49 protein-coding genes and 3 riboswitches (1 of these 52 cut by a window edge) are annotated in these 57,671 nt (G+C 54.8%); of the genes, 37 read left to right on the forward strand and 12 right to left on the reverse strand.

The genetic code is table 11. From position 1 onward, the window contains the following. The first annotated feature begins 130 nt into the window (after window positions 1-130). Both H7U06_RS06395 and H7U06_RS06400 read left to right on the forward strand, forming a co-directional pair. Window positions 131-1,003: a hypothetical protein gene (locus H7U06_RS06395; RefSeq protein WP_175625353.1), complete on the forward strand. Its 873-nt coding sequence runs from the start codon at window positions 131-133 to the stop codon at window positions 1,001-1,003. An 89-nt stretch (window positions 1,004-1,092) separates the two neighbouring features. Beyond that, window positions 1,093-1,695: an N-acetyltransferase gene (locus H7U06_RS06400; protein WP_175626059.1), complete on the forward strand. Its 603-nt coding sequence runs from the start codon at window positions 1,093-1,095 to the stop codon at window positions 1,693-1,695. Between the two features lie 9 nt (window positions 1,696-1,704). On the opposite strand, the gene H7U06_RS06405 is transcribed toward H7U06_RS06400, so the two are convergent. Beyond that, window positions 1,705-2,916: an MFS transporter gene (locus H7U06_RS06405; protein ID WP_175625354.1), complete on the reverse strand. Its 1,212-nt coding sequence runs from the start codon at window positions 2,914-2,916 to the stop codon at window positions 1,705-1,707. A gap of 104 nt (window positions 2,917-3,020) precedes the next feature. On the opposite strand from H7U06_RS06405, the gene H7U06_RS06410 reads away from it, so the two are divergent. The 8 genes from H7U06_RS06410 (at window position 3,021) to H7U06_RS06445 (ending at window position 9,953) form a co-directional block, all read left to right on the forward strand. Continuing rightward, window positions 3,021-3,800 (forward strand): helix-turn-helix domain-containing protein, encoded by a 780-nt coding sequence (locus tag H7U06_RS06410; protein ID WP_175625355.1) that lies wholly within the window; start codon window positions 3,021-3,023, stop codon window positions 3,798-3,800. Window positions 3,801-3,957: 157 nt separating this feature from the next. Next, on the forward strand, window positions 3,958-4,653 hold the full coding sequence (locus H7U06_RS06415) for a hypothetical protein (RefSeq protein ID WP_175625356.1): 696 nt from the start codon (window positions 3,958-3,960) through the stop codon (window positions 4,651-4,653). Window positions 4,654-4,690: 37 nt separating this feature from the next. Next, window positions 4,691-5,530 carry a class I SAM-dependent methyltransferase gene (locus H7U06_RS06420; RefSeq protein WP_175625357.1) on the forward strand — a complete coding sequence of 280 codons (840 nt, stop codon included), beginning with the start codon at window positions 4,691-4,693 and terminating at the stop codon, window positions 5,528-5,530. 129 nt (window positions 5,531-5,659) lie between these two features. Then, complete coding sequence (locus tag H7U06_RS06425; protein ID WP_175625358.1) at window positions 5,660-6,301, forward strand: TetR/AcrR family transcriptional regulator; 642 nt, start codon at window positions 5,660-5,662, stop codon at window positions 6,299-6,301. After that, a complete protein-coding gene (locus tag H7U06_RS06430; RefSeq protein ID WP_175625359.1) occupies window positions 6,298-6,960 on the forward strand; it encodes a paraquat-inducible protein A in 663 nt (220 codons plus the stop codon). Before H7U06_RS06425 ends, H7U06_RS06430 begins: the two co-directional genes overlap by 4 nt. A gap of 89 nt (window positions 6,961-7,049) precedes the next feature. Beyond that, on the forward strand, window positions 7,050-7,703 hold the full coding sequence (locus H7U06_RS06435) for a paraquat-inducible protein A (protein ID WP_254873206.1): 654 nt from the start codon (window positions 7,050-7,052) through the stop codon (window positions 7,701-7,703). Continuing rightward, window positions 7,690-9,321, forward strand: a complete 1,632-nt coding sequence (locus tag H7U06_RS06440) for an intermembrane transport protein PqiB (RefSeq protein ID WP_175625361.1) — start codon at window positions 7,690-7,692, stop codon at window positions 9,319-9,321. Before H7U06_RS06435 ends, H7U06_RS06440 begins: the two co-directional genes overlap by 14 nt. Next, window positions 9,318-9,953 carry a membrane integrity-associated transporter subunit PqiC gene (locus H7U06_RS06445; protein ID WP_175625362.1) on the forward strand — a complete coding sequence of 212 codons (636 nt, stop codon included), beginning with the start codon at window positions 9,318-9,320 and terminating at the stop codon, window positions 9,951-9,953. The genes H7U06_RS06440 and H7U06_RS06445 overlap by 4 nt, the downstream gene beginning before the upstream one ends. A gap of 1 nt (window position 9,954) precedes the next feature. Here H7U06_RS06445 and H7U06_RS06450 read toward each other — a convergent pair whose 3' ends face one another. Further along, window positions 9,955-10,872: a LysR family transcriptional regulator gene (locus H7U06_RS06450; RefSeq protein ID WP_175625363.1), complete on the reverse strand. Its 918-nt coding sequence runs from the start codon at window positions 10,870-10,872 to the stop codon at window positions 9,955-9,957. Window positions 10,873-10,989: 117 nt separating this feature from the next. Between H7U06_RS06450 and H7U06_RS06455 the strand changes: the two genes are divergently transcribed. Then, complete coding sequence (locus H7U06_RS06455) at window positions 10,990-12,156, forward strand: mandelate racemase/muconate lactonizing enzyme family protein (RefSeq protein WP_175625364.1); 1,167 nt, start codon at window positions 10,990-10,992, stop codon at window positions 12,154-12,156. A gap of 251 nt (window positions 12,157-12,407) precedes the next feature. On the opposite strand, the gene H7U06_RS06460 is transcribed toward H7U06_RS06455, so the two are convergent. After that, on the reverse strand, window positions 12,408-12,791 hold the full coding sequence (locus tag H7U06_RS06460) for a hypothetical protein (protein ID WP_175625365.1): 384 nt from the start codon (window positions 12,789-12,791) through the stop codon (window positions 12,408-12,410). A gap of 102 nt (window positions 12,792-12,893) precedes the next feature. Then, on the reverse strand, window positions 12,894-13,244 hold the full coding sequence (locus H7U06_RS06465; RefSeq protein WP_175625366.1) for a hypothetical protein: 351 nt from the start codon (window positions 13,242-13,244) through the stop codon (window positions 12,894-12,896). 375 nt (window positions 13,245-13,619) lie between these two features. On the opposite strand from H7U06_RS06465, the gene H7U06_RS06470 reads away from it, so the two are divergent. Both H7U06_RS06470 and H7U06_RS06475 read left to right on the forward strand, forming a co-directional pair. Next, on the forward strand, window positions 13,620-14,069 hold the full coding sequence (locus tag H7U06_RS06470; RefSeq protein WP_175625367.1) for a response regulator: 450 nt from the start codon (window positions 13,620-13,622) through the stop codon (window positions 14,067-14,069). 208 nt (window positions 14,070-14,277) lie between these two features. Beyond that, window positions 14,278-15,126 carry an alpha/beta hydrolase gene (locus H7U06_RS06475; RefSeq protein ID WP_175625368.1) on the forward strand — a complete coding sequence of 283 codons (849 nt, stop codon included), beginning with the start codon at window positions 14,278-14,280 and terminating at the stop codon, window positions 15,124-15,126. Here the strand turns inward: H7U06_RS06475 and H7U06_RS06480 are convergent. Further along, window positions 15,071-18,361, reverse strand: coding sequence for an autotransporter domain-containing protein (locus H7U06_RS06480; protein WP_175625369.1), 3,291 nt, complete (start codon window positions 18,359-18,361; stop codon window positions 15,071-15,073). The two genes, H7U06_RS06475 and H7U06_RS06480, sit on opposite strands and share 56 nt — an antisense overlap. A 498-nt stretch (window positions 18,362-18,859) precedes the next feature. Between H7U06_RS06480 and H7U06_RS06485 the strand changes: the two genes are divergently transcribed. The 4 genes from H7U06_RS06485 (at window position 18,860) to H7U06_RS06500 (ending at window position 25,131) form a co-directional block, all read left to right on the forward strand. Continuing rightward, entirely contained in the window at window positions 18,860-19,639 is a 780-nt protein-coding gene (locus tag H7U06_RS06485) for a ferredoxin--NADP reductase (protein ID WP_175625370.1), read from the forward strand. Between the two features lie 407 nt (window positions 19,640-20,046). Then, complete coding sequence (locus H7U06_RS06490; protein ID WP_175625371.1) at window positions 20,047-21,726, forward strand: efflux RND transporter periplasmic adaptor subunit; 1,680 nt, start codon at window positions 20,047-20,049, stop codon at window positions 21,724-21,726. Then, on the forward strand, window positions 21,726-23,711 hold the full coding sequence (locus H7U06_RS06495; RefSeq protein ID WP_254873159.1) for a MacB family efflux pump subunit: 1,986 nt from the start codon (window positions 21,726-21,728) through the stop codon (window positions 23,709-23,711). The genes H7U06_RS06490 and H7U06_RS06495 overlap by 1 nt, the downstream gene beginning before the upstream one ends. Window position 23,712: 1 nt before the next feature. Then, the gene (locus H7U06_RS06500; RefSeq protein ID WP_254873160.1) at window positions 23,713-25,131 is read left to right on the forward strand and encodes an efflux transporter outer membrane subunit; all 1,419 of its coding nucleotides are present in this window, start codon (window positions 23,713-23,715) and stop codon (window positions 25,129-25,131) included. A 59-nt stretch (window positions 25,132-25,190) separates the two neighbouring features. On the opposite strand, the gene H7U06_RS06505 is transcribed toward H7U06_RS06500, so the two are convergent. Further along, entirely contained in the window at window positions 25,191-26,480 is a 1,290-nt protein-coding gene (locus H7U06_RS06505) for a cytosine permease (protein WP_175626062.1), read from the reverse strand. A 54-nt stretch (window positions 26,481-26,534) separates the two neighbouring features. Next, window positions 26,535-26,630: riboswitch (TPP riboswitch) on the reverse strand. A 307-nt stretch (window positions 26,631-26,937) separates the two neighbouring features. Here H7U06_RS06505 and H7U06_RS06510 point away from each other — a divergent pair. Both H7U06_RS06510 and H7U06_RS06515 read left to right on the forward strand, forming a co-directional pair. After that, entirely contained in the window at window positions 26,938-27,375 is a 438-nt protein-coding gene (locus H7U06_RS06510; protein ID WP_230089379.1) for a nuclear transport factor 2 family protein, read from the forward strand. Window positions 27,376-27,685: 310 nt separating this feature from the next. Beyond that, window positions 27,686-28,594: a methylglyoxal synthase gene (locus H7U06_RS06515; RefSeq protein WP_175625373.1), complete on the forward strand. Its 909-nt coding sequence runs from the start codon at window positions 27,686-27,688 to the stop codon at window positions 28,592-28,594. Window positions 28,595-28,635: 41 nt separating this feature from the next. Here the strand turns inward: H7U06_RS06515 and H7U06_RS06520 are convergent, their stop codons facing one another. Beyond that, entirely contained in the window at window positions 28,636-29,448 is an 813-nt protein-coding gene (locus tag H7U06_RS06520; RefSeq protein WP_175625374.1) for a phosphate/phosphite/phosphonate ABC transporter substrate-binding protein, read from the reverse strand. A 282-nt stretch (window positions 29,449-29,730) separates the two neighbouring features. Here H7U06_RS06520 and H7U06_RS06525 point away from each other — a divergent pair, with 282 nt between their 5' ends. The 5 genes from H7U06_RS06525 to H7U06_RS06545 all read left to right on the forward strand — a co-directional run bounded on the left by H7U06_RS06525 (window position 29,731) and on the right by H7U06_RS06545 (window position 34,452). After that, window positions 29,731-30,219 (forward strand): LapA family protein, encoded by a 489-nt coding sequence (locus H7U06_RS06525; RefSeq protein WP_175625375.1) that lies wholly within the window; start codon window positions 29,731-29,733, stop codon window positions 30,217-30,219. Window positions 30,220-30,346: 127 nt separating this feature from the next. Beyond that, the gene (gene fliL, locus H7U06_RS06530) at window positions 30,347-30,772 is read left to right on the forward strand and encodes a flagellar basal body-associated protein FliL (protein WP_175625376.1); all 426 of its coding nucleotides are present in this window, start codon (window positions 30,347-30,349) and stop codon (window positions 30,770-30,772) included. 116 nt (window positions 30,773-30,888) lie between these two features. Further along, entirely contained in the window at window positions 30,889-31,140 is a 252-nt protein-coding gene (locus H7U06_RS06535; protein WP_254873161.1) for a DUF1289 domain-containing protein, read from the forward strand. A gap of 108 nt (window positions 31,141-31,248) precedes the next feature. Beyond that, window positions 31,249-32,919: a peptide chain release factor 3 gene (locus H7U06_RS06540; RefSeq protein ID WP_175625377.1), complete on the forward strand. Its 1,671-nt coding sequence runs from the start codon at window positions 31,249-31,251 to the stop codon at window positions 32,917-32,919. A 153-nt stretch (window positions 32,920-33,072) separates the two neighbouring features. Further along, entirely contained in the window at window positions 33,073-34,452 is a 1,380-nt protein-coding gene (locus H7U06_RS06545; RefSeq protein ID WP_175625378.1) for a TAXI family TRAP transporter solute-binding subunit, read from the forward strand. Here the strand turns inward: H7U06_RS06545 and H7U06_RS06550 are convergent. Both H7U06_RS06550 and nhaA read right to left on the reverse strand, forming a co-directional pair. Then, the gene (locus H7U06_RS06550) at window positions 34,449-34,913 is read right to left on the reverse strand and encodes a rhodanese-like domain-containing protein (protein ID WP_175625379.1); all 465 of its coding nucleotides are present in this window, start codon (window positions 34,911-34,913) and stop codon (window positions 34,449-34,451) included. The two genes, H7U06_RS06545 and H7U06_RS06550, sit on opposite strands and share 4 nt — an antisense overlap. 84 nt (window positions 34,914-34,997) lie before the next feature. Next, window positions 34,998-36,359: a Na+/H+ antiporter NhaA gene (gene nhaA, locus H7U06_RS06555; protein WP_175625380.1), complete on the reverse strand. Its 1,362-nt coding sequence runs from the start codon at window positions 36,357-36,359 to the stop codon at window positions 34,998-35,000. Between the two features lie 449 nt (window positions 36,360-36,808). On the opposite strand from nhaA, the gene glnA reads away from it, so the two are divergent. The 8 genes from glnA to H7U06_RS06590 all read left to right on the forward strand — a co-directional run bounded on the left by glnA (window position 36,809) and on the right by H7U06_RS06590 (window position 47,220). Further along, window positions 36,809-38,224: a type I glutamate--ammonia ligase gene (gene glnA, locus H7U06_RS06560; RefSeq protein ID WP_175625381.1), complete on the forward strand. Its 1,416-nt coding sequence runs from the start codon at window positions 36,809-36,811 to the stop codon at window positions 38,222-38,224. Window positions 38,225-38,386: 162 nt separating this feature from the next. After that, complete coding sequence (locus H7U06_RS06565) at window positions 38,387-38,866, forward strand: DUF4124 domain-containing protein (protein WP_175625382.1); 480 nt, start codon at window positions 38,387-38,389, stop codon at window positions 38,864-38,866. Window positions 38,867-38,927: 61 nt separating this feature from the next. Beyond that, complete coding sequence (gene glnL / locus H7U06_RS06570) at window positions 38,928-40,001, forward strand: nitrogen regulation protein NR(II) (RefSeq protein WP_175625383.1); 1,074 nt, start codon at window positions 38,928-38,930, stop codon at window positions 39,999-40,001. A gap of 62 nt (window positions 40,002-40,063) precedes the next feature. Continuing rightward, complete coding sequence (gene ntrC, locus H7U06_RS06575; RefSeq protein WP_175625384.1) at window positions 40,064-41,584, forward strand: nitrogen regulation protein NR(I); 1,521 nt, start codon at window positions 40,064-40,066, stop codon at window positions 41,582-41,584. 405 nt (window positions 41,585-41,989) lie between these two features. Beyond that, window positions 41,990-43,051 carry a hypothetical protein gene (locus tag H7U06_RS16370; protein ID WP_368492555.1) on the forward strand — a complete coding sequence of 354 codons (1,062 nt, stop codon included), beginning with the start codon at window positions 41,990-41,992 and terminating at the stop codon, window positions 43,049-43,051. A gap of 27 nt (window positions 43,052-43,078) precedes the next feature. Beyond that, window positions 43,079-43,678, forward strand: a complete 600-nt coding sequence (locus H7U06_RS16375; RefSeq protein ID WP_368492556.1) for a hypothetical protein — start codon at window positions 43,079-43,081, stop codon at window positions 43,676-43,678. 120 nt (window positions 43,679-43,798) lie between these two features. Then, complete coding sequence (aspT, locus tag H7U06_RS06585) at window positions 43,799-45,487, forward strand: aspartate-alanine antiporter (RefSeq protein WP_175625385.1); 1,689 nt, start codon at window positions 43,799-43,801, stop codon at window positions 45,485-45,487. Between the two features lie 74 nt (window positions 45,488-45,561). Beyond that, on the forward strand, window positions 45,562-47,220 hold the full coding sequence (locus H7U06_RS06590) for a bifunctional aspartate transaminase/aspartate 4-decarboxylase (protein WP_175625386.1): 1,659 nt from the start codon (window positions 45,562-45,564) through the stop codon (window positions 47,218-47,220). Window positions 47,221-47,288: 68 nt separating this feature from the next. On the opposite strand, the gene H7U06_RS06595 is transcribed toward H7U06_RS06590, so the two are convergent. Both H7U06_RS06595 and H7U06_RS06600 read right to left on the reverse strand, forming a co-directional pair. Continuing rightward, window positions 47,289-49,130, reverse strand: a complete 1,842-nt coding sequence (locus H7U06_RS06595; protein WP_175625387.1) for a chemotaxis protein CheA — start codon at window positions 49,128-49,130, stop codon at window positions 47,289-47,291. Continuing rightward, window positions 49,130-49,924 (reverse strand): protein phosphatase CheZ, encoded by a 795-nt coding sequence (locus H7U06_RS06600; protein WP_175625388.1) that lies wholly within the window; start codon window positions 49,922-49,924, stop codon window positions 49,130-49,132. Before H7U06_RS06600 ends, H7U06_RS06595 begins: the two co-directional genes overlap by 1 nt. 533 nt (window positions 49,925-50,457) lie before the next feature. Between H7U06_RS06600 and cobT the strand changes: the two genes are divergently transcribed. The 3 genes from cobT to H7U06_RS06615 are packed head-to-tail and all read left to right on the forward strand — an operon-like array spanning window position 50,458 to window position 52,894. Beyond that, on the forward strand, window positions 50,458-51,495 hold the full coding sequence (gene cobT / locus H7U06_RS06605; protein ID WP_175625389.1) for a nicotinate-nucleotide--dimethylbenzimidazole phosphoribosyltransferase: 1,038 nt from the start codon (window positions 50,458-50,460) through the stop codon (window positions 51,493-51,495). A 23-nt stretch (window positions 51,496-51,518) separates the two neighbouring features. Beyond that, a complete protein-coding gene (locus tag H7U06_RS06610; protein ID WP_175625390.1) occupies window positions 51,519-52,331 on the forward strand; it encodes an adenosylcobinamide-GDP ribazoletransferase in 813 nt (270 codons plus the stop codon). Between the two features lie 8 nt (window positions 52,332-52,339). Beyond that, a complete protein-coding gene (locus H7U06_RS06615) occupies window positions 52,340-52,894 on the forward strand; it encodes a histidine phosphatase family protein (RefSeq protein ID WP_175625391.1) in 555 nt (184 codons plus the stop codon). Window positions 52,895-52,902: 8 nt separating this feature from the next. On the opposite strand, the gene H7U06_RS06620 is transcribed toward H7U06_RS06615, so the two are convergent. Then, window positions 52,903-53,694, reverse strand: coding sequence for a hypothetical protein (locus tag H7U06_RS06620; RefSeq protein WP_175625392.1), 792 nt, complete (start codon window positions 53,692-53,694; stop codon window positions 52,903-52,905). A gap of 134 nt (window positions 53,695-53,828) precedes the next feature. Beyond that, window positions 53,829-54,064, forward strand: a riboswitch (cobalamin riboswitch). A gap of 79 nt (window positions 54,065-54,143) precedes the next feature. Here H7U06_RS06620 and H7U06_RS06625 point away from each other — a divergent pair. Together H7U06_RS06625 and H7U06_RS06630 are read left to right on the forward strand one after the other, a co-directional pair. Continuing rightward, the gene (locus H7U06_RS06625; RefSeq protein ID WP_175625393.1) at window positions 54,144-56,108 is read left to right on the forward strand and encodes a TonB-dependent receptor; all 1,965 of its coding nucleotides are present in this window, start codon (window positions 54,144-54,146) and stop codon (window positions 56,106-56,108) included. Window positions 56,109-56,253: 145 nt separating this feature from the next. Then, a riboswitch (cobalamin riboswitch) is annotated at window positions 56,254-56,468 on the forward strand. Window positions 56,469-56,615: 147 nt separating this feature from the next. After that, window positions 56,616-57,671: the 5' portion of a TonB-dependent receptor domain-containing protein gene (locus H7U06_RS06630; RefSeq protein ID WP_175625394.1), read on the forward strand. It continues 831 nt past the right edge of the window; the window shows 1,056 of its 1,887 coding nt (coding positions 1-1,056); the start codon lies at window positions 56,616-56,618; its stop codon lies beyond the right edge, outside the window.

The following is a 57,671-nucleotide window of genomic DNA, read 5'->3' on the forward strand; positions in this document are numbered from 1 at the left end:
ATCACATCATGTCTTCAATTATTTGCGGCAAGCAGCGTCTTGCCGGGTTTCAGTACGACCACACCGCGTACATGCATCGTTGTCAACTTGTTGATACAGCACGCATCTCTTTTGCTACCGGGCGGGATATATGGACCTGACCAAAAACTTCGTCAAGAACAAGCGTCCGTGCGCGGATGGTTTTCGCTGGTTCTTGCGCAACCATGCCGATGGCAGTGATTACCAGCCGCTGTTGAATGCGCTGGTCGATGCAGGCCGGGTAGATGATGCGTGCTGGTTGCTGACGCAATTCGGTCCTACCGATGAAGTGCTGAAGGTGGACGCAATCGATGCCGAAGCGATGGTGTTTGCCGGTACGCTGGAAGTGCAGGGCAATATCGAAGTAGCGACTGTATTGCGCGCTGGCCGTTCGATACGCGCAGGCGGTGGCATACGGGCCGGCAAGGCCATCATCGCCGGCGAAGACGTGCAGGCCGGCGGCAGCATACGTTGCGACGGCACATTGGAAGCGGGCGGCGATATCAAGGTGGCGTGGGGCATAGAAGTCGAGGATGCGATCCGCAGCGGTGGTGATGTGCGCGCTGAATGGGAAGTGATCTGTGGTGCCAGCCTGACGCTGGATGGCAATTTGATGGTCGGGCAAGACCTGATTACCAAAGGCGTACTGCGTTGCCACAAGAATATACGGGTGGGTGGTGCGATGACTGCGCATGACAGCATCTGGGTGGGCAATGGCATTGCGGTTGGTGCCAGCATACTGTGCGACAGCCATCTGGAAGCAAACTGGGGCATCAAGGCAGGGCAGTCTATCGTGGCGCAAGGTTCGATCAAGGCTGGCGAGAGTTTGCAGGCGCAGGAAGAAATACGCGCCGGTGAAGGCTATGGTGTGTATGCCGGACTGGTGGTGCAGGTCGAAGCATGGGAAGCCAGTGCGCAAGTACATGCAAGCAGCAAGCCGCAACGGCTGATGAGCGGATGGTGGGGTGGGGCGTGCCTGGTTTGAGACCGGGACGGCATGTGTAAAAAAGTATCGCGTATAGAAATACCTGGGGGGTGAGATTGAGCAGCTTGTTTGCTTCCTTTCCTTTATCGATGTGGGCCAGCGGTTTGCTGGAACTGCGCATCGATGTACAACTACCGCCATCCGAAGTCGAGAAAGAGCTGGATGCGATTAATCGTCGCCTGCATCGCCCCGGTGATGCCTTGTATGACTTGCCGACGCTGGATATCAATTTCCCGGGGCTGAAGTTTCGCTATCGGGTTGCTGACGGCGAACATTACATTTATGTCGAAGATGTGAAGCGCGCTTGTCTGGCCGGTTACACCATCTTCAATCGCCTGATAGAACTGAATCGGCGGCAGGATAAACATTTACGTGCCACGCATTCGAAGTACGCGCCGCCGTATCAGCGACGTGGCATCGCGACGGCAATTTATCGCTGGTGGCTGGATGGTGGCCATAGCCTGATCAGCGGTGCGCGACAGTCGTCCGGAGCGCATGCATTGTGGCGTTCGCTGGGCAAGCAATATGAGTTGGTCTATGTGGATTTGCGCGAGAAGAAGCTATGTTGCCTCGGATCTCGTGTCAGCAGTCGGGTGCGTGAAGATTTGCACACCCGTATGCTGCTGGTCGGTAGCGGGCAGAACTTGCACGATCTCGCAGAAAAAACCGGCATGACCATGCATGCCGATTAGTGGGAAGACTTAAGCGCGCTTGCCTATGTGCAGATTACGTCCGGCATACAGGCCGAACAAAGCCATCAGGAAAGCAGCGCTGGCGCTGATCAGTAGCGTTGAATGCCAGTTGCCTTGCGCGTCATGGATACGGCCTATCAGTGTCGGCCCGATTGCTGCCAGTGTGTAGCCTATGCATTGCGCCATGCCGGACAGTGCCGCTGCCTGCAAGCTGCTGGTCGCACGCAGGCTGACGAAGGACAGGCCGAGGATCAGGGTCGCACCGGCACTGAAACCAAACACGCAAGTCCAGAGCACGGCCAGGCCGGGTGCAAACATCAGGCCGACGATGCTAATGACTGTCAACATGGACGCACCGAATGCAATCCCACGCTGATCCTTGAAGCGGCCGACTAGCGGCACGATTAGCAAGCCTGGTGTTGCCGCTGCGAGTTGCATCAGGCCGTGCAGGTTACCGGCCTCTGCTGCGGAATAACCGGCATCAGTCAGCATGGCTGGCAACCAGGTCGTCATGATGTAGTAGACGAAGGAGTTGAAGCCGAGGAAGAGACTGACCTGCCACGCCAGCGCCGAGTGCCATACTGGTGCTGACGGCGGTGGTGGTGTGGTGTTGCCGCTGACTTCAGTATGTCGCTTTAATTGCGGCAGCCAGATGACAGCACTGAGCAGGGGCAGGACGATTAACGCCACCATCGCAAAGCGCCAGCCATAGTCCGAGAGTCCTGCCAGAGGAATCGCAAAGACCGAACCGAGTGCCGAAGCCACACCCATGGTTAATACATAGATGGCGGTGAATTTGGTGATCTGGTCAGGGAAGCTGCGTTTTAGCAAACCGGGCAAGAGCACGTTGCCGATGGCGATACCGCTGCCTATGATCCATGTACCGAGATATAAAGCCCATGCCGTACCTGCCGAGCGCAACAGGATACCGGCCGCGATGATCAGCAGGGCGGCAAGGAGTGAACGTTCAATACCGAATTTTTTCGCGACGGTAGAGCCGAACGGAGATACCGCTGCAAAAGCCAGTAGCGGCAAAGTAATCAGCAAACCTGCCGCACTTGAGCTCAGGCCGAGATCACTGCGTATGCCGTCGATCAGCGGTGCGACGCTGGTAAACGGCACGCGCAGGTTGGTGGCGATGAGCAGGATGCCAAACAGCAGCAGGACCGGGCTGGCCAGTTGTGCTGTGGTGGGTGCTGAGGCTGTGGAATGCTGTTTCACGACGATGTCTCGCTGAAAAATCACTGCCTCCAGCTTAATCCGCAACGGCTTTAAAGAATTTGTGGATAATGACAATTAATATCTAAAAACAGTCAAATCCGCTCATGGTCACTTTACTGGGTTCCATAGACTACAACGCAGACCGGCTGTCGCAGCCTGCGACCGCCTTGCGTATAGAAACCGAGGGCTCGGAGTGCGAGTCGCCGGTTCATTTGCACCGCAAGGGACAATTGGTGGTGGCCTTGCATGGCGGCGTTACTTGCGAAGTGCCGGGTGGTTTGTGGATGGTGCCACCGCAATGCGGGGTCTGGATACCCGGTGGCATGCCGCACAGCAATCGCACCACGGCGAATGCGCGTTTATGTTTCCTGTTCGTCGAACCGGGTGCTGCGCAGTTGCCGACTGAGTGCGCGACACTGGCGTTGACGCCATTGATACGCGAAATGATTTTGCATCTGGCCGATACCTCGCAAGAGTATCCGCCGGACAGCCATACCGCGCGGCTAGTTGAAGTGCTGCTGAGTGAACTGACCCTGATGCCGACCGAGCAATTGCATTTACCAGTTTCTGATCATGCGCGCCTGCGCCAGATTGCCAGTGCCTTGACCCAGCAGCCGGATGATCGCAGCACGGTGGCCGAGTGGGGTGAACGCTTCGCGATGAGCGAACGGACACTGGCGCGGCTGGTGCTGCACGAAACAGGTATGACCTTTGGCCGCTGGCGGCGTCAATTGCATTTGATCATTGCCCTGCAACGCCTGGCATCCGGCGCGACGGTGCAGCGTGTATCGGAAGACCTCGGCTATGACTCGGTCAGTGCATTCATCACGATGTTCAAGAAAGCATTAGGCAAGTCACCGGCGCGCTACTTCTCCGACAAATAAGCGTAGTTAGCACAGCATCCGTGCATAGCAAATCCGGAGCTGACGGGTGTATACCCCTTTGTTCAAAGATGATGGCGCTTTTATCCATAGTCACAATAGTGGCGCTGGCCACTGTGCATTCCACTGCCGGCTTATAACATCAGACAGGAGCACGGACGTGACGAGAATCAATCTGGATAATATAGCGGCACTACAAAACACCTTTACCCAGTATAGAAAAACACCGAGCACACAGTTCGCCGATGTCCTGGGTACAACGGCGAATAACAATGTGCAGATCGCGCAAAGCCTGTCGGCGGTAACACCGGTCGGCGCGACTAACTCTGCTAACTTCGCAACGGACTTGAGTAATGCATTGAAGGCATACGGTATCAATGTGCCGCCGGTCTTGCGTGTCACTGCAGGCGCGAATGGTTACGAGCTCAGCGGTGATCCGCGCAATACCCAGTTCAAAAAAATGCTGGCCGATCATCCATCACTCAGCAGTGGCTTTGATGGTGCGATCGGTTCCGCCACCATGGGGCGCGATGCCGCATTGAAGAGTGCGATGAATGCCTTCGCTGGTGATCACCCGTCATCATCTGTGAAAAAATTCCTCAAGGATTTCGAAGATGCGCAGGATCCCAAAGCCCTCAGCGTCAAATTCGACGGCCAGGACCTCAAGGTCGAAGAACTGACGGACAAAGGCTGGGGGCCGGTTAAAACGGAAGAGTCCTTCATGGCGGCCTTGCTGGAAGCCTATGCCAAATATATGCTGACGCAGGGTGTCTCACTGGATAACGATAAAGATAAGAAGGAAGACGAACAGACTGTCGATAAGAAGGCGGAACAGCAGAGCGTAGCGACTAGCTAGCCAGCCTTTATCGGACTGAGCTTCGATCAAAAATGATATGCGTAAAGATTTACATGAAGCTAACCGACTCTCCTGGAATGCCGCAACGCGCGCGCACAACAGCCATAAGGGCGACCAGGCGCAGTTTTTCCGTAATGGCGGTTCTACCTTATTCCCAGAAGAGTTAGCACTGCTCGGCGAGGTGCACGGCCTCAAGGCCTTGCACCTGCAATGCAATGCCGGACAGGATACTTTGAGTATCGCCCGTCTGGGTGCGGATATCACCGGTGTAGACATCTCGGATGTAGCAATTGATTTTGCCACGCAGCTTGCTGCTGATGCCGGCATACCTGCACGCTTTGAGCGGGCTGATGTATTTGATTACCTGACGCATGCCGCTGAATCAAGTGTCGACCTGGTTTTCAGTTCCTATGGCACCTTATGCTGGTTATCGGATTTAAATGCGTGGGCGCAGGGTATTGCACGCGTGTTGAAACCTGGAGGGCGCTTTGTGTTTATCGAATTCCATCCATATGCGATGGTCTTTGATCAAGACTGGACGATGTGCTACGACTACTTCAATACAGCGCCGCTGGCTGAGAGTGGGGTCAGCGATTATGTGGCGGAATCCGGTGATGGCCTGGCGGTGGGAGAGTATCAGGCAGGTGAGCAAGACTTTGTGAACCCGCATTCCAGCCATGAATTTACCTGGGGTATGGGGCAGGTGATCACGGCCTTGAGCCAGGCTGGTTTATGCGTAGCACGGCTGGATGAGTACCCTTACGCCAATGGCTGGAAAGGTTTTGACGGCATGCAGGATAGTGGCGGACGGCGCATGGTGCCGCCAACCGGTATGCCGCGCATACCCTTGATGTATTCCATAGTCGCGCAGCGATAGCCCTGGCGCACCTGGTCGACGCCTGACAACAAGCATCTGTTATCCGAGTGCAGCGTAGCAAGAAAGTCATTGTTTTGTGTAATGTAGTGTACATTACTGTTTAATCTGACTTTAGTACCCGCTGCCATCATGTCTGTTGTCGCATCCGAATCCAGCCGAGTTGCACCTACCCAGAAAGGGGAGGCACGTCGCCAGCGCCTGCTGGAAACGGCGGCAGATGCATTCCTCGAATTTGGTTATGCCGATGTGTCGATGCAGGAGATAGTGCGTCAGGCCGGTGGTTCGGCGTCGACGGCCTACCAGTTGTTTGGTAACAAGGAGGGCTTGCTGATCGCCGTCCTGCAGCGCGAGCTCGAACAGTTGCGCAATCAGGTGTTCGCGGAAGAGGTCTTTGCATTGCCGGTGGCGCAAGCGCTGGAGGTAATCGCGCAGCGCATGGTCGCGCATTCGGTGCAACAACGTTCGGTACAATTTTATCGGCTGGTGATGGCCGAGTGCCATCGCCTGGAAAAAATGTCGGATTATCTCCGGCAGCAAGTTGCGATCCAGATTTATCATCCGCTGGAACGATGTTTGCGTGCCGCGTGTGCACGCGGCGAGTTGCAAATAGATGATCCGGAGCAGGCGGCACGCATGCTGGGCAATCTGATTAATGGCATTGCACAGGAAGCGCGGCTGGAAGGCGGCTATGCCAACGGTCCGGCTGAACGCGACAGGCAGGCGTGCAGTTACAGCATCCAAATGTTTTTACGGGCATACAGGTCACCATGAAAGAAGTGCGCGACATCATCGTGTGTGAAGGCTGCGACTCCGTGTACGCGCGGGTACCGTTGCGCGCACGTGAAGTCGCGCGCTGCCCGTGTTGCGGCACCGAACTGGAGCGCGATACCGGCAGCCAGCAGCAACGCATCCTGCCGCTGACGGTCGCCAGCCTGATCATGTTCCTGATTGCGAATCTGTTTCCTATCGTGGAAATCGAACTGCGTGGTTTGCGCAGCCAGACTACTTTGACTGGTGCCGTGATGGCATTGGCGGGTGAGGGTATGTCGCTGGTGGCGATGCTGGTGCTGGCGACGACTTTGTTATTCCCCTTGCTGCAATTGCTGATCCTGTTGTGGTTGCTCTTGCCTTTGCAAAAGCAGCATCGTGCCACCGGCTTCGCATGGCTGGTGCGCATCATGCAGTCACTGCGACCATGGGGCATGATCGAAGTCTTCCTGCTCGGCGTGCTGGTCGCGATCATCAAATTATCGAGCATGGCCACGGTCTTGCCGGGGCCAGCCTTGTGGGCCTTCATGGCGCTGACTGTTCTGCTGACGGTGGTCGTGTCCTTCGATCCGCGTGGCTTCTGGAATATGGTCGAAGGTGTGGAAGAGCGTGAGCAGAAGGAAGAGCAGAAGCAGGAACTCGGTGCGGGAGAGCTGCGATGAGCATGCAGACCCTGGATCTGGTTGTCCCTACCGATGGCAGTGTTGCCAGTGGCGAGCAAGCCTGCGATCAGAAGCAGCGCGCCATCAATATGGGGCTGATCGCCTGCCACCATTGCGATACAGTGTGGGAGCAGGCAGAAGAAGGCGCGGCTTGCGGACGTTGTAGCGCCAAGCTGCGCACGCGCAAGGCTGACAGCCTGAACCGCACCTGGGCTTTCCTGATTGCAGCCTGCATGATGTATTTACCGGCGAACCTGCTGCCGGTCATGATTACCAAGACTTTATTCGGCTCGCAAAACGACACCATCATGAGTGGTGTGATTTATTTCTGGGTCAGCGGTGCCTATGGTCTGGCGGCGATCATCTTCGTGGCCAGTTTCCTGGTGCCGCTATTCAAGCTGGCAGCCTTATTCATATTGGTGCTGATGGCACAGCGTCGCAGCAACTGGCGGCGCGGCGAACGGGCACGGCTTTACCATGTGATCGAATTGATAGGGCGCTGGTCCATGCTGGACGTATTTGTCGTCGCCTTGCTGGCAGGGCTGGTGCGGATCCAGGGCTTTGCGGAAATTACCGCAGGCCTGGGCATCGCCGCCTTCGGTTCTGTCGTGGTGCTGACCATGCTGGCATCGCTCAGCTTTGATCCCAAGCTGACCTGGGACGGTGACGACGAGACACAAGAATCATTGAATCAAGACCGGCTCGCTGAGTCGACAAGGAAAGCAGATCATGACAAACACTGAAGAACGAAAAGCACCTCCGGCTCCCCGCGTTGCGCGTCGCCGCGACTGGTTGCCCTCGCTGGTCTGGCTTATTCCCATCATTGCGGCACTGGTCGGCATCACGCTGGTGGTGCATATCCTGATGCAGCGCGGCCCTGAGATCGAGCTTAGTTTCAAGACGGCAGAAGGGCTGGAAGCGGGCAAGACGGCAGTGAAGTACAAGGATGTGCAGATCGGCATGGTCGAAAGTTTGCGCCTGTCGCGTGATCGCTCGCATGTGCGGGTGAAGGTGCAACTGAATAAGGATGCGTCAGCCTTCACCGCAAAAGATACGCGTTACTGGGTCGTGCGTCCGCGTCTCGATACTTCGGGGATTTCCGGACTTGGTACCTTGTTGTCAGGGGCTTACATCGGCGTCGACGCCGGTAGCGCAGAAGAAACCTCGGATGAATTTGTCGGCCTCGAAGCACCACCTATCGTCACGCGTGATGCATCGGGTCGTCAGTTCCTGCTGCATGCGAAGGATGTCGGTTCACTCGACGTGGGATCACCGGTTTACTTCCGTCGCGTGAAAGTAGGGCAGATTGCCGCCTATGAACTGGATGGTGATGGCAAGGGTGTCACCCTGCGTGTCTTCGTCAATGCACCGTATGAAAAATTCGTCGAAGCCAATACCCGCTTCTGGCATGCCAGCGGTATGGATATGCAAGTAAGCGCGAGTGGTCTGACGCTGCGCACACAGTCGCTGGCGACCATCCTGCTCGGTGGTATTGCCTTCGGTACGCCTGATCTGGGTACCGCTACCGAGAGCCCGCCAGCGCTGGAAAATACCGCTTTCGCGCTGGCCGACGATGAAGCTGCTGCGATGAAACAGAAAGACGGTTCGGCAGAAACCATGCTGCTGTTCTTCAATCAATCCTTGCGCGGTTTGTCACCGGGTGCACCAGTCGATTTCCGCGGTGTGGTGATCGGTGAGGTTAAATCGATAGGCGTTGAATTCGACCGTGACGAACGTGAATTCCGTATGCCTGTGTTGATCCAGATCTATCCGGATCGCTTGCGTCGTCCGGTACCGGGTGAAGGTAAGGAATCCTTGCAGGCGCAAAAGAAACGCCTGCAATTCCTAGTCAGCAAAGGTTTGCGCGCGCAACTACGTCCGGGCAATTTGCTGACCGGCCAGGTGTATGTGGCGCTGGACTTCTTCCCGAAAGTTCTGGCCGTCAAAGTTGATCCGAACAAGACGCCGTTTGAATTGCCGACTGTGCCGAACAGCCTGGATGAGTTGCAGGCGCAGATACAGGAAATCGCCAGCAAGCTGAACAAGGTACCGTTCGAGCAGATAGGCAAGGATTTGCGCACCTCGCTGGCAACACTGAACAAGACCCTGGTCAGTGCCGAAGAATTGACACGCACGTTGAATAACGACGTCTCGCCAGAGATCACAGCTGCGATGAAGGATGCGCGTAAAACGATCAATAGCGCAGAGCAGACATTGTCGCAGGACTCACCGCTGCAGCAGGATATGCGTGAAGCGATGCGTGAAATCACACGTGCGGCAGGTTCGGTGCGCGTGCTGACTGATTACCTGGAACGTCACCCTGAATCCTTGTTGCGCGGTAAACCGGAGGAGAAAAAATGAAGCAATTCCTGAAGCCATCGAGCTCGTTGGCAGTGATGAGCGTATTGGCGACAACCTTGCTGCTCAGTGCCTGCGGCAGCACATCGAATGCACGCTATTACACCCTGAGCGGACCAGCAGCAAATGCATTTGCACCTGTTGCGACAGCTCCGGTCTTCATCGAACTGGCACCGGTGGCGGTACCGGAACGACTGGCGCGGCCACAGATGGTGCTGACCAAGCCGGGTGGGCAGAGTGCAGAGCTGGAGTTGCTGGAACAGTACCGCTGGACCTCATCGTTTGAAAATGAAATGCGCGATGCACTCTCCGCCGGGATCACGAATCGCCTGGGTGCGGTCGATGTCAGCAAGAGCGGACGTAGCCAGGGGCAGGCCGTGTGGCGCGTCGCGGTACAGTTGCGCCAGTTCGATGCGATAGAAAATACGCGTGTAGACGCTGCTTTTAGCTGGACGGCTCGACGCAGCGATACCGGTGTGTATGCTGCTTGCCAGTGGTCGGGTAGCGAGCCAGTGGGAGCAGGTATGGATGCACTGGCGCAAGGTGCGCAACGCGTTACTGATAAGGCGGCGCAAATGATCGCGCGTCACCTGGCAGCACTGGCTGCTGATCCTGCCAGTCCTTGTCCGCGTTGATTCAGTCTGGCAGCGGCAGCGCTGCCAGCATGTCGATATGCTCAATCAGGAAGTCGATAAAGGCACGTGCCCGCGTGCTTTGATTGCGCCGGTTCGGGTAGTAGACAAACAAATCGGCTGACGGCAAGACGTAATCCGGCAGCACGATTTTCAGACGGCCACTCTTCACATATTTGGCCAGATCCCATTCCGAGCGGATCAGGATGCCATGTGCATCCAGCGCCCAGCCGAGCACGATGTCACCATCGTTGCTGGACAAGGCACTCTCTACCTTGATGACCTCATTGCGACCCTGGTGCGTGAAACGCCAGGTGGCGGCGGCTTCATCATTCTGCCTGTGCGTAATGCAGCGATGCTGGTGTAAATCAGCCAGCGTCTTTGGCGTGCCGTGGCGTTCCAGGTAAATCGGTGAGGCGCACAGGAAGCGCCGGTTCGACATTAGCTTGCGCGCGTTCAGGCGTGCATCGGGCAGGGTGCCGAAGCGTATCGCCAGGTCAAAACCGTTTTCGACCAGATCGATAGGCTTGTCGCTGACTTCAAACTGCACTTCCACTTGCGGATAACGCCGCACGAATTCGGATACCAGTGGCGCGATCGCGGTGCGACCAAATCCCAGCGTCGCATTCACACGCAACAAGCCGCGTGGTGTGCCGCCACCGGATGAGACGGCGTCTTCCATCTCTTTGATTTCAGCCAGTATTTTCGTCGCGTAGCCGAGATAGATGTCGCCTTCGCTGGTGAGGCTGATGCTGCGGGTAGTGCGATTGACCAGCCTGACGCCGAGCCGGGTTTCCAGTTGTGCCAGCCGCTTGGTCGCGGCCGGTGGCGTGATATCCAGCGCACGTGCGGCGGCCGACAGATTGCCGAGGCGGGCGATCAGGACAAAGAATTCCAGTTCGGATGTGATATCAGTTTTCACTGTAAGTAAATAATTATGTGAATTTAAGTGAATTATAAAGCCGTCTTCTGCGCATAAGCTAGGGCTCCCGTATTTGCTCGTATACACCTGCATACAGAGATATTTTTAGGAGCCGCCATGAAGATAGTTGAAATCCGCGAAAAGACCCTGCCCATCAGTTCGCCCATCCGTAATGCCTATATCGACTTCAGCAAGATGACGCTGAGCCTGGTGGCGGTGGTGACAGACGTTATCCGCGATGGCAAACCGGTCATCGGTTATGGCTTCAACTCCAACGGTCGTTATGGCCAGGGCATGCTGATGCGTGAACGCTTCATCCCGCGCCTGATGGAGGCCGATCCGGCGTCGCTGGTGAATGACGCTGGCGACAACCTCGATCCGCACAAGATCTGGAATACCCTATTCACCAATGAAAAACCGGGTGGCCATGGTGAGCGCTCGGTGGCGATCGGTACCATCGATATGGCGGTGTGGGATGCGGTAGCTAAAATCGAAGGCAAGCCTTTGTTCCAGTTGCTGGCGGATCGTTATGGCAATGGCCAGGCTGATCGCAAGATCTTCGTCTACGCTGCTGGTGGCTACTACTATCCGGGTCAGGATCACGGCAAGCTGAAGGACGAGATGCGCAGCTACATCGATCGTGGCTATACGGTGGTGAAGAAAAAGATAGGTGGCGCATCACTGGATGAAGACTTGCGTCGCATCGACTCTATCCTGAGCGTGCTGGGTGACGGCCAGAAGCTGGCGGTGGATGCGAATGGCCGCTTTGATCTGGATACCGCGATCAAATATGCGAAGGCACTCTCGCAATACGATTTGTTCTGGTACGAAGAAGCAGGTGATCCGCTGGACTTCGAGTTGCAGGCGACCTTGCGCAGCTACTACGACAAGCCGATGGCAACAGGTGAAAACCTGTTCTCGATGCAGGACGCACGCAACCTGATCCGTTACGGCGGCATGCGTCCGGATCGTGACTGGTTGCAGTTTGATTGTGCACTCAGCTATGGCCTGGTCGAATACCTGCGCACGCTGGACATGCTGCATGAGCATGGCTGGTCGCGCAAACGCTGCATTCCGCACGGTGGTCATCAGATGTCATTGAATATTGCTGCAGGCCTGGGTTTGGGCGGCAACGAATCGTATCCGGATTTGTTCCAGCCATACGGTGGTTTCCCGGATGGGGTGAAGGTGCAGAACGGTTACATCACCTTGCCGGATTTGCCGGGTATCGGTTTTGAAGGCAAGGCGGACCTGTATAGCGAAATGCAAAAGCTGACAGCGTAAGTATCGGGATGCTGGTTAGTGCTGGCGCCATCGGAGTATGATGGCGCATCGCAACCCCTTATCCGGAGCTGGATATCAAGCCCGACTTGCAAGACTTGCTGGCATCACTACAGGCGCACGGCCTGCTATGGGCATTGACCTTGATCGTCATGCTGGAAGAAGATGCGGCGATGCTGGCCTTTGTATTCAGCTAGTAGGGGATGGACGGCCATGTTGATGGCCGTTTTTTTGTATGTCGGGTCAAGCCTGGCTTAATGCAGCTTGCTGCGCGCAACCTTGAGTTCCTGGAATTGCTTCACGGTTTCCAGTACCTGCGCCAGTTCATCTTCGGCATCTGACTGGATCAGCTCTATCTCATCGAAGTCCAGCGTATCGTCGATGACGACCATCTCGACCCGGAAGATATGCGGGTACTTATCGGTAATACCCTGCAGCAGCACATCCAGTTTTTTCTTTGGCCACACTTCGCGTATCCGTGCAGCGAGGAAGAGCCTGATGATAGTCAGGCCATTGTCTTCGCTTAGTTCCTGGATGGCGAGCGCCTCGCGTTGCAGCCATTCCGGGAACTGATCTGCCGTGACGAAATGCGGTACGGTTAAAACGGAGACATGAAAGTGTACGTTCAGCTTATCCATCATTTCCCCCTTGTCACATTACATCGGCGAGCCTGTGGCACGAGCGGCTAGTGCTTCCAGTTTATACGCGGGAAACAGATTTGTGGAGGGGATTTGCAACTGTTATTTTTTCAGGACAGCCAGCTTGTCCATCACCAGCGTGACGTCTTCTTCAGTCGCCAGGCCTATGCGTGGCCAGTTCTGTAGTTTGTTGAGCTCGGTCGGGCGGCCGGTCAGCTTGCGGCACTCATCCAGCAAGGCGTTGAGTTTGGCAGGTGCGATGCCGTAGGACGACGAAATAGGCTGCACGTTGAAGGTAATTTCGGCCTGATTACCCGGTGCCAGTTCGGTGTGATAAATCGTGATAGTGCCGTTGCGTAAAAATCGTGCGCCGTTTTGGTTCTGCAGCGGGCGCGGCATGCCGAATTGCATCTTCAATGCGTTGAGTGCCTTGTTGTATACGGCGTTTTCCATCTTTATTCCAATTCTGTGTTTGTTGCAGTGATAGCGACATTGTATGCCTCGTGCCGGTATGGGTAGGTTTTTTCTGCGTACGGGCTTTGTCGGAATCGCACTACATATGTGTATTGCAAGTTTCTGCCACTGACCTTGATTGCCCACTCTGGGCAGAATAATTCCAATGAAATTAATGCTTTATGGCAAATGCAAACATTTCAAAATTCGGCAGCAAACAGATATGTCAGCCTCACGCTTTGCTGTACCTTGGAAACATTTCCGATTTCTGATCGGTTTTCGTGTTTATGGAAGCGGATTTGTTAAACATTGTTTCTTGAATGGCTGCGCGGTACACGCATTTGTCGTTTTGAGTTGATAGGGGCCGGAGGGTGCATGAAGGATTTGCAGAAAATACATATTCTGTTGGCAGAAGATACGCATACAGATGCGGAAGCGACCTTGCACGCACTGAAAGAACTCGGCCTGATGGGCAATGTAACCTGGGTCAAAGACGGGCAGGAAGCACTGGATTATGTTTTTTGCACCGGTCCGTTTATTGATCGTAAAAGTGGTGATCCGACCTTGCTCATGCTGGATTTGAATATGCCCAAGGTCAACGGGCTGGATGTGCTGAAAATCCTCAAAACTACCGAACAGACCAAGTACATTCCCATCATCATGCTGACTTCGAGTGCCGAAGAGCCTGATATTACTTACTGCTATGAGTATGGTGTGAATAGCTACATCGTTAAACCGGTCGCACCAAAGAAGTTTTCGGAAGAAGTGTCGCGCGCCGGCTTTTATTGGAATTTCCTGAACAGAAGTCCTGTGATGGCGACGTAGAGCGACCGCGCTGGCTACCTGAGCAGCGCGGAAACCGGATAGGTCGCATGACCTGGTCGTGGCAGGCATGCGGTGAGCAGTACCGGTTGCGTTATCCATCATATTTTGTCCATCAGCTTGACGGCTGCATTAATTGCAGAGACATTAAGCAATGGATTTTTTTTATATTCAATCAGACACAGGTTCCCGCCTGCTGCGCTATCTTTCCGTGCTTTTCACAGGCCTCTTGTTATCCGCTTGCGCGATGACGACGGGTGAGCGTTATCAACTGATAGCGCAAGAGGGTAAGGCTGCCGGATTTGCCCCAGTCAGCTTTGGTAGTGCACCGCAGCTGACTGGCTTGCTGCATACACAAACACCTGCGCCCACATCTGTTGCTTACCTGTGGGTCGTCATAGAAGGTGACGGCCGCGCCTGGCTGAATATGCGTGAACCGTCGATGGATCCGACACCGGTGGATCCGGTCGGCTGGCGACTCGCAAAAGACATCTCACAAAAAAACGTGCTGTACCTGGCACGTCCTTGCCAGTACCTGAGCAGCGACGAACTTGAAGCCTGCTCGGTAGCGGACTGGACCGATGGTCGCTTTGCCGAGAAATGGGTGCAACGCCTGAATGCGGCAGTGGAGCAAGCCAAACGCATGACCCATGCGAAACAAGTCGTGCTGGCAGGTTACTCGGGTGGAGGCGTGATGGCAGCGCTGGTGGCGGCGCGGCGTGATGATGTGGTGCTATTGATGACGGTGGCATCGCCGCTCGATCATGCCGCCTGGACCACGCATCACAAGGTGACGCCGTTAAATGCTTCTTTGAGTGTGGTGGCAGTGCAGCAGAAACTGGCGCATTTGCCGCAAGTACATGTAGTGGGAGCCGACGACCAGGTGGTGCCGTCGTTTTTACTGCAGGACTTCCTGCGTCGCTATCCGGCAACTACCCCGGCAGAGCTTGTGACCCTGCCGGGTGTCGATCATCGTATGCGTACGCCTATCGATTTGAACCGGATCAGAAGTTCCAGATCGCTTTTGCCGTCAATTGATGGCCCAGGTATTTATCCCTGACTTCCATATCGTAGCCAACTGCAACGGTGGTGCCGCTGGCTGTGACTTTGCGGTAACCGACGCCCAGTTGCAATGCTTCGCGTCCTGGTTGTACGCCAGCGATTTTGAAGGCCGGACCACCGATCGCGAACGATGCTTCGATCGCTGGAGTATCAGCAAATTCATGCAGGTAACGGGCACGCAGCGTTGCGCTGGATGAGGCGCTCAGCTTGTTGCTGAACTCTACGCCCAATACGCTTTGTACCGAGTTGGCGCTGGTGCTGGCCACGGTTTGTGCCGAGGTGCCGCCGGTTTCGGTGTAGCTCCCATTGTCGAGGCGGCTGACACGTGCACCCAGCAACCAGCGACCACTCCATGTGGCATCCAGTACGAATGGCAGGCCGTATTCAAAGCGCGCGCCGATCTGGTTGCCGGAGAATTTGCCACGCAGGCTTTCATTGAAGCCTGGAATGCTGACCAGACGTTGCGTGGTGTAGCGGTTGGCAGAAATCGCCAGGCTCGCATCCAGTGTGTAGCTGCTTTCGGTACGGCTGAAGTAGCCACCGACATGCAGCGATTTGACGTCATTGTCGTCGCCTGCGCCGCTATCGCGACCATCGCTGCCAGCCTGTGTGTAACCACCCGAAATACCGACCATATCGGTCTTGTTCAGATCAGTTTCATAACCGACTGCCAGACCTTGTGCATCGAGGTCAAAACCATTGGCCCCCTTGCGTGCTTTTTGTTTGGCGATCGAGGCAAGGCCTTGTACCCAGAAACGATTGCCAGCGGCATCACCACCAGCCAGACCGGTTTTGTTCAGCGCGACTTGTTCACCGCCACGTGCTGCATCCATGCGATTGTCAAAAGCAGAGAACACGCTGCCTTGTGCTGCGGCCGCTGCCGATTGTGCTGCTGCATTGGTTTCTGGTGCCAGTTGTGAAGTGGCGTCGGACAGGGCTTTGGCATTCGGCAGGGATTGCAGGCTGTTCAAGAGCTTGAGGCCTTGTTCCGAATTCGAGAAACCGCTCGAAGCCAGTTGGTTCAGCGAATTAGCCAAGTTGCCGAGGTTTTGCGGGACGACATTGGCCAGACCGTTTTGACGATGCGCGACCAGTTGCAGGTCATTGCCGCTGCCTTGCAGGGTGTAGGTGTAGAACGCGCCGCTGCCGTTGTTGATTTGCAGGTTGGCAGCGCTGGCGTTCAGCGTACCTGCCGAGATCAGCGTGTAGTTGGAGCCGTCAGCTACCGAGCCTGTGATCAATGGGCGTATGGTTGCGCCGCTGGCGAGGTTGGCATTGCCGGTGACGGTGATGGTATCGCTGGCATTGTTTGCACCGATGCGTGCTTCCAGAACACCGCTGGCACCTTGCTCGTAGTTACCGGCGACGGTCACGTTGCGGAAAGTATCGCCGCTTGGTGCTTGCAAGGTACCGTTGACAGTGAGGTTGCCGCTGGCATTGACATCACCGTTGATGCGCAGGGTGCCGCCTGCATCGACCTGCAGGTTGTTGACGTTGTTCAGTGCGTAGTTAAAGGTGGTATTGCCACCGAGGACGGTGATGTTCTGGAAGTTGCTCAACTGGCCGGCATTGAAGTTTTGCGTGCCATTGGTTTCCAGTGCGTTGACGCCGGTACCGCCGTCTATGCTGCCGACCACGACACCACCCAGCAGACGTAAGGTATCGTCACCGCTGCCCATATCGATCGCCAGGCCGTTTTTACCTTCGATGCGACCGTAGTTGACCAGCACGTCGTCGCCTGCGCCCATTTGTACTGCTGCGCCTGCTACGGTGCTATTGTTCTCGCCGAGACGGGTTGCGTCTGCGCCGCCTGTGATGACACCTGTTGCGCCGTTGATGACGGTGTCGTTAAACGTGCCGACCAGGCCGATCGCGACTTTTTTGTCACCGATGATGTTGCCTTCGTTGACGATGCGTATCGCCGCGCCGGTTGCTGTTGCAGTGCCGCGGCCTGCAGCGATCGCAGTGCCGTCGGAACCGTCATCTATCAATATGCCTTTGGACTGGCCGTAGATGGTCGCACCCGCATGGTTGATGATGGTGCCGCCGCCAGCTGCAATGCCGTCAGCGCCGTTCGGAGCACCGCCGGAATCAAAACCGCCTGCACCCAGGCCCTGGATGCGGCCATAGTTTTCTACATAAGCCACGCCGTCGATATCGACACCGTCGCCGTCACCGTTACTGGTAGTCAGGCCAAGGCCGCCGTGGTCATAGACATTGCCTGCACCTGCGTATTTACCTGTGATGGTGCCGTAGTTGATAACCACGCCATGGCCGTCCAGGCCCACACCGGAACCGTTGTTGCCGGTGATGTTGCCACCAGCCATATTGATGACGACCGGGTTGAGTATGCTGATGCCGGATGTGGTGACGCCATTCACGACTTTGTCGAATACCACGCCGTTAGGGGTGACGGATGTAACGATCAGGCGATCAACGCCGATCAGGTTCGCATCTGCCGTTGCGGCGATCGGATCACCGCCATCCACACCGTGGCGCGGGCCGGTGATGGTGCCATAGTTCAGGATGGCGACATTCTTCATGCCGTTTTCTATCGCGACGCCGTCGGCTGCCGAGAAAGCGCTGCTTGGGCAGCTGGTGGTGCCCAGGTAGTCAGGGCACTTGGTGTTGACGATGCCGGTCGAGAAAATCTGGCCGTAGTTGGTCAACAGGGTATTCGAGCCGAGGCGCAGCGCGTCGTCGCCGGTGGAGCTGATAACGGCCAGTTTGTTGCTGGCCGAGCCGTTGATAATTTGATTGCCGGTGGTCGTGAAGTCGACGTCGACCTTGATCGCGCGCTTGCCGCCAGCATTCACACCTGTTTGCGAAATGGTGCCCTGGTTATTGATGACGAAGCTGTCGGTGGCTTTGCCTACACGTATAGCTACGTCGCCCACTGCATTGATGACACCGCCGAGGTAGTTGTTGATGGTGATGTTGGTTGCAGCGGCATTGGCATCTATGCCACGGCCACCAGTGGCCTGGCTGATGGTGCCGTAGTTGTTGATGACGGAGGTGCCGGCGTTGACGGTAATCGCGGCGTTGCTGTTTGGCGTGGAAACGATCAGGCTGGCACCTTGCTGTACTGTGGCAGTCGCAGCAGTCAGCGTTTTGGCGACGGTGTCATTTGTTCCAGTAGTGACAGTGAATTGGGCATAGGCAGGCAGGGCAAAAACGGCTTGTAGTGCTATTACCAGCGGGAGTGGCCGTAGCTGTTTGTCACTGAAACGCATGTTTAGTCTCCGAATAAATTGCCGGATTATGCGTAGGCCAAATGACAGCTTGATTACAGTTTTGTTACGGTTTGGTGAACAACAACAAATTTTTAACTAGTCCCTTGTTTGGGGCAAAAGCTTGGGTATACACCCGTAAATTCATATGGGCAGCTGTGCTTTAAGCGTTCTGGTTATAAGCAAATGACAATTCCATCATTATCAGAACGGTGCAGACCCTGTATCCTGACGAGCAATGTTGCCGAGTTATAAGGCATCCGTTATAATGAGAACGATTCTCAAGTAGTGTGTTCTGACCCATCTCCATCATGCAGTGCAGTTGGTAATGCTTACTGCTGGCCTGCTGATGTCTGCGGTAGTTCAGTCCCGACTGGTAAAATACCGGCTCCTTTTTCCCGGGAAACTCGGGAGCATCTGTCGGCACGCTCGCAATTTGTTTGCCCGTCTGCCTCGCTTGTTTGTACAAAAACAATTTGATATTTAGGATGTATTGATTTTATGGCTGCTTTTGACACTGTTCGTGTTCTCTCTGTCCACCACTGGAACGACACGCTGTTTTCTTTCACCACCACCCGTGAACCAAGCTTCCGCTTTGAAAGCGGCCATTTCGTCATGATCGGTTTGCCGATCGATGGCAAGAATGTGTTGCGTGCTTATAGTATTGCCAGCCCGTCGTGGGAAGAGCATCTGGAATTCCTGTCGATCAAGGTACAGGACGGTGCGTTGACCAAACATCTGCAAAACCTGAAAGTTGGTGATGAAGTACTGGTCGGCCGCAAGCCTACCGGTACGCTGGTTATTTCCGATCTGCTGCCAGCCAAACGTTTGTTCCTGTTCGGTAGCGGTACTGGCCTCGCTCCATTCATGAGCATCATCCGTGATCCGGATACCTACGAGCGCTTCGACCAGGTCGTCCTGGTACACGGTGTGCGTCTGGTGAGCGAGCTGGCTTACCGTGATTACGTCGCCAATGAATTGCTGCAAATTGAAGGCCTGGGTGAAGAGATTGCCGCCAAGTTGCTGTACTACCCAACCGTGACACGCGAACCTTTCGTCAATGAAGGTCGTATCACAACCGCAATCTCGACCGGCAAAATGTGCGAAGACCTGGGCATCGATCCTATGAGCCCGCTGACTGACCGTGCGATGATTTGCGGTAGCCCTGAGATGTTGAAAGACACCGCTGGCGAACTCGACAAACTCGGCTTTGAAGTATCGCCAGGTATAGGTCAGCCAGGTGACTACGTGATCGAACGCGCTTTCGTCGATCGCGGCTAATATCCTCCCGGGAGCGGCAGCAGTTGTCTGCCGCAATCCAGAAAAAGGCGCTGAATGTTGAACGAACATTCAGCGCCTTTTTTATTGTCTGTCGCACTTCACAAATCTTTACCTTATGGATACAGGGATAGTCTTGATTATGCGTGGCAGACTCGTTATCTTTAGGTGCCGTTAAGCCGGTGCTGTTATTGCCCCGGATGCACGTCACACGCCAGCCACGCCATTACGTTTTGGAATAGCCAGCCAGTCCGGGCAGGACTTGTGCACCATCCGTAATTTCCTTGTCATGCCCATGCTTCAAGATGGCGCATTCATCCAGCGCCGCCCTTGAACTTGCAGTCTGCGTCAGATGTACTTTCGTGCTGTATCTACCAACTTAATCGCTCATTTTTCGTATGCCTTTGTCCATGAAGTCCACCTCCTTTCTCACCGGCCTGCGCCAGCGTCTCTTCAGTCGTCGCGCATTGATAGCCTTATTGATCGTACTGGTGGCGGCTGCCAGCTATTGGGGCTGGAAGAAGTTCTATGGCAAAAAGGATCCGCGCGAAATGTATCAGGTCGCCGAAGTGCAGCGCGGCGATATCCAGGATCTGGTCACGGCAACCGGTACCGTGCAGCCGCTGGAGTATGTGGATGTCGGTGCACAGGTCTCGGGGCAATTGAAGAAGCTGTACATAGAAGTTGGTTCGGTCGTGAAAGAGGGCGACTTGCTGGCCGAGATCGACCCTACCGTTTTCCTGGCACAAGTGGATGCGCGCCGTGCGGGGTTGCGCAATCAATTGGCGACGATGAAAGATCGCGAATCGCAACTGGCACTCGCAACCTTGCAATACAACCGGCAGAAAAACCTGATGGCGGCCGATGCCACTACTGCCGATTCCATGCAAACAGCAGAAGCAGCATTGCGTTCGGCCAAGGCGCAAATCGATGCCTTGCAGGCGCAGATCGAACAGACACAATCCACCTTGCGTGCCGACGAAGCCAATCTCAACTACGCAAAAATTTATGCGCCCATGGATGGCACAGTGGTTTCACTGACTGCACGCCAGGGCCAGACCTTGAATGCAAACCAGACCGCACCGACCATCTTGCGCATCGCTGATCTGTCGACGATGACAGTACAGACCCAGGTTTCGGAAGCGGAAGTCGGCAAGCTGCGCAAGGGTATGGAAGTCTACTTCACCACATTGGGTAGCCAGGGACGTCGCTGGTATGGTGCGCTGCGCAAGGTCGAGCCTACGCCTACTGTGACCAACAACGTGGTCTTGTATAACGCCTTGTTTGACGTACCGAATAAAAACCAGGCCTTGTTGCCGAGTATGACGACACAAGTTTTCTTCATCGCGGCAACCGCGAAAGATGCCTTGCTGGTGCCGACTGCGGCAGTCACTACCAGTCGTGGTACCGGTGGTCGTCGTGATCGTGGTGATGGTAATGAACGCAAGGCGGCCGAGCAAAAAGGTAGTGCTGCTGGCGATAAGAAAACCACAGACAAGAAAGCTGAGAAGCCGGAAGCTGGCAAACCTGCGGCGCTAGCTGCGACGGCAAATACCGACAAAGCCAAAGCCGGTAGCCATCCGTTTGCCAACATGACTTCGGAAGAACGTCGTGCTGCTCTGGAAAAAATGTCGCCAGAAGAACGTGACGCCATGCGTGAGCGCCGCCGTGCCTTGCGTGAAGCTGAGAAGGCGGCAGAGACACCTGCGACGGATACAGCAGTAGCCGCTGTTGCCGCTAAAAAGGAAGAAGCTAAATCCGCCAGGGGTGAAAAATCAGCGACGGATAATGCCAGGGACACTCAACGAGTGGAATCAACCAGCAGTGGCTTCGCTGAACAAGCTGTTACCCGTGCAGTCCGCACTGGCACCGTCAAAGTGATAGGCAAGGACGGCAATATCGAACAGCGTAAAGTCGAGCTGGGCGTGACCAATCGTGTACAGATGCAAGTACTGAGTGGCCTGGAAGAGGGTGACACCGTTGTCCTCGGGCCCAAACTGCCGCCATCGACCAAACGTCCGGTATCGCCTGCTAACCAGCAAGGCGGCATGCCGCCAGGCATGGGCGGACCATCGGGCCGGGGTCGTTAATGGACGAGCAGATGGACATGGACGTCGTGAGTAACATCACGCGTCCCCATGATGAAACACCGCTGATAGAACTGCGCGGTGTCACCAAGACGTACCGCAATGGCGGGCTCGAAGTCGAGGTATTGCACGGCATAGACCTGAAGGTTTATGAAGGCGAATTCGTCGCCATCATGGGCGCGTCGGGTTCCGGCAAGTCGACCTTGATGAACATCCTCGGGTGCCTGGATAGGCCGACCACCGGTAGTTATCACTTCATGGGACGCGACGTTTCCGGCTTTGAGCGTGATGAGCTGGCGATGTTGCGTCGTGACGATTTTGGCTTTGTGTTCCAGAGCTATAACCTGATTGCTTCAGCCAGCGCAGCGGAGAACGTCGAAGTACCTGCGATGTATTCCGGCTTGCCGCCAGCCGAGCGACATGCACGGGCGCTGGCCTTGCTGAGCGAACTCGGGTTGGAAGAGCGTTCGCATCACAGGCCTAATCAATTGTCCGGTGGTCAGCAGCAACGGGTATCCATTTCGCGCGCGCTGATGAATGGCGGCCGCATCATCCTGGCCGATGAGCCAACTGGTGCGCTGGATAGTAAAAGTGGACAGGACGTGATGAAGCTGCTGGCCGACTTGTCGGCACGTGGTCATACAGTTCTCTTGATTACACATGCAAAGGAAGTTGCGGATCACGCACAACGCCTGATCGAGATCAAGGATGGCCACATCCTGTCCGATCCGGGACCTGCGCAAAAAATGCCGACCCAGGCCGAGTTCGTACGTCCGTTGGTGACAGGTGTCTGTTCACGTCTCGGCGATATGCTGGAAGCCGCCAAGATGGCCTTGCGTTCCTTGCGTGCGAACTTCTTCCGTTCTGTACTGACGCTGCTGGGTATTGTGATTGGTGTCGCGTCGGTGATCGCGATGCTGGCGATCGGTGACGGTGCCAAGGCAGAGGTGGTCGAGCGCATCAGCGCGATGGGTTCCAATTTGCTGCTGGTACGACCTGGTGTGCCTAACCAGCGCGGCTTCAATAGCACTGCGACGCTGGTGGTTGACGATGTAAGGGCGATTGATGAGTTGCCGAATGTGCTGGCCGCAGTGCCGGAGCAAAGCAGCAGCGTGACCTTGCGCTTTGGTACTTCGGATACTTCGACCAGCGTGACGGGTACCTCGGCCAAATTCCCGCTGGCGCGACAATGGCCAGTCGCGCAGGGTACTTTCTTCAGTGAAGAAGACGAATCGAATTACGCCGCCGTTGCGGTGCTCGGCAAAACGGTAGCAACTGCCTTGTTTGCGGATGAAAATCCTATCGGTGAATTTGTCCTGGTGAATAACCTGTTGTTCCAGGTCGTCGGTGTGATGTCGGAACGCGGGGCGTCGCCTATGGGTTCGGATCAGGATGATGTGGTGTTCGTGCCTTACTCCACCAGCAGCTTGCGTTTGTCGGGCCAGCGTTATCTGCGTAACGTCACGGTAGCGGTAGAGAATGTCGAGCACATAGACGATACGCAGGAAGAAGTCGACAAGCTATTGCTGGAGCGGCATGGCACGGTCGATTACCAGATCCGCAATATGGCCTCCATTATGGAAGCGATGGAGCAGACGCAGAATACGCTGACCATCCTGCTTGGTTCGATTGCGGCGATTTCGCTGCTGGTTGGTGGTATAGGCGTGATGAACATCATGCTGGTATCCGTCACCGAACGTACGCGGGAAATTGGGATCCGCATGGCAACTGGTGCACGTGAAGCCAACATCATGCAGCAGTTCCTGATTGAAGCCGTGGTGGTGTCGGCGATAGGTGGCGCGATCGGTGTAGTCGGTGGGCTGGCGACAGCCGCCGTGATCGATGCCTTCGGTACGCCTATCAAATACTCGCTGACCCCGGTGGTGCTGGCCTTTGGCTGTGCGTTCATGACGGGTCTGGTGTTTGGTTACCTGCCTGCGAAGAAAGCAGCGCAACTCGACCCTGTGGTCGCCTTGTCGGCAGAATGAAATGAAATCCATGAACACACGTATTACTTTCCGTCATACTCGCCTGGCACTGGCCGTCGCTGCCGTGCTGGCCCTGAGCGCCTGCGCCGGGCATATAGATGCGACCAAACCAAATGTTGAGTTGCCTGCCACCTGGGCAGAGTCCCCATCTGCTACCGCCGAATTGCAACGTGACTGGTGGCGCGGCTTTGGCTCGGATGAATTGTCTGGCCTGATCGATCAGGCGCTGGCCAACAATCCTGATTTGAATATTGCAGCAGAGCGCGTGACGCAGGCCGAGATCACGGCGCGCCTGGCCGGTGCTTCCTTATTTCCGTTGCTGACCGTCAGTGCGAATACCGGCGTCGGTTCCAACAAGCCGGGCGTAACGCCTACCGGCTGGACCAAAACGGAGAACACCGGTGTTGCACTCAGCGTCGCCTATGAAGTCGATGTGTGGGGCAGGGTAGCTGCAGTCGCCAGCGGTGCCAATGCCTCATTGAATGCCAGCCGCTATGATATGGAAACCGTGCGCCTGACGCTGACCACGGGTGTGGCGAATGCCTACTTCCAGACACTGGCCTTGCGCGTGCGCCTGAAGGTGGCGCAAGAGAATCTGGCGATTGCCGAGAAGGTTTATGCGATCGTCGAAGCGCGTTACCGCTATGGCTCGGCCTCGGCCCTCGATATGAGTCGTCAGCGCGGCACGGTGCTGGCGCAACGCAATATCCTGCTGCCTTTGCAGGTGCAGGAGCGGCAGACAGTCAGTGCACTGGCAATACTGCTCGGACGTCAGCCGCAAGCCTTGCAGGTAGCGGCACAGGATTTGAACGCATTGATGGTGCCGGAAGTCAGCCCGGGTTTGCCTTCGACACTGATCACGCGCAGGCCTGACCTGGCAAGTGTGGAAGCGCAACTGTATGCGGCCGATGCGAATGTGGCGGCAGCACGTGCGGCTTTGTTGCCGACGATTTCATTGACCGGTAGTGCAGGGAATTCCAGTGCTGCCTTGCTGGCGCTGGGCAATCCTGCATACGGCGTGGGGCTGACGGCTAGCTTTGTGCAGACCTTGTTTGACGGTAATCGCTTGCGTTTGCAAGTGCAGACCAGCGAATCAGTGCGTCGCCAGTTGGTCGAGAGTTACCGTCGCACCGTTTATGCATCGCTGAAAGAAGTCGATGATGCACTCAGCAACGCCAGCCGCAACCTGGCGCAGGAGCAGGCACAAATCGAAATCAGGAAAGAAGCGCGGCGTGCATTGCAATTATCTGAATTGCGCTATCGCGAAGGTGCGGATGATTTGAATACGCTGCTGGATGCGCAGCGTACCTTGTTCTCGGCTGATGACCAGTTGGCGCAGCTGCGTTTGTTGCGCCTGACTGGCACTACCGATGTCTTTAAATCACTGGGTGGTGGCTGGAGCAGGACGCCAGCGCAGTAAGCTGATATGCGAAATAAAAACGGCTGCCAGGGAAACCGGGCAGCCGTTTTTTGTTTAATTTATGCAGATTGCAATGCGGGGCGGCGCGCGATGCGATAAATACTGCCCAGCAGCAGCGTAATCGCCAGTGCGGGCAAGGCCGAGCCGACTACCGGCCACATCATAGGGCATAGATGGAATGCGGCAATGCCGACCAGCCAGATCGCGACCGGCACTACGTTCACACCTTTATCCGTGGCTTCGCCCTTCAATGCCAATTGCGAAATCACCACGCCGAACAAAGGCACAAACACCGAGCTCAGGGTCAGCAGGAATGGTTCGAGGCCATGCATGGGCAGGAACAGCGCGCAGGCAGTTGCAACCAGTGCGAGCGTGATGCCCCAGAAACGTATCGTGAATTTGCCGTGCAGGAAGTTCAGCGAGACCGAGCCGGAATACACGTCACCGTAAGCATTATCCATTTCATCGATCAGGATCAGGCCGAGTGCAATCAGGCCGCCTTGTGCCAGCAGCAGGGTGGTCATCAGGTCGGCACCTGGATTGGAAGTGCTGACGATCAGTACGCCCAAAGCGTGGCACCAGATATTTGCCACCGCGAAGCCGAGCCAGGTGCCACGGAATGTTGTGGCACCCGCCTTGCCGTAGCGCGCGAAGTCAGCCACCAGCGGCAGCCATGACACCGGCATCGCCATCACCAGGTCTATGCCGGCCAGCGTACTCATCGAGCCGTCACCGGCGCGGTGCCAGATTGCATCGAAGCCCTGTGCCTGTGCTTTCAAGGCGAATTGGTAGGTCAGCCAGATCAGCGACAGGATCACCAGCGGCAAGCCGAAGCGACCAACGAACCAGCGCACCAGGCCTATCATCGAACCGGTCGCGAGGCCCACCAGCAGCAAGCCCCAGAACAAGGCAGTGACATACGGCAGCCAGATCGTATCGAGGCCGGTGATGTCCTTGATCAATGCCGTCGTGCCGTCGCGCATGACGACCAGCTCGAATGCGCTCCAGCCTATCAGTTGCACTACGTTCAGGACCACCGGCAATTTGGCGAATGAAGTGCCCAGCGTCTGACACATCAGCACCGGGCTAGACAGGCCGCGTTCAAAACCGATATAGGCGACCAGCGCCAGCAAGGCAGCGCCGAGCACAGAGCCGACGATGATGGCGAACAGTGCGGTCTGTGTGCCAAGTGCAGTGCCAAGGAAAGCGCCGATTTGCATGACCAGCAGGCCGACACCGAGACTGAACCAGAGCGCGGCATGATCGCGGAAGGAAAACACGCGTTCGCTGGCAGGAATGGGAGTGAAAGCGGCATTGCTGCTGGCCGCAGGAGCGTTAGGTAAAGCCATCATGGTCTTTCAAAAAATAGATGGCAGGTCAGCGGATTCGATGCCGCGGCAGCGGCGATGGATTATGTGCTTTCCTGCGCGAGGATTACCTCAATCAGGTTCAACGGGTATCTCTCACCCACGCTATGCGCAGGACCCCGAGCCAAGTTTTCAGACAGGTCGCTACTTTGAGCCAAAAACCGTTTATAGGCAAGCCTCTGCGGGTAGCTGACCGGATTAGTGACGGTCAGGACAAGTCCGACTTGTGCAACTTATAAGTGATTCCGGTGACCAAGCAGGCGAAAAAGCAGAAAAGACTCCAAAAAACTGAACGACCCGGACTCCATAATATTTTTTCACAAAACGGCAGAACTGCCGAAGTCAGGAGGTGACGATTTCATTTGAACAGGTTTCATTTTTTTATTCTTTAATGAAAGGTTCTATTTCTATGTTTTTCCCGCGTACTGTAGTTGTATCTATGCTTGCTTTCGCTTTTGCTGGTCACGTTTATGCCAAGTCTGAAAAGTCTGAAGTGTGTCACGCCACTTCCGAAAAACAGATCGCTTCCTTGTTCGATCGCTGGAACGCCACGCTGCAAACCGGTGATCCGCAAAAAGTGGTCGCCAACTACGCCAGCAAATCCATACTGCTGCCGACTTTGTCGAACAAGCCGCGCCTGACGGCCGAAGAAAAAATTGATTACTTCAAACACTTCATGGAGCACAAGCCGGTCGGCACCATCAACAGCCGCACGATAGAGGTGAACTGCAATAGCGCCAGCGATTCCGGCTTGTATACCTTCAAGTTTGATGATGGCTCGGAAGTGAAGGCGCGTTATACCTACACGTACAAATGGGATGGCCGTGCATGGCTGATCTCCAGCCATCACTCATCTGCGATGCCGGAGAAAAACTAAAACGCTGTTGGAAAATGCCTGGCTTGGAGGTGCGGTGTTTGCGTACTTGGCTGCGCTTGATGCACAGCTATAAACCACAGGCCTAAAAAAGAAATGTCGGGTCGCACAATAAAACTTTGGAGGGGGAGCGACCCGACGAAAAAGGTTGATACTGTATAAAAACACAGTATAACATCGGCGTCGGCAAAAATCAAAAGCGCACATCAAGTCTGTTAAATATTTTCAGCCTTGTTGTACGAAAGATGAATAAAACTTGTCTCCATGATAAAGTTTGTGCGGTGCAATATTGCCCGTCTTCATTTTTATCCCTATGTCTGTTTCCCCGCATCAATTCCGCATCGGTTTAGCCACTAGTCGTACCCATCAGGATGCCCCGAATTCCGTCTTGGCCCGTTTGCTCAATGGCAGCCGTGTCGCGATCGAACAGCATTTGCAGCCGCAACTGATCGTCGTCGGACGCACATTGGATGCGATGGATCATCTGGGCCTGCTGAAGAATTACCCGCACATAGAACGCTTTCCATATGGTCGTCACGGCGGCTTGATGAAGCTGGTGTCACGCGTGGTGGATACCGATCCGACGCGTAGACTGGATGCCGTTATGTATTTGATGGACCCGGTGGATCCGTCCTCCATCTTTCCGGAAGCGGTCGCGCTGAAACGCCAATGCGTGATTCACGGCAAACCTTTCCTGTCGACGCTGGCTGGTGCGCAGGAATGGCTGGAGCTGGAATCCATCGCGACAGGCGCAGCACCGAATCCGGAGCTGGATGCGACCTTCGACCTGCAGCATGAAGGCATCGCGATGATTGCGCACGACGCGATGAAAGGCCGCATGCTGGAAATCGCCGAGCGTCATTTTGATTTGCTCGATCAGTTTGGTTTCCGCTGTGCGACCGGTACCACTGGCAGCCTGCTCAACAAGCTGGCGCAAAAGATCAAAGGCGAGGAAGCAGGGCGCAACTGGGTCAAGCCTTACCTGAGCGGACCTATGGGTGGCGATGCACAGATCGCTGAACTCATACTTGACCGGGATCAGTGTAGGCGCGTGTTATTCCTCGAAGATCCGCATGTGGCGCGCCAGCATGAAGCCGACATCCAGTTGCTGGAACGGGCGGCGCGCACGGTGACTGATTATGCGCTGTGTATCAGTAACGAAAATTGCGGTGAACGCTGGCTGGATTTGCTGCAGAAGCGCGTAGCTTTACGCGCAGTTTGAAAAGCTGACGGGCTGCATGAGTATGCAGCCCGGTTTGGTTGTTAGAGGCCGAGACGTGCGGTCGCTTCATCCATCACTGCGGCATTCCACGGCACAAAGCCGCTCATGCCGATGCGGGACAGGGCAGTGCGACCAGCCTCACTGTCCGGCAAAGTCAGCAACAGGGTTTTGACTTTTTCGCGGTCAGATTCGCTCAGTTTCTTCGACGCCAGGAATTGCTTTATAGGGATGGGTTTGGTCTCCGCCAGGATGCGACCGCCTTTGGCAGTCCAGGCCTTGGCGACACCGGCCGAACCAGTAACACCGGCATCGACAAAGCCGTTATCGATCATGAACGGCACTGCGTCCTGATAGCGGGTCGGGGTGTAGGTTTTTTCCGGATTGGTGAAGCGCAATTCGTGCAGGTTGGCGGTGAACATCACGGTGGTGATCGATTCGACCGACGGTACGCCTATTTTTTTGCCGCGCAGGTCTTGCAGGGTTTTCAGAGGTGATGCTTGCGCTACCAGTACGCGTGCACGGTAGTCGGTAAAGCCTTTGGCGGTGACCAGGCCTTCATAGCCATTCTTTTTGACCGCCTGCAAACCGATGTGAGCCGGATGGATGAAGGCGAGGTCGTATTTTCCTTCGGCCAGGCCTTTTTCAAATACCGCGTATTTGTCCACATTTTGCAACTTTACGTTTTGCTTGAGCTCTTTGGAGAGTAACGCCAACAGTGGTTTGTAACGTTCGCTGGCTGGTCCGCCTTCCTGATATGTCACACCTTCATTGATGGCCAGCACCAGGTCTTGCGCCGCTGCGGAGTTGATTCCGGCCGCCAATAAAGTCATGGCCAGAAAAGATGCGAGTTTCATATACGGCGCTCCGTAAAAATTGTTTTTATTGAGTAACTAATTCCACCGTGAATGTTACATTAACAATGCGCGGCAAAAGAGTTTTTATTGCATCTGCGCATCAATGCACAACAGTTTATTTAATTTATATCAATACCCAGTAAGTGGCCGGGTGTCGCAGGACACGATGCAATAAAAAAGGGTTGATCGTAAATCGTATGCAGTATGTGCGTTAGCCCATAGTTATAGCCCGGTTGTTTGCTTAGTATTTAGCGATGTGCCAACAAAAGGAGCGTGACCACTATGCAGATTCGTACTCTGTTCTTCGTTATCATCCTCGGAGCTATCGTTGCACTGGCGGCCTTGAACTGGGAAGCCTTTAATACCCCGACCGCGCTGTGGCTGGGCGTGGCGACCGTGCAAGCGCCTTTGGGATTGGTAATGCTGGGCCTGACCGGTGCGCTGACGTTTTATTTCCTGGTCTGCATCCTCTACCTGCAATCTTCGGTGATGCTGGAAGCACGTCGCCATGCGAAGGAATTGCAAAACAGCCGGGAGCTGGAAGCGTCACGTTTCAGCGAGCTGCATCGTTTCATCGAAGAAGAAATCCAGTCGGTGGCCAAGCAGGATGCGGAAGCCCAGACCGCCTTGTTGCAGCGCCTCGATAAACTCGATACCGGTGTCGTGTCGGCGGTGGAGCAAAGTGGCAATACACTGGCGGCCTACATCGGTGAGCTGGAAGACCGGCTGGAGCGCGGTGGCACCACGGTTACACCGAATCGACCTGTGTAATCAGCCGTATACGCACTGTGCCAGGCAAGTAAGGGTGTTGTAAAACTTGCAAACAGGCAACAAAATTCTGCGGCACGGGGTACATCAGTTAAACTAGTACCCCTTCTCCCTCTCTACGAGCTTCAACATGTCACCTGCCCGGCAATCCGGCAATTCCTTACTTGCGATACTTGTCGGTATGCTGGCCATCATGATCGTGGTCGCCGCCGGTATTGCCTTTGCCTGGTATTACCTCGAATCCGGCAAGAAACATGTGCCGCCGATTGCCTACGCCAGCTTTGATCCTATCGTGGTGCGTTCATCCGAGTTCGCGATCAAGACCACCATCGTGTTACAAACTGCGCCTGAGGAAGCCGCCTGGGTGCAGGGCAATAAAGCCGCGCTGACAGTGGCTTTGCAGACCGCTTTGGCCAGTGCTGATATCGAGCGGGTGAAGACGCCGGAAGGCGTGGCCTATATCCAGGGCCTGCTGCGCGATGCCGCCAACAAAGCGCTGCAGACGCGCAGTGTGCAAGAGGTCTTGCTGACCGATTATGTGTTGCAACTGAACTGACCTAGTCAGCCCAAGCCAGCTCAAACTGCCAGCCTTAACCAGGTTTCCGCCACGCGGAGCCGCAAAACGGAAATATCGAATAAGATCAGATATTTGCCGTAAGAGTAATTTGTCGCATGAGTAAGCCTGATAATCCCGAAAAAGTCGTCAACGATGCTGTTCCTGCCAGTCAGCCAGCTGATAAGCCACGCAATACCCTGCGTCCCGATTCACCTTGTGCCGGTTATTGCTCGACCTCGCATGGCGATGAAGTCTGCAAGGGTTGCGGCCGTACCTTCGATGAAGTGATCAACTGGATCATTTACGACGATGACGAAAAAGCCGCAGTATGGGCGCGCCTGGAAGCTGCAGGCTTGGTAAAACGTTAAGCGTTTCCCCTTTGGGCGGGTTTTCCCGCCGCCCGGCTATTCCCCGTCTGTCATAGACTTACAGGCCAAGAAACGGTAGACTTTAGCCCTTTTTCCAAGGGCTATTCCATGTCCGCCGCGCCCGAAACACCAACACCCGATTCCGCTGAAACCGAAGCGTTTGAACCGCGTACCGTTACCTCCGACCTGATCAATAGCGAAGTTGCGCGTCGTCGCACCTTTGGCATCATCTCTCACCCGGATGCAGGTAAAACCACTCTGACTGAAAAGCTGTTGCTGTTCTCGGGTGCGATCCAGCTCGCCGGTACCGTCAAGGGACGCAAGAGCGGTCGCCATGCGACTTCCGACTGGATGGATATCGAGAAGCAGCGCGGTATTTCGGTCGCCAGCTCGGTCATGCAGTTCGAGTACCGTGATCACGTCGTCAACCTGCTCGATACCCCGGGCCACCAGGACTTTTCGGAAGATACCTATCGCGTGCTGACAGCCGTCGACTCCGCACTGATGGTGATCGATGCCGCCAAGGGTGTGGAAGAACAAACGATCAAACTGTTGAACGTTTGCCGCATGCGCAACACGCCCATCATTACCTTCATGAACAAGCTGGATCGTGAAACACGCGATCCGCTGGAATTGCTGGATGAGCTGGAATCGGTGCTGAAGATAGAATGCGCGCCGGTGACCTGGCCGATCGGCATGGGTAAAAATTTCCGCGGCGTGTATCACTTGCTGCGCGATGAAATCATGCTGTTTGCAGCCGGTAACGAGAAAGCCGACCAGAGCTTTGAGATTGTTAAAGGCATAGACAATCCGCGCCTGGCGGAGATGTTCCCGCTGGAAATCGAACAACTGAAAATGGAAGTCGAGCTGGTACACGGTGCTTCGCATCCGTTTGAACTGGAAGCCTTCCTCAACGGTACGCGCACACCGGTCTTCTTCGGTTCCGCGATCAATAACTTCGGTGTGCGCGAAATCCTGAACGCCTTGCTGGATTGGGCACAGCCTCCGCGTGAGCGTGATGCGACTGTGCGTTCGGTCAAACCAACCGAGCTGCCATTCTCCGGCTTCGTCTTCAAGATCCAGGCGAATATGGATCCGGCGCACCGCGATCGTATCGCCTTCCTGCGCGTATGCTCGGGACGCTTCGAGCGCGGCATGAAAATCAAGCATTTACGCCTGAACCGTGAGATCAAGGTCTCCAGCGTGGTGACCTTCATGGCGTCTAGCCGTGAGCAAGTGGAAGAGGCGTACGCCGGCGACATCATAGGCTTGCCGAATCACGGCAATATGCAGATCGGTGACAGCTTCTCTGAAGGCGAATTGCTGCAGTTCACCGGCATTCCTTACTTTGCACCGGACTTCTTCCGCGCGGTGCGTATCCGCAATCCGCTGAAGATCAAGCAATTGCACAAGGGTTTGCAGCAGTTGGGTGAAGAGGGCGCGATCCAGGTGTTCAAACCTATCAATAGCAGCGACCTCGTGCTGGGTGGTGTTGGTGTACTGCAGTTCGAGGTAGTCGCCAGCCGTTTGCTCAACGAATATGGCGTCGATGCCGTATTCGAAGGCACCAGCATCAGCAGCGCACGCTGGATCACTTGCGATGACAAAAAAATGCTGGCTGATTTTGAAAAATCATCGGCCGGTCATAACCTCGCACATGATGCCGCAGGCAACCTCGCTTACCTCGCCAGCTCGGGTGTGAACCTGCGACTTACACAGGAACGCTGGCCTGGCGTGACCTTCCACGAAACGCGTGAGCACGCAGTCAAACTGAGCTGATAGTGTTCACCTTATCCCGTTGCTGCCTTCGCCGTTGCAGTAGCGGGATCAAATTTCCCTCCCTGATTTGCCGCCACGCAAGAGCAACAACAATGCTTGCCTGATGCCTGCATTCTTGGCATCGTGTAGGCAATTGCCTGCAACAAGGACGCCATGCCTAAAATTTTCAAATTCACCCAGTTTTCCCTGCGCGATTTAATCGTCACGGCCGGACCGATGACGGTGCTCGTGATTGCACTTTGCTACGTCGCTTACAGGCTGGTTGATCCGTCACCACCGCGGCAGGTAACGCTGGCGACCGGGCAGGAAAACAGTGCGTACGAAGAATTCGGCAAAAAGTATGCGGCGGCACTCGCCAAGTTCGGCATCAAGGTAACGTTGGTACGCTCGCAGGGTTCGCAGGAAAACCTGCAGCGTTTGCTGGATCCGGATTCGGGTGTGGACATCGCCTTCGTACAAAGTGGGTCCATCGATCAGCAGGCAGCGAAAGATGCAGGCCTGGTTTCACTGGGTAGTTTATTCACCGAACCGGTGTGGTTGTTTTATCGCGAGAGCAAGAAGCTGACGCAACTGACACAGCTGAAGGGTATGCGCGTAAACGTCGGGCCGGAAGGCACAGGTGTGCCTAAGCTATTCAAAAATATTTTGTCCGTCAACGGACTGGAGCCGAGTGACGTCAAAATCAAGCAACTGGAAAATACGCCAGCCACGGTTGAACTGCTGGAAGGGCGCATCGACGCATTGGTCTTCAGTTCGGCGCCAGATGCCTTGCTGATACAGATGCTGTTGCAGACGCCCGGTATCAAGCTGTTTGACTTCACACAGGCGGAAGCATACTCACGTCGTTTCCCATCACTCACGCACGTGGTGCTGCCGCGCGGCATCGTTGATCTCGGACGTGATTTGCCACCGAAAAATTACCATCTGATCGCACCGACTGCGACCCTGGTTGCACGTGAAGATTTGCATCCGGCCTTGATCGATTTATTCGTGCAGGCTGCGGGGACGATACATGGTGGTGCGGGCTGGTTCCGCAAACAGGGTGAGTTCCCGAATGCGAGTTACACCGAAATTCCAGTCATACCTGAAGCAGAGAAATTCTACAAAGACGGGCCGCCATTCCTGCAACGTTATATGTCGTTCTGGCTGGCGAATTTCTTTGAACGCATGTGGGTCGTGATCGTCGCGCTCGGTGCCTTGATCCTGCCGTTGTCGCGTATCGTGCCGCCGTTGTATGTGTGGAAAGTGCGTTCACGCGTGTATCGCTGGTACGGGCAGCTACGTACGGTAGAGCAGGTGATAGAAGACGTGCCACCGGCGAAACGCAATACGGTTTATCCGGCGCAGTTGAAACGCCTGGCGGAAATCGAAGAGAAGGTGAACCAGATTTCGATACCGCTTTCATTTGCGGATGAGTTGTATCGCTTGCGCAGCAATATCAATCTGGTGCGCAAGCGTATCTTATGGTTGTCGGAAGCAAAAGCTGAAGTGCCTGCTGGAACGCAGGACGCAACGAAACCCGCTTCGGCTTAAGCGCCGACCCAGGGCAGGCCGGCCTTGCACCAGCCATTTACATTCTTGCGATGGCCGTCGGCATCTTTCTCACCTTCAAAACCTTCGAGGATATCGAAGGAATGTACGTAGCCATTTTCAGTCGCCAGTTTGGCGGCATGACGTGAACGCACCGCACCACGGCACAGGAACAGCAGGGTGGTATTTTTATCTGCGGCCTGTGCCAGCTGCGACAGGAATTCAGGATTAGGCGCGCCGCCCGGATACAGCGTCCATTGCACCGCCAGGTGTTGCTCAGGTGCGATGCCGACACGGCCTATCCAGTCGCGTTCTGCGTTGGTACGCACATCGACCAACTTCACATTCGGATCACTTTGCAATAAGGCATACGCTTCCTGCGGCGTCAGTGCGCCAGCATAAGGAAGAGCGTTGTCTTTGCCACGCTGCTGCGCGGTGGCGAGTATGTCTGCGGACTTCGTCATGTTGATCTGTTCTTTCCGTTTGGTATATGGATACAGGCGCTAGCTATATGCGGCCTTGTTTCGCAGTATAAAGTTCTCTTGCGTTCAAGTCACATCAGGCTGCTTGCGTCGGGCCTGGATAAAGCCCCACGCCAGTCCGATTACTGCAGCGCTCAATGAAGCAAGCAGGATACCTAATTTTGCCGCACCCAGCAGGTTGGGATCAGTGAAGGCCAGTGTCGCGATAAAGATAGACATGGTGAAGCCTATGCCTGCCAGCAAGCCGACCAGACAGACGCCGCTCCAGGTCACGCCCGGTGGCAATGCACACCAACCCATGCGTACCATCAACACGCTGGCAGCGATGATGCCTAGCGGCTTGCCGACGACCAGCGCGATCAGCACGCCCAGCATCACGATCATCGAACCGTTGGCAGAGAGGTCTATGCCATCCAGCGAAACACCCGCGTTGGCCAGTGCAAACAACGGCATGATGCCGAAGGCGACATAAGGATGCAGCGCCATCTGTACGCGGCTGACAGGTGGCAACAAGGTGAGCTGTGCGTGCTTCAGTTGCTTCAGGGGCTGAGCCAGGTGATGTGGGTCAGGTTTATCGTCCGCAGTGTGGTGCAGCAAATCCTTAAGCGCCTTGCCCGCCACTTCCAGCGGATGTGCGCGGGTGCGTGGTGCAAAGACAGGCGTCATCAGGCCGAGTACCACACCGGCCAGTGTCGGATGCGCGCCGGTTTGCAATAAGCCCAGCCACAGTACGATGCCGGGCAGCACATAAGGGTAAGCGGAGACGACACCGATGCGCTGCATGCCCAGCACCATCAGGATGCCGAGTGCGGCAATGATGAAGCCACTGTAATCCATGCCGCCGGAATAAAAGATCGCGATGATGAGGACGGCGACGATGTCGTCGATGATGGCCAGCGCCAGCAGGAAGACACGGACGTTGGATGGGATAGAGCGTCCCAGCAAGGCCAGTACACCTACCGCAAAGGCGATATCAGTTGCAGTCGGTACCGCCCAGCCATGTGCTTGTTCACCACTGGGGTTGAACGCGAAGTAAATCAGCGCAGGTGCCACTACGCCACCGACCGCAGCCGCCAGCGGCAATGCTGCCAGGCGTATGCTGGCAAGTGCTCCTTCATGGATTTCGCGGCGGATTTCCATGCCGACCACGAGGAAGAAGATGGTCATCAAGCCATCGTTGATCAGGAAGTGCAGCGATTCCGAGATGCTCCAGCTGCCAACCGAGAAGGCAACCGTCGTATGCCAGAAGTGGTGGTAGCCATCGGCATACGGTGAATTGGCCCAGATCAGTGCCGCCGCTGCTGCGAGCAACAGGACCACGCCACTGAAGGCTTCGATATGCAGGAATTTTTCTAAAGTGGAGAAAGCGCGTTCGGCAAGAAGTTGCGCGCGCGGCAGGGTCGAGCCAGTTGACGTCGTTGGAGTCATGTTCGTAAGTATCCCCGCGTGGCGGCCCGACCGACGCGTTACCTGTCCGCTGCGATATGCAGCGCAAACACCCTGAGGCAGATTTTACACTAGCCGATGACGGCAGGCAATTTGAACCGGATCGGGAAAAGTCAGATTGACATCATTTCGCACCAACTTGGCGCGGAAATGAGGGTTAACTCCAAAAACGATTTATTTTGGTGCAAATTGCCTTGTTTGCACATGTTTGGTGCATCAAATTCGAGCTCCTTTGATGCAGAAAAATCGCCATGTGGCATCTATCCCCTAGGGCGCTCCGTTGCAGTGCGGTTGCGCGAATTTTTGAAAGGCGGTGGCATGGAATCTGCTATCATTTCGGGCGAGTTATGGACGCATGCTGTTTGTTGACGCAGGCCTCACAACCCATTCACTAATTCTGTATTACTTTGCTCAAATTTTAGGAGATTCGCATGGCAATGACGGCCGCAGAGGTCTTGAAGATGGCGAAAGACAACGAAGTTAAATTCGTTGATTTTCGTTTTGCTGACACAAGAGGCAAGGAACAGCACGTCACGGTGCCAGTTTCGCATTTCGACATGGATAAATTTGAATCCGGTCATGCGTTCGACGGTTCCTCCATCGCTGGCTGGAAAGGTATCGAATCGTCCGACATGTTGTTGATGCCGGATCCGAACACCGCAAATATCGATCCATTCTTCGAAGAAACCACTTTGTTCATGCAATGCGACGTGATCGAACCGTCGGATGGCAAAGGCTACGATCGTGACCCACGTTCGATCGCCAAGCGCGCAGAAGCTTATTTGAAATCCTCGGGCCTGGGCGACACCGCTTACTTCGGTCCAGAACCAGAATTCTTCATTTTCGACGGTATCCGTTGGAAAATCGGCATGGACGGTTGCTTCGTCAAGATTGATTCGGAAGAAGCAGCATGGAGCTCCGGCGAGAAGCTCGAAGGCGGCAACACCGGTCACCGTCCAGCGGTTAAAGGCGGCTACTTCCCAGTGCCACCAGTCGACAGCTTCCAGGACATGCGTTCGGAAATGTCCCTGATTCTCGAATCCCTGGGCATCCCTGTCGAAGTACATCACCACGAAGTTGCTGGTCCTGGCCAAAACGAACTGGGCACCAAATTCTCGACTCTGGTTGAGCGCGCTGACTGGACACAAAACCTGAAATACGTGGTCTGGAACGTTGCACACACCTACGGCAAAACCGCAACCTTCATGCCTAAACCTATCGTTGGCGACAACGGTTCTGGTATGCACGTGCACCAATCGGTATGGAAAGACGGTAAAAACCTGTTCGCTGGCGACGGCTATGCAGGCTTGTCGGATTTCGCGTTGTACTACATCGGCGGCATCATCAAACATGCTAAAGCACTGAACGCGATCACCAACCCAGGTACCAACTCGTACAAACGTCTGGTTCCAGGCTTTGAAGCACCGGTTAAACTGGCTTACTCGGCACGTAACCGTTCCGCTTCGATCCGTATTCCACACGTTGCGAACCCTAAAGGTCGCCGTGTTGAAGCACGTTTCCCGGATCCACTGGCTAACCCATACCTGTGCTTCTCGGCATTGCTGATGGCAGGTCTGGACGGCGTACAGAACAAGATCCACCCAGGCGAAGCAGCCTCGAAAGACTTGTACCACTTGCCACCAGAAGAAGACGCACTGATCCCAACCGTTTGCGTATCGTTGGAAGAAGCGCTGGATCACCTGAACAAAGACCGCGAGTTCCTGACCCGTGGCGGCGTATTCAGCGATTCGATGATCGATGCTTACATTGAATTGAAAATGCAAGAAGTTCAACGCTTCCGCATGACTGCTCACCCAGTCGAATACGATATGTACTACTCGCTGTAATCAATCTCTGATTGTTACCGCAAGATGAAAAGCGGGGAGAGCGTAAGCTTTCTCCGCTTTTTTTGTTGCTGGCAGGCAGAAAATAGAACATCAGTGTTTGTCAGACTATGATTGTTGCCATACACTAAGTATCCGATTTAACAGTTTCACCGAAACAAGTCCATGAAACGTCAACTCGCTATCCTGCTGCTGTCTACCCTCGCTATTTCCGCGTATGCGCAAAATGATGTCTATCTGTGCATAGACGCCAATGGCAACCGTGAATACAAGAATACCGGTCCTACCAATAAGTGCAAAAAGGTAGACCTGCCGGGCGTGACCACTGTGCCAGCCGTGAAGAAACCGGCGACGCCGACGGTGAGCGCCAAGGCTTCCTCACCCAGCGATTTCCCCAAGGTAGACAATACCGTGCAGAAGGCGCGCGACAGTGATCGCCGCCAGATCCTGATGGATGAAATGAAAACGGAAGAGCAAAAGCTCGCCGACATCCGGCGCGAATACAATAATGGTGAACCGGAACGCCGTGGTGACGAGCGTAACTATGCCAAATACCAGGAACGTACGGCGACGCTGAAGGATGATCTGGCGCGTTCCGAAAAGAATGTCGAAGCATTAAAACGCGAACTCAATAACTTGAAGTAACATCGGTATGATGTTTGCTTGAATCAGGCCGCGTATAGCGGCCTTTCTTTTTTGGATTCCTGTGAAAAAAAACATAATTGCTTTAGATGGTCTGGATTTGCTGGCTTCGGCAGTGCTGGTACTGCGTCCGGACGGCGATATCGCCTATGCCAATCCTGCCGCTGAAATTTTGCTGGAGAGTTCCAGCAAGGCACTGACCAACCATAAGCTCAATGAGCTTTTCATCAATTGCGAGGAGCTGGAACAGGTATTCCAGGAAGCACTCGAGCATCAATTCGCCGACAAGCGGCTGGACCTGGTGCTGGAGCGCCTAGGTCGTGATCCTTTGCAGGTCCATGTGGTGGTATCGGCGCTGGATAGCGCAGATACGCCGGTCCTGATCGAGCTGCGCGAGAATGTGCAGCAACTGAAGCTGGACCGGGAAGAGCGCCTGATCGACCAAAGCCAGGCGAATAAGGAGTTGATTCGCAACCTGGCGCATGAAATCAAGAATCCGCTGGGCGGCATACGTGGTGCGGCACAACTGCTGGAATTGGAGTTGCCGGAGCGGCATCTGAAAGAATTCCGCGAGTACACGCAGGTCATCATCAAGGAGGCTGATCGCCTGCAAACACTTGTTGACCGTCTGCTGGCACCGCATCGCAGCCCGCATATCGTCGGTGATGTGAACATCCATGAAGTATGTGAACGGGTGCGCAGCCTGATAGTCTCTGAGTTTCCGAATGGCCTGAAGATCAAACGCGACTATGATTTGTCCGTACCTGAGTTCCGTGGCGACAAGGAACAGCTGATACAGGCAGTATTGAATATTGCACACAATGCGGCCCAGGTGCTGTCCGCCCGTATGAAAACCGGCGATGCCGAGCTCACTTTGCGTACCCGTATCGCGCGTCAGGTGACGCTGGCCAAGGTGCGATACCGGCTGGCATTAGACTTGCATATCATCGATAACGGACCGGGCATCCCGCCTGACATCCGCGATCGTATTTTTTATCCTTTGGTCTCAGGTAGGGATGGCGGTAGTGGATTGGGCTTGACGCTGGCTCAGACATTCGTACAGCAACACATGGGTTTGATCGAATGCGAGAGTCGGCCGGGATGCACGGATTTCAGAATTTTGATTCCATTGCCATGAGCAGTTTGAGCCTGGCGACGAATCTATAAACCTAGCCACATGACGCGGGACACTATAAATATATGAAGCCAATCTGGATTGTTGATGACGACGAGTCTATCCGCTGGGTCCTTGAAAAAGCACTGGCGCGAGAAAATCTTGCCACCAAGAGTTTTTCCAATGCGCGGGATGCACTGGAGGCTTTAAAAACCGGTGCACCGCAAGTTCTGGTTTCCGATATCCGCATGCCGGGTGAATCCGGCCTTGAATTACTGCAGGCAGTCAAAGCCAAGCATCCGGGTTTGCCTGTCATCATCATCACCGCTTTCTCGGATCTGGATTCGGCTGTGGCGGCGTTCCAGGGCGGCGCGTTTGAATACCTGGCCAAACCTTTTGATATTGATCACGCAGTCGGCCTGATCCGTCGCGCGTTGGAAGAAAGCCTGCGCGAAACCAGCGTCGAACAAGTCTCGGCCGAAACCCCTGAAATCCTTGGCCAGGCGCCAGCGATGCAGGATGTATTCCGCGCGATCGGACGTTTGTCGCAATCGAACGTCACGGTGCTGATCACCGGTGAATCCGGTTCTGGTAAAGAGTTGGTCGCACGTGCCTTGCATAAACACAGCCCGCGCGCATCGCAACCTTTCATCGCATTGAATACAGCCGCGATCCCGAAAGACTTGCTGGAATCAGAATTGTTCGGTCATGAGCGCGGTGCCTTTACCGGTGCGCAAGCGACGCGTCGTGGTCGTTTCGAACAAGCGGAAAACGGCACGCTTTTCCTCGATGAAATCGGCGATATGCCATTCGACCTGCAAACACGTTTGTTGCGCGTGCTGTCCGATGGACACTTCTATCGCGTCGGTGGCCATCAGCCACTGAAAGCGAATGTGCGTGTGATCGCGGCGACCCATCAGAATTTGGAGCATCGTGTACGCGAAGGTTTGTTCCGCGAAGACTTGTACCATCGCCTGAACGTCATACGCCTGCGTTTGCCTAGCTTGCGTGAACGTCGTGAAGACATCCCTATTCTGACACGTCACTTTTTGCAGCAGAGCGCGAAGCAGCTCGGCGTTGAAGTGAAGCGGATGTCGGATAGTGCGATGCAATTCCTCAGCAGCCTCGAGTTGCCGGGTAACGTACGTCAACTGGAAAACCTGTGTAACTGGATCACCGTAATGGCGCCGGGCCAGACGGTGGAAGCCAAGGACTTGCCGCATGAGCTGACTGAAGGACAGGCGTTTGCGGGCGGTGCTGCCAACACCTTTGCAGGCACGCCACCAGCAGCACATAGCTATGCGACGACAGAGGACGCCGGTGGTTCCAATGGTGTGGCACCGGTCACGTCATATGCGGTCAGTGCACCGGCAGAAGCAGGTAACTGGATTAGCTTGCTGGAAGCGGAAGCGGCGGCATTGCTGGCTGCAGGCCAGCCGGAAGTGATGGATGCCCTGGGTCGTCAGTTTGAATCGACATTGATCAAGACTGCACTCAAGCATACGCATGGTCGCAAGAACGATGCCGCTGTGCGTCTGGGGATAGGACGCAATACGATCACACGTAAAATCCATGAGTTGGGTATCGATGGCGCGAAGGACGATTAACCAACTCGGCATCTAAGACGAAATGCGTATTGCGGCCGGATTTGAAGTCTGCTAACCGGGAGCAATATTCAGGCGATATAAGCTGGCGCATCAGGGAGAGACGGGCTACCGCACAGGTAGCCCGTTTTTTTTGTATGAAAGATGTGCGACATCAGTTTACAGGTGCAATTTACGTTCAGCTGGGCAATATGGTAGGCTTGCCAGAATTAATTCCTGATGTCCGCAGTATCTTGATGTATATAACGAGTGCATTCACATGTGAATACGCAAACAGTCGGTGAGTTTGCGCACCGTTAGCAGTGCAGTATTAAGTGCAGCTTTCTATTGATAAAGACAGGGCGCGAAAGAAGTAGCCGGATGGTTGGCTACTTTGTGTAAGCCCTGCGAATTTGAAAGAATTGGCTTATGCTCGGCTCGATCACTGATCTCTTGCGCCAGGTGCCGGAAATCGCCTTATTCCTTTCGCTCGCGATAGGCTATGCGATAGGACAAATCAAGTTTGGCCCGATACAGCTCGGCGGTGTCTGCGGTACATTGATTACGGCACTCTTCATCGGACAACTGGGCGTTACGCTGGATGCCAGTGTCAAAAATGTGTTCTTCATGTTGTTCATCTTCGCCCTTGGTTATGCCGGTGGCGCGCAATTTTTCTCCAATCTGAACCTCAAAGGCTTGCGCCTGGGTTTGCTATGCCTGATCGAAGTCGTCGTGGTACTGGCGCTGGTGATGGTCGCAACTAAAGTCATGAAGCTTGATGCAGGTACTGCGGCTGGCCTGATGGCAGGTGCGGCGACTGAATCTGCGGTGGTTGGTACTGCGACCGATGCGATATCCAAACTTGCTTTGCCCGCGGCAGAAATACAGCAATTGCAGGCGAATGTGGTCACCGCGTATTCGATCACTTACATCTTCGGGCTGATCACCATCGTGATCGTGACCAGCCAGATTTTCCCTTTGTTATTGCGTGTCAATTTGCGCGAGGAAGCGGATAAATTGTGGGCGCAGATGGGCGGCAAGGAAGCCGCGCCGGATGAAGTCAATCCGATACGGGAAATGGCTGGACGGGTCTATCAGATAGATGTCGGCGCGGGTCGCAGCATAGAGTCGCTGCATGCATTGTTCTCCGGCCAGGCCAGTGTCGAGCGCGTGGTACGCGCTGGCAGCAAACTGGATGTCACACCCGGGCTCAAGCTACGTCGTGGCGACCGCGTGCTGGTGATAGGACACAGGCGCGCATTGCTGACGGCGAGCAGCATACTGGGGCCGGAGTTTGCCGATACGGATCAACTGAATATGGTGGTGCAAACCGTCGAAGCCATGTTGAAGAATAAGGCACTGGCAGAACGCCAGCTCGGTGAAATCAGTTTGCCGCTCGGTGTCCATGTCTCCGGCATCAAACGCGGTGAGCATGCCTTGCCGCCGTTGCCGCATGTGCAATTGCTGCAAGGTGATGTGCTGCAGTTATAAAGCTCGGCTGATGCCAAGGCGTCAGCGATGGCGGAAGCAGTTGCCATGATAGGGACACGCATAGAGCGTACTGATCGCAGCAATATTGTGTATGCCGGACTCGGCATAGTGCTGGGCGTATTCATCGGCACCTTCAGCCTGAAGCTGGGCGGCATTCCGTTTTCGCTGGGCACCGGTGGTGGTGCCTTGCTGACCGGCCTGGTCTTCGGCTGGTATCAATCCAAACGTCCTAGCCTGATGGGCATACACCCGGATGCATTGTCCTTGCTCAAGGATATCGGCCTGGCCAGTTTCATTGCCTGTGTCGGACTCGCTTCCGGTCCGCAGGCACTGACCCTGATTAAACAATATGGCATTGCGCTGCCTTTGATAGGTGTCGCCATCGCGGTGCTGCCAGCAACGATCTCGCTATTGGTCGGACACTTTATTCTGAAACTGGAGGCGCCGATTTTGCTCGGTGCCATCGCGGGCCAGCAGTGCAGCACGCCAGCCTTGAGTGCGATCCAGAACGCAGCAGGCAATTCCACGCCTTTGCTGGGCTACACGATTACCTATGCTATTTCGAATGTGGTGTTGCCACTGATGGGCCCGTTGATCGTCGGGCTGGTCGGCTATGTGCATCGCTGAGTGAGAGCTGTATGAGTAAACAATAAGTGCAAACAAGCCGACTTGATTTGGCCGAGACGAGTATCCGATACATAACGCAATTTAGGAAACGCAATTTAAATTTTCACAAAGGTGATTGCTATGGAATGGTTACACGAGTTATTTAAAAAATCTCCCGAGATAGCCCTGTTCCTGTCGTTGGCGCTGGGCTATTACATAGGCAAGATCAAGTTTGGCAAGTTTCAGCTGGGCGGCGTTGCCGGTTCGTTGCTGGTGGCGGTCGTCGTGAGCCAGGTGGGGGTGCAGGTCGATCCAGGCGTCAAGGCCGTACTGTTTGCCTTATTCATTTATGCGGTTGGCTATGAAAGCGGACCGCAGTTCTTCAATTCACTGGGCAAGCAATCGATACGTGAAATCATCCTGGCTGCAGTGCTGGCAATTACCGGCCTGATTACAGTTGTTGTCATGGCCAAGCTCTTCGGTCTGGACAAAGGACTGGCTGCAGGTGTGGCTGCGGGCGGGCTGACACAGTCGGCGATTATCGGCACTGCCGGTGATGCGATCGCCAAGCTGGGACTGGCGGCAGAAGAGGTCACGCGACTGCAGGGTAATGTCGCAGTCGGTTATGCGGTGACTTATGTGTTTGGTTCCTTCGGCGCGATTATCGTCTGCGTGAACATCCTGCCCAAGCTGATGGGACGCACCATCAAGGAAGATGCGGTAAAGGCAGAAGCAGCGATGCAAGCCGGTGTGCAAGTGCTGGGACCGGGACAACAGGCGGCTGCACCTGATCTGGTCGGACGGATTTATCAGATTGCGCAAGGTAACAAACAAACTGTGCGTGAAATAGAAACCGCCAATCCGCAAGTTTCCATCACCATCGAACGCATCAAGCGTCAGGGCCAGATCATAGAGGTCACGCCGCAACTGGCACTGGAAACCGGCGACATCGTGCTGGTCGTCGGACGGCGTGAAGCGATGGTCGGCGTCGCCGCACAACTAGGCCGTGAACTGTATGCGGTCGAAGGCATGGAACTCACCATGCAGCGCAAGGAACTCGTACTCACCAATAAGGAATATCACAACAAGACCGTCGGCGAAATCCGCAGCCAGACTTCACACAGCGTCAGTCACGGTATCTATGTGCTGCAAATCACGCGCATGGGTCAGGTCTTGCCTATGCTGCCGGAAACTGTGGTGCAGCTCGGTGACGTGATCACGATCTATGGTTCCGAACAGGATGTGAAACGCATCGCTGCGCTGGTTGGTTATGTGATCGTGCCTAGTGTGAAAACTGACTTCGTGTATATGGGTGCCGGTCTGGTCGTCGGTTTGCTGGTCGGCATGCTGACGGCGAAGATAGGTTCGATTCCATTGACGCTGGGCAGCGGCGGCGGTGCGTTGTTGTCGGGTCTGCTGTTCGGCTGGTACCGCGCCAAGCGTCAAACCTTTGGTGCGATGCCTAGCGGTGCGGTGCAGATCCTGAAAGACCTGGGTCTGGCCGGTTTTGTTGTGGTGGTCGGTTTGTCTTCCGGTCTGCAGGCGGTGCAGACCGTCAAGGAACATGGCTTTACTATCTTTGGTGTCGGTGTCGTGGTGACTATCCTGCCGTTGATCCTGACCATGCTGATCGGCAAGTATGTGCTGCGTTATGACAATACCGCTATCTTCGCTGGCGCACTGAGCGGTTCGCGCAGCGCTAACCCGGCTTTCGGTGAAGTGCTGGACAAGGCCGAAAACTCTATCCCTACCGTTCCTTTCGCTATCACTTATGCGCTGGCGAATGTATTCCTGACTTTGCTTGGGCCGCTGATCGTGGCTTTGGTTTGATCGTTTCTTTCACATTCGGACTGTTTCGAGGCCGCTAACAGAGGGCTTCTCATCTTTGATAAGGAGTAGCGCACATGGACTTCAGTAACCCGGACAAACTCGCATTGTTAAGCCCTTTCGAATTGAAGGATGCACTGATACAGACCGCGAAAAAGAGCAATCAGCACATGTTGAATGCCGGACGTGGCAATCCTAACTTCCTGGCAACCACACCACGTCACGGCTTCTTCCAGTTTGGCTTGTTTGCGATGACGGAAGCAGAACGTTCGTATATTTACATGAAAGATGTGGGCGGCTTTCCGCAACGTGAGGGCATAGAATCGCGTTTTGAAATTTTTGCCAAGCAGCATGCAAAAGTACCAGGCATACGCTTCATAGAAGCCGCCGTCTCGTATGTGCGCGATCAGCTCGGCCTGTCGGCTGGCGATTTCATCTATGAGATGTGTGAAGCCATACTCGGTTGTAATTATCCGGTGCCGGATCGCATGCTGACCCTGAGCGAAAAAATCGTCGGCCAGTACATCCACAAGGAAATGATAGGTACCCATCCGTTTGTCGGTAACTTCGACATGTATGCAGTGGAGGGCGGTACCGCGGCGATGACCTATCTGTTCGCCAGCCTGAAAGCGAATCACCTGATCAAGGAAGGCGATACGATTGCACTGGGTATGCCTATCTTCACGCCGTATATCGAGATTCCGCAGCTCAACGATTACAAGCTGGTGGAAATGACCATCGATGCGCCGCAATCGAATAACTGGCAATTTACCAAGAAGGAACTGGACAAGCTGCTGGATCCGAAAGTCAAAGCCTTCTTCCTCGTCAATCCGAGCAATCCGCCATCGGTCAAGATTGATGACAAGACGCTGGCCTACATCGTCGAGATCGTCAAAAAACGTCCGGACCTGATCATCCTCACCGATGATGTGTACGGCACCTTCGCAGATGACTTCGTGTCGCTGTTTGCCATGTGTCCTTACAACACCATCCTGGTGTATTCCTTCTCCAAATACTTTGGTGCAACCGGCTGGCGTATGGGCGTGGTGGCAACACATGAAAACAATGTGCTGGATGCGAAGATTGCGAAATTGCCGGAATCGCTGCGCAAGGAACTGGATGAGCGCTATCACTCGATCACGACCGAACCACGCAAGCTGAAATTTATCGACAGGCTGGTGGCCGATAGCCGTACTGTGGCGCTGAACCATACAGCTGGTTTGTCGACGCCGGTGCAGGCGCAGATGAGTTTGTTCTCGCTGTTCGCCCTGATGGATGAGGCAGATAGCTACAAGGCCGAGATGAAACGTATCGTCTTGCGCCGCAAGCAGGCGCTGTATCGTGAGCTGGGCCTGCCTATGCAACATGATCCTAACTCGGTGCGCTACTACCATCTGCTGGATCTGGAGTCGCTTTCCGAGCAAATGCACGGTAAGGAATTCTCGCAATGGTTGCTCAAGCGCCTGAAACCGAATGAAGCCTTGTTCCGCCTGGCCGAAGAAACTGGTGTGATCCTGCTACCGGGGCGTGGCTTCGGTACGACGCATCCGTCAGGCCGTGTCTCGCTGGCCAACCTGAATGAATACGACTACGCGAATATCGGTCGTGCCATCCGCAATATGGCGACCGAATTCCATGAAGTATTCCAAGCCGAGAAAGGCAAGGGCAAGCCCAAAGCTGCGGTGAAGGCAGTCAAGACTAGCAGCAAAGCGAAGGCAACGAAGAAGGGGCGTTAGGTCTTAACAGCGCGGCTTAAATAAAAAGGGATGCACATGTGCATCCCTTTTTTTGCGTATCTACTTTATTACGCAGCCAGTCGCGGTGTAGAGCGACAACCATCCAGCAGGAAGGAGAGGCCGACCACCAGCACCAGTTCGCCTTCCGCTGAACGCGCAGTACCGGCAATACCAGGGACGGTAATCGCGGTCATCGGTTTGATGACCAGGTCAGCCGTACCTTCGACCATGCCTACCGATAGTATGTAGGGTTGCGGTGCGGCGATCACGATGCCGACTTTTTCCACACCGACTTCATAGGCGAGGGCACCAGCCAGCGAACGCACCGGCAATGGACGACCCTGGTCACGTAGCACTGGTGCGCCACCGACTTGTTCGAACTCTTCCGGTAATTCGACCACACGCTGTACCACCGCCATCGGCAGTGCCAGCGCCGCATCCGAACTACGGACCAGCATGGTAGGAACGATGGACAGTTCAATCGGCAGGCGGATCGAGAAGCGGGTGCCGGAGCCGAGTACCGAGTCAATCGTGATCGCACCGCGATGCTTCTCAACGGCGGTTTTCACCACGTCCATACCGACGCCACGACCGGACACGCTGTTCGCCACTTCCTTGGTCGAGAAACCCGGCAGGAAGACCAGTTGCAGCATCTCTTCCTGGGTCTGCGCGGCGTTATCCGAGATCAGGCCTTTGGAGATCGCCTTGGCGCGCAGTTGTTGGCCATCCATGCCTTTGCCATCGTCAGACAATTCAATCATGACGCTGCTGGCTTCCTGCCAAGCTTTCAGCAGGATGGTCGATTTCGCAGGCTTGCCGGATTTGGCACGGACTGCTGCTTCTTCGATGCCGTGGTCCAGCGAGTTGCGCAGCATGTGCACCAAAGGATCGTACAGGCTGTCGACCACGACACGGTCGACTTCTGTCTCTGCGCCTTCGATTTGCAACTCGACATCCTTGCCCAGGTCCTTCGCCAGTTCACGTACCAGGCGCGGGAATTTCTGGAACAGCTTGCCGACAGGCTGCATGCGTGTTGCCAGCGTCGCGCGTTGCAATTCGGTGGAGTAACGCGACGCGCGGTTCAGGGTTTCGGCCAGCGCTGCCATCAGGGTGGCAGCATGTCCTTCAACCGGGAACTGCGCCAGTTTTTCCAGCAAGACGCTGGCTTGATTTGCTGCCTGTACCGATTCACCGGCCACTTCGAGCAGGGTATCCAGCTTGACGGCGTCAACACGGATGCTGTCTTCCTTCAGTGCGCCACCTTGTTTGTCGCCACCGCCACGACGGTCTACACCATCCCACGGTTTATTGGCTTCCGCAGGTTTGGCAGCAGCGGCTGCCGGGGCCGCTTCAGCTGTTACTGTCGGTGCAACGCTGGCTACTGTCAGTTCGGGCACAGTACCGGCAGGGACTACCGCGAGGTATAAGGCATTCCAGTCCAGGCCGTCGTCACCGACGGTGCTGACGGCTGTTACGGATGTGACCGCTGCGGCTGCAACTGCTGGAGTGGCAGCGGGGGCTTCGGTTTTGCCTTCAATCGCGCTGGTCAGGATATCTTCCAGCGAGGCAGGCATTGCCGACAGGCTTTCCGGTTGTGCGCCATTGGCCAGTTCATCCAGCTGATCGGCGACAAAGCCGCTGGCTTGCAGCGCTGCTTCGATCGCGATAGGCGTCACTGGGACTTGTCCGGTACGCAGCGCATCGAACAGGTTTTCCGTCAGATGGCAGGCCGAGACCATGGCGGGCAGGTTCATGAAACCGGCACCACCCTTGATGGTGTGGAAGGAGCGGAAAACCGCGTTCAGTGTATTGAGGTCACCTGGATTACGCTCCAGTGTAAGCAGGTGCTCTTCTACATTCGTCGCCAGTTCCAGCGCCTCAACGACGAAATCCTTGAGCATGTCATCCATCAGAACCCCAGATCGGCAAGTAGGCTATCGACATCATCCTGCACCATTGCGATCGTCGGCGCAGATGGACCATTCATGAGTTCGGCCGGTTTGTTTTCCGGATGGGCGGCTTTGACTTCAGCGGGTGCGTTGTCGCGCAGCAGTTGCGCCAGTTCGCTCTCAGCCTTGTGCGTGATGGCGACGATTTTCTTGATCAGTTGGCCGGTGATGTCCTGGAAGTCTTGCGCCATCATGATTTCCAGCAGGCGGGCTTTTTCTGCTTCAGTCACTTCAGTGACCTTGCCTGCAAACTGGCGTGAATCATGGGCCAGTGTCTTGAATTCATCGACGCTGAGCTTGCCGTCAAATAGCTGCGCCCAGCGTGCATCCATATCCTTGGCGCTTTTGGACAGGGCATCCTGTTCTGGCATGCCGACGTCGATCGCGTTCAGGACTTTGTTGGCTGCTTGCTCTGTCAGTGTCGCGACGTATTCGAGGCGGCCTTGGGCGTCGGTGATCTGTGAGGCAACATCAGACAGCGAACGGTCGTAGCCGAGTTCACGCAATGAATCGTGCAGCAGGCGGACGATGCCACCCAGGCGTTCGTACATGGGCTTTTCGCTGCCGTCTTCATCGTTGGTCGCATCAGAAGTCGATGCGATGGCGGCGGCTGGCGCTGCGGCTGCAGGAGCAGAGCTTGGAGCAGGTGTGGCCGGAGCGGCAGGTGCTGCTGCAGCAGGCGCAGCTATCGTTTCCGCTCGCTGCGCAGAAATCTCTTCAAACAATGCATCAAACTCATCTAAATCGCCGCTCATGTAATACCTTTCCCTGTCTGTTATCCATTTATATCGATGCCGGTCGCGATGCGCTCGAATAAGGCGCAGCACCCGTTCGGGGTGCTAAAGACCCGGCAGACTATGGATTTTGGTACGCGCAATTTGCGCGTTGATCCAAGGCAATAATACCCAGATTTGAGAGGGGCGCATAGTAAATCACTCGAAGTTGGCGGCTGTTGGCAACACTTGCAAAATATTGTTACACGACCCGGATTTACATTGTTTTTCTGTAACCGGCTGGTCATGGTCGTCTGTCATGCTAAACGGCCAGGCTGCCTGTCATAGGAAATGGTCGCGGGGCGCTTGCAGCGGATGTGGTTTGACGCAGCGTAAGCACACGCCTACACTGCAAGCACTTTTTACGCGCCCGGCAATTGCGGTATGACCAGCAGGCCTGGGTGCGAGCCAATTATGCTGCAAATTGTTGTCAAGCTATTAGCGTTTCGCGAGCTTGACGCGTTATTCGCCCCTACGCACGCAGTCTGCTGGCACACCCGATTTGTACATCCGACATGACTACACTTGCTTCTACCGAGAACACCGCTTTATCCGCAGCATTGGCGGCGGCCATCAATAACAAAACCAAACCGCTGGGCAGCCTCGGCATGCTGGAGAAGCTGGCGCGCCAGATCGGCCTGATCCAGCAAACCACGCAGCCGCAGATCATAGCTCCGGCGCTGATCGTTTTTGCCGCTGACCACGGCATCGTGGCTGAGAACGTTTCGGCCTACCCGCAGAGCGTGACCTGGCAGATGGTGGAGAACTTCCTGGCAGGCGGCGCAGCGATTAACGTTTTTGCACGGCTGAATCACTGTGCGCTGCATATAGTGGATGCAGGCGTGAACCATGATTTTGGTGCGCGTGATGGTTTGCTCGATCGCAAAGTGGCTTACGGTACACGCAACTTTGCGCAGGAAGCAGCGATGAGCACGGAGCAATGTGCGCAAGCGCTACAGGCCGGGCGCGAGCTGGTGGCTGGAATCAAGGGCAATGTACTCGGCTTCGGTGAAATGGGCATAGGTAACACCACGTCGGCCGCTGCCATCATGCATGCGATGACTAAATTGCCTGCCGCGGAATGCGTAGGCGCGGGTACCGGTCTGGCGCACGAAGGCATATTGCATAAACAAAAGGTGGTGCAGGATGCGGTGGCGCATCATGCCGCCGTCGTTGCGCAAAATGCACCACTGGACATACTTGCTACTTTTGGCGGCTTTGAAATTGCCATGATAGTTGGCGCCATGCTGGCTGCGGCGGAGCGTCGCATGGTCTTGCTGATAGATGGTTTTATCATCACCAGTGCGCTGATGGTGGCTGCACGGATGGAGCCTGCGATCCTCGATTACTGCGTATTTGCGCATTGCTCGGATGAGCACGGACATCGGCAGATGATCAATCACCTCGGCGGTCGTCCGGTATTGCATATGGGTTTGCGCCTGGGTGAGGGCACTGGCAGCGTGCTGGCTTTGCCGATGTTGCATGCAGCCGTCAACTTCCTGCGCGAAATGGCAACTTTTGAATCTGCGGACGTCAGTCAACAAAACGCTTAAAGCTATAAAAATATCAGCACATTATGGAAACAGAGATCGTCCCGCACCGCAGTTTCTCCGCACGTTGCCTGCACCAGTTGCGGCTGTTCTTTGTTGCCTTGCAATTCTTTACGCGCATCCCGGTGCCGCGCTGGGTAGGGTTTGATGCGCAATGGCTGCAACACGCGTCGCGCTACTTTCCTGCGGTCGGCATCGTGGTGGCATTGGTGACTATCGTCGTCTATATCATTGCGTCTTTACTGTGGACGCAGTCTATCGCTGTGCTCTTGTCGACCATCGCCGGGATTTATCTGACCGGTGCATTTCATGAAGATGGTTTTGCTGACACTTGCGACGGCCTGGGTGGTGGCAGTACGCCGGAGCGTGCGCTGGAGATCATGAAGGATTCACGCATAGGCGCTTACGGCGCGATCGGTATCGGTTTAATGCTGGCACTGAAGTGGATGGCACTTTCCAGTTTGCCATCACCGGCGGTGGTGTCCGCCTTGCTGATTGCGCATCCGCTGTCGCGTCTGGCGGCGATCAGCCTGGTGTGGCGCATGGAATACGCAAAAGAAAACGGGAAAGCGAAACCAATTGCGCAAGAGATGTCTAACCAGGAGTTCGGCATCGCTGCCGGTACCACCTTGTTGCCGATTGCATTGCTCTGCCTCACCGGTTTACTCCCTGTATCTGGCGTTGCATGCGGGATATTGTTTGCCGCGCTCGCCGCATTCTGGCTGGCGCGCATGTTCCAGCGCCGTATTGCAGGTTATACCGGAGACACTCTTGGTGCCGTTCAGCAAGTAAGTGAAGTCGCATTTTATCTTGGAGTATTGACCGTCATTACCCATTGAGGAGTGCCATGCATCTCTATCTCGTCCGCCATCCACGCCCCATTGTTGCTGCCAATACTTGCTATGGCCGTACTGATCTGGCTGTTGCCGCGGAAGAGCTGGCCTCGGCACATGCCTCCTTGTTGCCGGTTTTGCCGAAGAATGCACAAGTGTTTTCCAGCCCTTTGCGCCGTTGCATGGATTTATCAGAAAGCCTGGCGCAAACGCTGGGCTGTGCCAAACCGACCTACGATGAGCGGCTGGCCGAAATGCATTTCGGTGATTGGGAAATGCGTACCTGGGACGACATTCCGCGTACCGCTATCGATGCGTGGAGCCAGGATATGGTTGAGTATCAGCCTGGTGGCGGTGAAAGTGTGATGCAAGTCGCGCACCGGGTACGCGCATTCCGTGACGAGCTGACTGAACTGCAAATCGAGCATGCAATTGTGATTTGCCACGCAGGCATCATCCGCTTGCTGGCGGCCTGTGAACATGGTTTGTCGGTGCCGGAAATGGCTTTATATGCGGCGCAGAAGCCACACAAGATACGCTACGGAGAATTACTGGTTGTCGATTGTTAGTCTGATTATTAGCGTGATTGCTGGCGCATCAGCTTCACGACGATATGCAGCACCTGTGCTGCCGCCTGCACCGAAACTACATCACGTCCCCATGGCTTGCGCTCTTTAGGCAGGATACGCAACCAGCTGAAAGCACTTGCTGCACGTCTCACTTCACGCTGTACAGCGACATCATCCTGCAATAAATAATCGAGGTAAGTCTGCGCGATCATTTGCCTGTCCATATGCAGGATGTAGGCGGTTGAATGCAGGTAGAGTAACCAGTCGCGCGCTTGTGCTGCCGCCAGCGGCATCACCTTGCTCGGATCATCTTCAAAATCGATAAAGCTGATCTTGCCTTCATGCGCAATCATATTGCGTGCAAAACATTGGCTGGCAGTCTGGCCGAGGCGATGCAACTCAAGGATAGCCTGCAAGCCGTTCTTCCAGTATTCCTCTGCTTTTTGTGGCTGCTGGCGCAGCAGCTGATCGACTGAATGTGCGCCGAGGAAAGACAGGGCAAACCATTCCGGTGTCACATGCAGCACTTCAGGCACAGACACGCCTGCCGCAGCCAATGCACGCAAACGGGCCACCTCGATTGCCTGTGCTTCACTGCCACCCGGTGCCGGTACTGCGCGCAACATGGGCTGGCCGAGCAGGCGCGCCAGCGTATTCAGTACCGGATAACCCCAGTGCTTGAGCGGTGCTTCCAGTCGCTTGACGATAACCGGAGTGCCATCCAGATCCACCAATTGCGTGCGGTCCTGCTTGCGCGCCAGTTGTGTGGTGATGATTTGCACTTGTTCGGGAGTAAACATGCGTAGGTGTGAGATTGCAGCGAAGCGTGGATTATAGACCAGAGCCTTTGCCGGGTGGCGTTCCGCGTGAGCTGGCCAAAAGTCGTTAATTTGTCGTTAAATTACTGCGAATTTGCTGATAAATGGCCCCAGCCGTACAATGGCGCAGTTTTGGTGCCCGCGGACATGTCCATGTCTGCAGTTAAACGGGAAACACGATGCCTGAGTTCGACGGCAAACGTGTGCTGCCCCCGCAACGGTAAAACAAGCGTCAGTCGAAGTACTTGTTCGGCTGACAGAGCGTCCCTCAAACCACTGTGCTTTGATGCATGGGAAGGCAGGACCTTCAGGCTTGTCAGCCCGGATACCGGCCAGGACAGGTGTAAGCATGCGGATGATCGCGTCCATGCTTGCGTTGAACTCGACCCGCGGGGAGGCAGGTCGGGTGCTATCCATTGAATAAAGTAAACATGAAATCCCTGCCATCACATCGCAGCACCGCTGCATGGAAACCACTCGCGCTGGTTTCTGCACTCGCCACCTTGAGTTTTCCTGCCCTTGCGCAGGTTGAGACCGGACAGAAGCTGACGCCTGTTACTGTTTCGGCTTCGCGCTTTGAAACGACAGAGGCACCTATTGGTGCGACGGTTATTACGGCTGAGCAGATACGTGAAGCTGGTATCAACAATGTCAATGAAGCGATACGCAAAATAGGCGGTGTATATGGTCGCCAGAACTTTAGCGGGACATCGGATTTCTCGTTGGATTTGAGCGGTTTCGGTACCACCAGCGACAACAATATGGTGGTCATGGTCGACGGTATCCGCATATCCGAGAATGAACAATCGCCTACCTTGATGTCTTCTGTTCCTATCGATTCTGTCGAGCGTATCGAGATTGTGCGCAACGGTAGCAGTGTGTTGTACGGCGAAGGTGCAACGGGCGGCACTATTCAGATCATCACCAAACGAGGCAAAACCAATGCTACGCGCGGCTCGGTTTTCGCGGAAGCCGGCAGCTATGGTTATCAAGAAGCAAGAGCTGCGTTATCGAAGGGATGGGATAACTTTGTGTTGGATGCCACTCTGGGCAGTATTCATGCCGACAACTATCGCGCTAATGGCGGCTTGCGGCAGGATACGTTCAGTGGCGGCTTGCAATGGGTGGGCAAGGATGCGCGTTTAGGTTTTCGCGTAGATTCCAGTCGCCAGGATAGTCGTTTTCCGGGGCCACTAACCGCGGCCCAGTATCAAAGCAATCCAAGACAGACGTTTTCCCCTAATGATTACGGTAGTTTTGACGTCGATCGCTATACCTTCTTCGGCGAGAAGAGTTTTGGAAATCTCAAGCTCGCAGCGGATCTTTCGCGCCAGACAAAAAATGTTGAGTTCTTTCAAGGGAGCCTAAACAAGGCGCGTACAGAAACGTCGCAATTTTCGCCAAGATTACGCTACTTAAGCAATGCAGGGTCGGTTTCCAATGAATTAGTTGCCGGTCTGGATTTCACGCATTGGAATCGCGTTTCCGAGGGTTATCCAACTACTGATTCGACACAGAAATCTACTGCGATTTACTTCCGCGATGAAATTAAGAGCGGTAAAGCACGTATAGCATTCGGTGCTCGTCATGAACGATTTGAAAAAAATTCGTTTGATACTGTGACACTGCTTAGCCAATATCAAAATAAAACCTCGGTAAATGCATGGTCGCTTGAAGGTGCATATCAAATACAGCCTTTAGTGAGCGTATTCGCAAAAGCCGGGCGCAGTTATCGCGTGGCGAATGCCGATGACAATAGCTTCACGTTAAATAATAAATTGCTTAAGCCTCAGACATCCAATGATCTGGAGTTAGGAGCTTCGTTTGGTGACGATGCAAAGAAAGTGACCGCACGAGTATTCCAACATAAATTGAAAAACGAAATAATGTTGGATCCGGTCATAGCGAATGCCGGGTCATTTTCTGGTTTCGGGGCGAACGTCAATCTGGATCCAACCAAACGCGAAGGTGTTGAGATTGAAGGTCGTGCTCGCTTGACGCAGGCATTCAGCGTTATTGGTATCTGGCAGTACGTCAATGCGAAGTTTACTGAAGGCCCGTATGCAGGTAATGAGGTGGTTTTGGTTCCTAAAAATACGGCAACCTTACGTCTGAATTGGTTGCCGGGTAACGGGCATACTGCGGATGTGGGCTTGCAATGGGTTGACTCCCAGCGCTATGGCGGTGACTTTTCGAATACGTGCAATTTGACGATTCCGTCGTTTGCCACATTGGATGCCCGTTACGCTGTGCGTGTCGGAGCATGGGAGTTTGCGGTTCGCGGAACAAATCTCACTGATAAAAACTATTTCACAAATGCATACGGCAAATGTGGAGGCGGTATTTATCCGGACACCGGTCGTTCAGTAAGATTCTCGGCACGGATGGATTTCTAAGTAATTTTTACCTCGTGACGTACCTATACCTGCTACCTTGAGAAATTCAGGGGGCAGGTATTTTTTTGCTTGCGTTGATGTTGCACAAATAGAACGCCACACCAGCTAAATCACCCCCAAAGTTGCGGCTCACCCGCATGGGCCTTACAATGACGCCAGTTTTGGTGCTCGCGGACATGTTCATGTCTGCAGTTAAACGGGAAACACGAGGCCTCAGGCTAACGTGTGCTGCCCCCGCAACGGTAATCAAGCGTCACTTTCGATGACAGATCGTCTCTCACACCACTGTGCCATGTGCATGGGAAGGTGAGACGCTCGTGCTTGCTAGCCCGGATACCGGCCAGGACAGGTGGAAATGCCGCGAACGGGGATGTTCGCGACGCGATTCGTTCATGTGCGGCCTGGTGCTGCTTACTGTCTGTTTCGGTCGTTAAATCGGTTCCGGTATTTCTTTTCAATTCAGCCTGCGGGGAGGTGGGCTGGATGCTGTTTCTATGAAAAGTAATCATGAGCTCATCTGTTTTACGGCGCGCCGCTGTGGCGTTCCCGCCGCTGGCTATTGCCTTGTCCGTTTCCGCTGCATTTTCTCCTTTGAGTTTTGCGCAAACTCCAGCTGATCAATCGTTAGCACCTGTTTTGGTAACCGCTGCGCGCACCGCGCAGAAAGCCAGTGATGTGCTGAGTGACAATCTCGTCATCACATCGGAAGAAATCCAACAATCAGGACAGTCGTCGCTGATAGATCTTCTGCAACGCAAGCGTGGCATTGAAATTACGCGCAATGGTGGGGCCGGCACATCTTCGACTGTTTACATGCGAGGCTCATCAGGCAAGCAGGTCATTTTGTTAATCGATGGTGTACGCTCAGCATCTGCAACAAATGGCGAACCTACATGGTCATCCATTCCATTGTCACAAATTGATCGTATTGAAGTGGTATATGGCCCATTAAGCAGTCTGTACGGTGCAGATGCGGTTGGCGGTGTTATTCAGGTATTCACCAAAAAAGGTGCAGGGGCGCCGCATATAACTGCATCAGCTGGTGCTGGCACTTACGGCACGAAAGAGTACACATTGGGTCTTGCAGGTTCTACTGATGGCGATCATAAGCTTCGCTATTCGTTTAATTCTTCCCGAGAAGAGGCCACTGGATTCAATGCTTCGGTGCCAAGCATTGGCAACTCATACAATCCAGATAGAGATGGCTATAAAAAGACTAGCAATAGTGGTCAGGTTTCCTGGGAGCTGGCAAAGGGGCATGAAATTGGCGCGAGCTTTCTGCAAAACAGCAGCAACGCGCAATTTGATGGCGGTACTCGCGGTTACTATGACGCGCGTAACTATGCTGACGTCGGGGTTTATTCCATTTTTTCGCGCAACCAAATTACTTCAAATTGGAGCAGTTTGTTTCAGGTTTCCAAATCTTCTGACAAGCTGCAAAGCTATTCAGCAAAGCCATTGGTAACAATTGAGACATTCAATTCAGAAAGTACTCAGTTCAGCTGGCAAAACGATATCAAGATTGGCACTGATTTGCTGCAGATTATTGCTGAGCATAAAAAA

Origin of the sequence: Herminiimonas sp. Marseille-P9896 (assembly GCF_903993245.1) — a bacterium.
Classification (GTDB): domain Bacteria; phylum Pseudomonadota; class Gammaproteobacteria; order Burkholderiales; family Burkholderiaceae_D; genus Oxalicibacterium; species Oxalicibacterium contaminans.

Bases quoted from the DNA above. Each gene is read 5' to 3' on its own strand.
- H7U06_RS06395 (WP_175625353.1), top strand. From the start codon at position 131: ATGGACCTGACCAAAAACTTCGTCAAGAACAAGCGTCCGTGCGCGGAT.
- H7U06_RS06400 (WP_175626059.1), top strand. From the start codon at position 1,093: ATGTGGGCCAGCGGTTTGCTGGAACTGCGCATCGATGTACAACTACCG.
- H7U06_RS06410 (WP_175625355.1), top strand. From the start codon at position 3,021: ATGGTCACTTTACTGGGTTCCATAGACTACAACGCAGACCGGCTGTCG.
- H7U06_RS06420 (WP_175625357.1), top strand. From the start codon at position 4,691: ATGCGTAAAGATTTACATGAAGCTAACCGACTCTCCTGGAATGCCGCA.
- H7U06_RS06425 (WP_175625358.1), top strand. From the start codon at position 5,660: ATGTCTGTTGTCGCATCCGAATCCAGCCGAGTTGCACCTACCCAGAAA.
- H7U06_RS06430 (WP_175625359.1), top strand. From the start codon at position 6,298: ATGAAAGAAGTGCGCGACATCATCGTGTGTGAAGGCTGCGACTCCGTG.
- H7U06_RS06435 (WP_254873206.1), top strand. From the start codon at position 7,050: ATGGGGCTGATCGCCTGCCACCATTGCGATACAGTGTGGGAGCAGGCA.
- H7U06_RS06440 (WP_175625361.1), top strand. From the start codon at position 7,690: ATGACAAACACTGAAGAACGAAAAGCACCTCCGGCTCCCCGCGTTGCG.
- H7U06_RS06445 (WP_175625362.1), top strand. From the start codon at position 9,318: ATGAAGCAATTCCTGAAGCCATCGAGCTCGTTGGCAGTGATGAGCGTA.
- H7U06_RS06455 (WP_175625364.1), top strand. From the start codon at position 10,990: ATGAAGATAGTTGAAATCCGCGAAAAGACCCTGCCCATCAGTTCGCCC.
- H7U06_RS06460 (WP_175625365.1), bottom strand. From the start codon at position 12,791: ATGGATAAGCTGAACGTACACTTTCATGTCTCCGTTTTAACCGTACCG.
- H7U06_RS06465 (WP_175625366.1), bottom strand. From the start codon at position 13,244: ATGGAAAACGCCGTATACAACAAGGCACTCAACGCATTGAAGATGCAA.
- H7U06_RS06470 (WP_175625367.1), top strand. From the start codon at position 13,620: ATGAAGGATTTGCAGAAAATACATATTCTGTTGGCAGAAGATACGCAT.
- H7U06_RS06480 (WP_175625369.1), bottom strand. From the start codon at position 18,361: ATGCGTTTCAGTGACAAACAGCTACGGCCACTCCCGCTGGTAATAGCA.
- H7U06_RS06485 (WP_175625370.1), top strand. From the start codon at position 18,860: ATGGCTGCTTTTGACACTGTTCGTGTTCTCTCTGTCCACCACTGGAAC.
- H7U06_RS06490 (WP_175625371.1), top strand. From the start codon at position 20,047: ATGAAGTCCACCTCCTTTCTCACCGGCCTGCGCCAGCGTCTCTTCAGT.
- H7U06_RS06495 (WP_254873159.1), top strand. From the start codon at position 21,726: ATGGACGAGCAGATGGACATGGACGTCGTGAGTAACATCACGCGTCCC.
- H7U06_RS06500 (WP_254873160.1), top strand. From the start codon at position 23,713: ATGAAATCCATGAACACACGTATTACTTTCCGTCATACTCGCCTGGCA.
- H7U06_RS06505 (WP_175626062.1), bottom strand. From the start codon at position 26,480: ATGGCTTTACCTAACGCTCCTGCGGCCAGCAGCAATGCCGCTTTCACT.
- H7U06_RS06510 (WP_230089379.1), top strand. From the start codon at position 26,938: ATGCTTGCTTTCGCTTTTGCTGGTCACGTTTATGCCAAGTCTGAAAAG.
- H7U06_RS06515 (WP_175625373.1), top strand. From the start codon at position 27,686: ATGTCTGTTTCCCCGCATCAATTCCGCATCGGTTTAGCCACTAGTCGT.
- H7U06_RS06520 (WP_175625374.1), bottom strand. From the start codon at position 29,448: ATGAAACTCGCATCTTTTCTGGCCATGACTTTATTGGCGGCCGGAATC.
- H7U06_RS06525 (WP_175625375.1), top strand. From the start codon at position 29,731: ATGCAGATTCGTACTCTGTTCTTCGTTATCATCCTCGGAGCTATCGTT.
- fliL (WP_175625376.1), top strand. From the start codon at position 30,347: ATGTCACCTGCCCGGCAATCCGGCAATTCCTTACTTGCGATACTTGTC.
- H7U06_RS06535 (WP_254873161.1), top strand. From the start codon at position 30,889: ATGAGTAAGCCTGATAATCCCGAAAAAGTCGTCAACGATGCTGTTCCT.
- H7U06_RS06540 (WP_175625377.1), top strand. From the start codon at position 31,249: ATGTCCGCCGCGCCCGAAACACCAACACCCGATTCCGCTGAAACCGAA.
- H7U06_RS06545 (WP_175625378.1), top strand. From the start codon at position 33,073: ATGCCTAAAATTTTCAAATTCACCCAGTTTTCCCTGCGCGATTTAATC.
- H7U06_RS06550 (WP_175625379.1), bottom strand. From the start codon at position 34,913: ATGACGAAGTCCGCAGACATACTCGCCACCGCGCAGCAGCGTGGCAAA.
- nhaA (WP_175625380.1), bottom strand. From the start codon at position 36,359: ATGACTCCAACGACGTCAACTGGCTCGACCCTGCCGCGCGCGCAACTT.
- glnA (WP_175625381.1), top strand. From the start codon at position 36,809: ATGGCAATGACGGCCGCAGAGGTCTTGAAGATGGCGAAAGACAACGAA.
- H7U06_RS06565 (WP_175625382.1), top strand. From the start codon at position 38,387: ATGAAACGTCAACTCGCTATCCTGCTGCTGTCTACCCTCGCTATTTCC.
- ntrC (WP_175625384.1), top strand. From the start codon at position 40,064: ATGAAGCCAATCTGGATTGTTGATGACGACGAGTCTATCCGCTGGGTC.
- H7U06_RS16370 (WP_368492555.1), top strand. From the start codon at position 41,990: ATGCTCGGCTCGATCACTGATCTCTTGCGCCAGGTGCCGGAAATCGCC.
- H7U06_RS16375 (WP_368492556.1), top strand. From the start codon at position 43,079: ATGGCGGAAGCAGTTGCCATGATAGGGACACGCATAGAGCGTACTGAT.
- aspT (WP_175625385.1), top strand. From the start codon at position 43,799: ATGGAATGGTTACACGAGTTATTTAAAAAATCTCCCGAGATAGCCCTG.
- H7U06_RS06590 (WP_175625386.1), top strand. From the start codon at position 45,562: ATGGACTTCAGTAACCCGGACAAACTCGCATTGTTAAGCCCTTTCGAA.
- H7U06_RS06595 (WP_175625387.1), bottom strand. From the start codon at position 49,130: ATGGATGACATGCTCAAGGATTTCGTCGTTGAGGCGCTGGAACTGGCG.
- H7U06_RS06600 (WP_175625388.1), bottom strand. From the start codon at position 49,924: ATGAGCGGCGATTTAGATGAGTTTGATGCATTGTTTGAAGAGATTTCT.
- cobT (WP_175625389.1), top strand. From the start codon at position 50,458: ATGACTACACTTGCTTCTACCGAGAACACCGCTTTATCCGCAGCATTG.
- H7U06_RS06610 (WP_175625390.1), top strand. From the start codon at position 51,519: ATGGAAACAGAGATCGTCCCGCACCGCAGTTTCTCCGCACGTTGCCTG.
- H7U06_RS06615 (WP_175625391.1), top strand. From the start codon at position 52,340: ATGCATCTCTATCTCGTCCGCCATCCACGCCCCATTGTTGCTGCCAAT.
- H7U06_RS06620 (WP_175625392.1), bottom strand. From the start codon at position 53,694: ATGTTTACTCCCGAACAAGTGCAAATCATCACCACACAACTGGCGCGC.
- H7U06_RS06625 (WP_175625393.1), top strand. From the start codon at position 54,144: ATGAAATCCCTGCCATCACATCGCAGCACCGCTGCATGGAAACCACTC.